At 44.8% G+C, this 57,671-nt stretch carries 53 protein-coding genes (1 of these 53 running past the window's edge); 16 read left to right on the top strand and 37 right to left on the bottom strand.

The window, feature by feature from the left end:
* The 3 genes in view from R7041_RS05990 to R7041_RS05980 are tightly spaced (at most 6 nt apart) and all read left to right on the top strand, a layout consistent with a single transcriptional unit that may run on beyond the window.
* Positions 1 to 106, top strand: partial view of an ECF-type riboflavin transporter substrate-binding protein gene (locus tag R7041_RS05990; protein WP_005375133.1) — the 3' portion only. It extends 443 nt beyond the left edge of the window; 106 of the gene's 549 nt are visible here — the last part of the coding sequence; its start codon lies beyond the left edge, outside the window; the stop codon is at positions 104 to 106.
* Positions 107 to 112: 6 nt separating this feature from the next.
* Positions 113 to 1,852, top strand: coding sequence for an ABC transporter ATP-binding protein (locus tag R7041_RS05985; RefSeq protein ID WP_186585108.1), 1,740 nt, complete (start codon positions 113 to 115; stop codon positions 1,850 to 1,852).
* Positions 1,849 to 2,688, top strand: coding sequence for an energy-coupling factor transporter transmembrane component T family protein (locus R7041_RS05980; protein WP_005383942.1), 840 nt, complete (start codon positions 1,849 to 1,851; stop codon positions 2,686 to 2,688). The genes R7041_RS05985 and R7041_RS05980 overlap by 4 nt, the downstream gene beginning before the upstream one ends.
* 122 nt (positions 2,689 to 2,810) lie before the next feature.
* On the opposite strand, the gene R7041_RS05975 is transcribed toward R7041_RS05980, so the two are convergent.
* From R7041_RS05975 to napG, 4 genes are all read right to left on the bottom strand, one after another.
* The gene (locus R7041_RS05975) at positions 2,811 to 3,092 is read right to left on the bottom strand and encodes a YrhK family protein (RefSeq protein ID WP_025768568.1); all 282 of its coding nucleotides are present in this window, start codon (positions 3,090 to 3,092) and stop codon (positions 2,811 to 2,813) included.
* A 206-nt stretch (positions 3,093 to 3,298) separates the two neighbouring features.
* Entirely contained in the window at positions 3,299 to 4,480 is a 1,182-nt protein-coding gene (locus tag R7041_RS05970) for an MFS transporter (protein WP_005375129.1), read from the bottom strand.
* A gap of 199 nt (positions 4,481 to 4,679) precedes the next feature.
* Positions 4,680 to 5,534 carry a quinol dehydrogenase ferredoxin subunit NapH gene (napH, locus tag R7041_RS05965; RefSeq protein ID WP_017635480.1) on the bottom strand — a complete coding sequence of 285 codons (855 nt, stop codon included), beginning with the start codon at positions 5,532 to 5,534 and terminating at the stop codon, positions 4,680 to 4,682.
* Complete coding sequence (gene napG / locus R7041_RS05960) at positions 5,534 to 6,304, bottom strand: ferredoxin-type protein NapG (RefSeq protein ID WP_005383947.1); 771 nt, start codon at positions 6,302 to 6,304, stop codon at positions 5,534 to 5,536. Before napG ends, napH begins: the two co-directional genes overlap by 1 nt.
* A 394-nt stretch (positions 6,305 to 6,698) precedes the next feature.
* On the opposite strand from napG, the gene R7041_RS05955 reads away from it, so the two are divergent.
* Positions 6,699 to 7,199 carry a GNAT family N-acetyltransferase gene (locus R7041_RS05955; RefSeq protein WP_017820512.1) on the top strand — a complete coding sequence of 167 codons (501 nt, stop codon included), beginning with the start codon at positions 6,699 to 6,701 and terminating at the stop codon, positions 7,197 to 7,199.
* A gap of 46 nt (positions 7,200 to 7,245) precedes the next feature.
* On the opposite strand, the gene R7041_RS05950 is transcribed toward R7041_RS05955, so the two are convergent.
* Both R7041_RS05950 and R7041_RS05945 read right to left on the bottom strand, forming a co-directional pair.
* Complete coding sequence (locus tag R7041_RS05950) at positions 7,246 to 8,223, bottom strand: phosphotransferase (RefSeq protein WP_206949227.1); 978 nt, start codon at positions 8,221 to 8,223, stop codon at positions 7,246 to 7,248.
* Entirely contained in the window at positions 8,220 to 8,495 is a 276-nt protein-coding gene (locus R7041_RS05945) for a GNAT family N-acetyltransferase (protein ID WP_104976440.1), read from the bottom strand. The genes R7041_RS05950 and R7041_RS05945 overlap by 4 nt, the downstream gene beginning before the upstream one ends.
* A gap of 127 nt (positions 8,496 to 8,622) precedes the next feature.
* Here R7041_RS05945 and R7041_RS05940 point away from each other — a divergent pair, with 127 nt between their 5' ends.
* The gene (locus R7041_RS05940) at positions 8,623 to 9,369 is read left to right on the top strand and encodes a flagellar brake protein (RefSeq protein WP_042521645.1); all 747 of its coding nucleotides are present in this window, start codon (positions 8,623 to 8,625) and stop codon (positions 9,367 to 9,369) included.
* A 124-nt stretch (positions 9,370 to 9,493) separates the two neighbouring features.
* Here the strand turns inward: R7041_RS05940 and R7041_RS05935 are convergent, their stop codons facing one another.
* The 3 genes from R7041_RS05935 to R7041_RS05925 form a co-directional block, all read right to left on the bottom strand.
* A complete protein-coding gene (locus R7041_RS05935) occupies positions 9,494 to 10,453 on the bottom strand; it encodes a porin (RefSeq protein WP_206949141.1) in 960 nt (319 codons plus the stop codon).
* A gap of 398 nt (positions 10,454 to 10,851) precedes the next feature.
* Positions 10,852 to 12,480 carry a methyl-accepting chemotaxis protein gene (locus R7041_RS05930; protein ID WP_206949142.1) on the bottom strand — a complete coding sequence of 543 codons (1,629 nt, stop codon included), beginning with the start codon at positions 12,478 to 12,480 and terminating at the stop codon, positions 10,852 to 10,854.
* A gap of 293 nt (positions 12,481 to 12,773) precedes the next feature.
* Positions 12,774 to 15,134, bottom strand: a complete 2,361-nt coding sequence (locus R7041_RS05925; protein ID WP_005375118.1) for a Lon protease family protein — start codon at positions 15,132 to 15,134, stop codon at positions 12,774 to 12,776.
* Positions 15,135 to 15,321: 187 nt separating this feature from the next.
* Here R7041_RS05925 and R7041_RS05920 point away from each other — a divergent pair, with 187 nt between their 5' ends.
* Positions 15,322 to 15,819 (top strand): hypothetical protein, encoded by a 498-nt coding sequence (locus R7041_RS05920; protein ID WP_005375116.1) that lies wholly within the window; start codon positions 15,322 to 15,324, stop codon positions 15,817 to 15,819.
* 85 nt (positions 15,820 to 15,904) lie between these two features.
* The gene (locus R7041_RS05915) at positions 15,905 to 17,536 is read left to right on the top strand and encodes an ABC transporter ATP-binding protein (RefSeq protein ID WP_206949143.1); all 1,632 of its coding nucleotides are present in this window, start codon (positions 15,905 to 15,907) and stop codon (positions 17,534 to 17,536) included.
* 241 nt (positions 17,537 to 17,777) lie between these two features.
* Here the strand turns inward: R7041_RS05915 and R7041_RS05910 are convergent, their stop codons facing one another.
* Positions 17,778 to 19,811 carry a prolyl oligopeptidase family serine peptidase gene (locus tag R7041_RS05910; RefSeq protein WP_258512318.1) on the bottom strand — a complete coding sequence of 678 codons (2,034 nt, stop codon included), beginning with the start codon at positions 19,809 to 19,811 and terminating at the stop codon, positions 17,778 to 17,780.
* Positions 19,812 to 19,931: 120 nt separating this feature from the next.
* Complete coding sequence (locus R7041_RS05905) at positions 19,932 to 20,831, bottom strand: LysR family transcriptional regulator (protein WP_005375112.1); 900 nt, start codon at positions 20,829 to 20,831, stop codon at positions 19,932 to 19,934.
* Between the two features lie 162 nt (positions 20,832 to 20,993).
* On the opposite strand from R7041_RS05905, the gene R7041_RS05900 reads away from it, so the two are divergent.
* On the top strand, positions 20,994 to 22,685 hold the full coding sequence (locus R7041_RS05900) for an L-lactate permease (protein ID WP_005375111.1): 1,692 nt from the start codon (positions 20,994 to 20,996) through the stop codon (positions 22,683 to 22,685).
* 315 nt (positions 22,686 to 23,000) lie between these two features.
* Positions 23,001 to 24,140 (top strand): FMN-dependent L-lactate dehydrogenase LldD, encoded by a 1,140-nt coding sequence (gene lldD / locus R7041_RS05895; protein WP_005383962.1) that lies wholly within the window; start codon positions 23,001 to 23,003, stop codon positions 24,138 to 24,140.
* Between the two features lie 90 nt (positions 24,141 to 24,230).
* Here the strand turns inward: lldD and R7041_RS05890 are convergent, their stop codons facing one another.
* Complete coding sequence (locus R7041_RS05890; RefSeq protein ID WP_005375109.1) at positions 24,231 to 24,578, bottom strand: helix-turn-helix domain-containing protein; 348 nt, start codon at positions 24,576 to 24,578, stop codon at positions 24,231 to 24,233.
* Between the two features lie 300 nt (positions 24,579 to 24,878).
* Between R7041_RS05890 and R7041_RS05885 the strand changes: the two genes are divergently transcribed.
* Complete coding sequence (locus R7041_RS05885) at positions 24,879 to 25,982, top strand: mechanosensitive ion channel family protein (protein WP_005375107.1); 1,104 nt, start codon at positions 24,879 to 24,881, stop codon at positions 25,980 to 25,982.
* Between the two features lie 72 nt (positions 25,983 to 26,054).
* On the opposite strand, the gene R7041_RS05880 is transcribed toward R7041_RS05885, so the two are convergent.
* From R7041_RS05880 to R7041_RS05830, 11 genes are all read right to left on the bottom strand, one after another.
* Entirely contained in the window at positions 26,055 to 26,774 is a 720-nt protein-coding gene (locus tag R7041_RS05880; RefSeq protein WP_005375106.1) for a carbonic anhydrase, read from the bottom strand.
* Positions 26,775 to 26,915: 141 nt separating this feature from the next.
* Complete coding sequence (locus R7041_RS05875; protein ID WP_318073946.1) at positions 26,916 to 27,884, bottom strand: spore coat protein U domain-containing protein; 969 nt, start codon at positions 27,882 to 27,884, stop codon at positions 26,916 to 26,918.
* Entirely contained in the window at positions 27,881 to 30,307 is a 2,427-nt protein-coding gene (locus tag R7041_RS05870) for a fimbria/pilus outer membrane usher protein (RefSeq protein WP_373921216.1), read from the bottom strand. Before R7041_RS05870 ends, R7041_RS05875 begins: the two co-directional genes overlap by 4 nt.
* On the bottom strand, positions 30,307 to 31,062 hold the full coding sequence (locus R7041_RS05865) for a molecular chaperone (RefSeq protein ID WP_206949145.1): 756 nt from the start codon (positions 31,060 to 31,062) through the stop codon (positions 30,307 to 30,309). Before R7041_RS05865 ends, R7041_RS05870 begins: the two co-directional genes overlap by 1 nt.
* Positions 31,063 to 31,082: 20 nt before the next feature.
* The gene (locus tag R7041_RS05860; protein WP_017820521.1) at positions 31,083 to 31,580 is read right to left on the bottom strand and encodes a spore coat U domain-containing protein; all 498 of its coding nucleotides are present in this window, start codon (positions 31,578 to 31,580) and stop codon (positions 31,083 to 31,085) included.
* A gap of 39 nt (positions 31,581 to 31,619) precedes the next feature.
* Positions 31,620 to 32,165: a spore coat U domain-containing protein gene (locus R7041_RS05855; protein ID WP_005375099.1), complete on the bottom strand. Its 546-nt coding sequence runs from the start codon at positions 32,163 to 32,165 to the stop codon at positions 31,620 to 31,622.
* Positions 32,166 to 32,554: 389 nt separating this feature from the next.
* Positions 32,555 to 33,586 carry an L-threonine 3-dehydrogenase gene (gene tdh, locus R7041_RS05850; RefSeq protein WP_005383983.1) on the bottom strand — a complete coding sequence of 344 codons (1,032 nt, stop codon included), beginning with the start codon at positions 33,584 to 33,586 and terminating at the stop codon, positions 32,555 to 32,557.
* 44 nt (positions 33,587 to 33,630) lie between these two features.
* Positions 33,631 to 34,824 (bottom strand): glycine C-acetyltransferase, encoded by a 1,194-nt coding sequence (locus tag R7041_RS05845; protein WP_206949146.1) that lies wholly within the window; start codon positions 34,822 to 34,824, stop codon positions 33,631 to 33,633.
* Positions 34,825 to 35,036: 212 nt separating this feature from the next.
* The gene (locus tag R7041_RS05840) at positions 35,037 to 37,367 is read right to left on the bottom strand and encodes a putative bifunctional diguanylate cyclase/phosphodiesterase (protein WP_005375094.1); all 2,331 of its coding nucleotides are present in this window, start codon (positions 37,365 to 37,367) and stop codon (positions 35,037 to 35,039) included.
* Positions 37,364 to 38,296 carry a transporter substrate-binding domain-containing protein gene (locus R7041_RS05835; protein ID WP_005375093.1) on the bottom strand — a complete coding sequence of 311 codons (933 nt, stop codon included), beginning with the start codon at positions 38,294 to 38,296 and terminating at the stop codon, positions 37,364 to 37,366. Before R7041_RS05835 ends, R7041_RS05840 begins: the two co-directional genes overlap by 4 nt.
* Before the next feature lie 62 nt (positions 38,297 to 38,358).
* A complete protein-coding gene (locus tag R7041_RS05830) occupies positions 38,359 to 39,768 on the bottom strand; it encodes an aminotransferase class V-fold PLP-dependent enzyme (protein ID WP_206949147.1) in 1,410 nt (469 codons plus the stop codon).
* A gap of 541 nt (positions 39,769 to 40,309) precedes the next feature.
* On the opposite strand from R7041_RS05830, the gene R7041_RS05825 reads away from it, so the two are divergent.
* Positions 40,310 to 40,825, top strand: coding sequence for a superoxide dismutase family protein (locus R7041_RS05825; protein ID WP_104976434.1), 516 nt, complete (start codon positions 40,310 to 40,312; stop codon positions 40,823 to 40,825).
* A 27-nt stretch (positions 40,826 to 40,852) separates the two neighbouring features.
* Here R7041_RS05825 and R7041_RS05820 read toward each other — a convergent pair whose 3' ends face one another.
* The 4 genes from R7041_RS05820 to R7041_RS05805 form a co-directional block, all read right to left on the bottom strand.
* On the bottom strand, positions 40,853 to 42,226 hold the full coding sequence (locus R7041_RS05820) for a sensor histidine kinase (protein ID WP_005383993.1): 1,374 nt from the start codon (positions 42,224 to 42,226) through the stop codon (positions 40,853 to 40,855).
* A gap of 116 nt (positions 42,227 to 42,342) precedes the next feature.
* A complete protein-coding gene (locus tag R7041_RS05815; RefSeq protein WP_017820525.1) occupies positions 42,343 to 43,074 on the bottom strand; it encodes a response regulator transcription factor in 732 nt (243 codons plus the stop codon).
* Positions 43,075 to 43,220: 146 nt separating this feature from the next.
* Positions 43,221 to 43,916, bottom strand: coding sequence for a spondin domain-containing protein (locus R7041_RS05810; RefSeq protein WP_206949148.1), 696 nt, complete (start codon positions 43,914 to 43,916; stop codon positions 43,221 to 43,223).
* A 9-nt stretch (positions 43,917 to 43,925) separates the two neighbouring features.
* The gene (locus R7041_RS05805; RefSeq protein ID WP_005384002.1) at positions 43,926 to 44,609 is read right to left on the bottom strand and encodes a spondin domain-containing protein; all 684 of its coding nucleotides are present in this window, start codon (positions 44,607 to 44,609) and stop codon (positions 43,926 to 43,928) included.
* A gap of 288 nt (positions 44,610 to 44,897) precedes the next feature.
* On the opposite strand from R7041_RS05805, the gene R7041_RS05800 reads away from it, so the two are divergent.
* The 3 genes from R7041_RS05800 (at position 44,898) to R7041_RS05790 (ending at position 46,773) form a co-directional block, all read left to right on the top strand.
* Positions 44,898 to 45,371 (top strand): hypothetical protein, encoded by a 474-nt coding sequence (locus R7041_RS05800; RefSeq protein WP_206949149.1) that lies wholly within the window; start codon positions 44,898 to 44,900, stop codon positions 45,369 to 45,371.
* Positions 45,372 to 45,448: 77 nt separating this feature from the next.
* The gene (locus tag R7041_RS05795; RefSeq protein ID WP_033906703.1) at positions 45,449 to 46,378 is read left to right on the top strand and encodes a LysR family transcriptional regulator; all 930 of its coding nucleotides are present in this window, start codon (positions 45,449 to 45,451) and stop codon (positions 46,376 to 46,378) included.
* An 11-nt stretch (positions 46,379 to 46,389) separates the two neighbouring features.
* Complete coding sequence (locus R7041_RS05790) at positions 46,390 to 46,773, top strand: VOC family protein (protein WP_053303870.1); 384 nt, start codon at positions 46,390 to 46,392, stop codon at positions 46,771 to 46,773.
* A 57-nt stretch (positions 46,774 to 46,830) separates the two neighbouring features.
* Here R7041_RS05790 and R7041_RS05785 read toward each other — a convergent pair whose 3' ends face one another.
* The 6 genes from R7041_RS05785 to R7041_RS05760 all read right to left on the bottom strand — a co-directional run bounded on the left by R7041_RS05785 (position 46,831) and on the right by R7041_RS05760 (position 51,854).
* Positions 46,831 to 48,270, bottom strand: coding sequence for a PepSY-associated TM helix domain-containing protein (locus tag R7041_RS05785; RefSeq protein ID WP_064369620.1), 1,440 nt, complete (start codon positions 48,268 to 48,270; stop codon positions 46,831 to 46,833).
* Positions 48,271 to 48,424: 154 nt separating this feature from the next.
* Positions 48,425 to 48,784, bottom strand: coding sequence for a hypothetical protein (locus tag R7041_RS05780; RefSeq protein WP_080276971.1), 360 nt, complete (start codon positions 48,782 to 48,784; stop codon positions 48,425 to 48,427).
* Between the two features lie 218 nt (positions 48,785 to 49,002).
* Positions 49,003 to 49,392, bottom strand: coding sequence for a cytochrome b562 (locus R7041_RS05775; RefSeq protein WP_206949150.1), 390 nt, complete (start codon positions 49,390 to 49,392; stop codon positions 49,003 to 49,005).
* Between the two features lie 156 nt (positions 49,393 to 49,548).
* Positions 49,549 to 50,301: a phosphatase gene (locus tag R7041_RS05770; RefSeq protein WP_005375066.1), complete on the bottom strand. Its 753-nt coding sequence runs from the start codon at positions 50,299 to 50,301 to the stop codon at positions 49,549 to 49,551.
* An 83-nt stretch (positions 50,302 to 50,384) separates the two neighbouring features.
* Complete coding sequence (locus R7041_RS05765) at positions 50,385 to 50,831, bottom strand: SRPBCC family protein (protein ID WP_170889967.1); 447 nt, start codon at positions 50,829 to 50,831, stop codon at positions 50,385 to 50,387.
* 99 nt (positions 50,832 to 50,930) lie between these two features.
* Positions 50,931 to 51,854 carry a DMT family transporter gene (locus tag R7041_RS05760; protein WP_033906700.1) on the bottom strand — a complete coding sequence of 308 codons (924 nt, stop codon included), beginning with the start codon at positions 51,852 to 51,854 and terminating at the stop codon, positions 50,931 to 50,933.
* A 128-nt stretch (positions 51,855 to 51,982) separates the two neighbouring features.
* Between R7041_RS05760 and R7041_RS05755 the strand changes: the two genes are divergently transcribed.
* Together R7041_RS05755 and R7041_RS05750 are read left to right on the top strand one after the other, a co-directional pair.
* Entirely contained in the window at positions 51,983 to 52,876 is an 894-nt protein-coding gene (locus R7041_RS05755; protein WP_033906699.1) for a LysR substrate-binding domain-containing protein, read from the top strand.
* Between the two features lie 73 nt (positions 52,877 to 52,949).
* Entirely contained in the window at positions 52,950 to 54,008 is a 1,059-nt protein-coding gene (locus R7041_RS05750; RefSeq protein WP_025768593.1) for a S1 family peptidase, read from the top strand.
* Between the two features lie 16 nt (positions 54,009 to 54,024).
* Here the strand turns inward: R7041_RS05750 and fliJ are convergent, their stop codons facing one another.
* Genes fliJ through R7041_RS05730 form a run of 4 tightly spaced genes read right to left on the bottom strand, consistent with a single transcriptional unit; the run spans position 54,025 to position 57,602 of the window.
* Positions 54,025 to 54,465 (bottom strand): flagellar export protein FliJ, encoded by a 441-nt coding sequence (gene fliJ, locus R7041_RS05745; protein WP_017820533.1) that lies wholly within the window; start codon positions 54,463 to 54,465, stop codon positions 54,025 to 54,027.
* Positions 54,466 to 54,489: 24 nt separating this feature from the next.
* On the bottom strand, positions 54,490 to 55,836 hold the full coding sequence (gene fliI, locus R7041_RS05740; protein WP_005375057.1) for a flagellar protein export ATPase FliI: 1,347 nt from the start codon (positions 55,834 to 55,836) through the stop codon (positions 54,490 to 54,492).
* Positions 55,829 to 56,584 (bottom strand): flagellar assembly protein FliH, encoded by a 756-nt coding sequence (gene fliH / locus R7041_RS05735; protein WP_005375050.1) that lies wholly within the window; start codon positions 56,582 to 56,584, stop codon positions 55,829 to 55,831. Before fliH ends, fliI begins: the two co-directional genes overlap by 8 nt.
* A gap of 4 nt (positions 56,585 to 56,588) precedes the next feature.
* A complete protein-coding gene (locus R7041_RS05730) occupies positions 56,589 to 57,602 on the bottom strand; it encodes a flagellar motor switch protein FliG (protein WP_005375048.1) in 1,014 nt (337 codons plus the stop codon).
* Positions 57,603 to 57,671 lie beyond the last annotated feature (69 nt).

Here is a 57,671-nt window from a genome sequence, read left to right as displayed (position 1 = left end):
TATTATCGCGATCGGTAACACCATTCTTATTGCTATTGTTGGCTTCTTCATTCTTAAGTCTGTCGCTAAACGTAACAAGCAAAGCCGTAACTTAACAGAGGCTTAATGTCGAATGACAATCGAATTTTCTAACTTCTCTTTTAGATATGAGTCGCTGGACAAACCGACGCTAAAAAATATCAATCTAAGGATAGAGAAAGGAGAGAAAATCGTCATTATCGGTCCAAGTGGTAGTGGTAAATCTACTCTTGGGCAATGTCTTAACGGACTGATCCCACACGCAATCAAAGGGGAAACCAGTGGAACATTGACCATCAATGGTCAAGACACCGCCCCTTTCGACATGCACCAATACACTGAGCAAGTTGGCACCGTACTCCAAGATACGGACAGCCAATTTGTCGGTTTGAGCATTGGCGAAGACATTGCATTTGCGCTGGAAAACCAGCTAACTTCAAATATCGACATGTACCCATTGGTCAAAGCCACGGCCAAAATGGTCGACTTGGAACAGATGTTAGATCGCTCTCCCCACGATTTATCTGGCGGGCAGAAACAGCGTGTTTCTTTGGCGGGCATTCTCGTCGATGACGTCGATATCCTTTTGTTTGATGAACCACTAGCTGCGCTTGACCCTAAAACGGGTAAAAAAACCATCGAGATCATCGATGATCTACACCGCGAAACGGACAAAACCATAGTAATCATTGAGCATCGTCTTGAAGACGTTCTGCATTGCTCAGTTGACCGTATTATCTTGATGGAAAGCGGCGAAATCATTACCGATACAACGCCAGATGAAATTTTAGCGTCGCCTCTACTAGAAGATTACGGCATCCGCGAACCGCTTTATATTTCAGCACTGAAAGAAGCAGGCTGCGCGATTGAGGGCGATGCAAAACCTTCTAGCTTAACTACCTTACCGTTGGAGCAATATAAACCAGCGGTACAAGCATGGTTTGATGGTTCAACAGCACAACCACCTAAAACGCCAGCCGAGACTTTGCTTGAAGTCCGTGGCCTCACCTATTCTTACGACGGTGAGAAAAACGCGTTAGAAGACGTGAGTTTTGACATTAAGTGTGGCGAGTTTGTCTCTGTACTTGGCAAAAATGGCTCGGGTAAATCGACCATCACCAAACTGATTATGGGCGTTATTGAAGCGGATAGCGGCTCAATGAGCATGAATGGTCAAGATCTTAACGAACTGACCATCTTCGAGCGTAGCCAGAAAGTGGGTGTGGTGATGCAAAACCCGAATCACATGATTTCCCATCACATGATTTTCGACGAAGTGGCCTTCGGCCTCCGTAATCGTGGCGTTGAAGAGAAACAAATCGACGCTAAAGTACTTGAAGTCCTAGAGCTGTGCGGTTTGAGCAAATACCGTCACTGGCCAATCGAAGCATTGAGCTACGGCCAGAAAAAGCGCGTAACCATTGCGTCAATTTTGGTCTTGGAACCAGAGCTTCTGATCCTTGATGAACCGACGGCAGGTCAGGACTATCGAAACTACACGTCTATGCTGAGTTTCATCGAAAAGCTCAATCGCGAGTTGGGCGTAACCGTAATGATCATCTCTCATGACATGCATTTAGTGTTGGAATACACCTCGCGCTCTATCGTGATTGCAGACAGTAAATTAGTCGCGGATGCACCAATGACGCAGGTATTCAGCAGTCCAGAGCTACTAGACCAAGCAAACCTCACTACCACAAGTTTGTTTGAGTTGGCTACGAAAGTTGGTATCGAGGACACCAATGGCTTTATGCAGCACTTTATCAATGTAGAAAAAGCGCACCGCCAACAAAAAAGCGACGACGTAAACCAACTAGAGAAAGCGGTGGCATGAAAGACAATAAGATGAAGTTTGGTATCAACTACATCGATACCCAATCGCCACTTCATAAGTTGAATGGCATTACTAAGTTCTTGCTTTTCATTGCTTGGGTAACGGTGGTATTGACCACATTTGACTTGCGAATCATCGCGCTGTTGATCGTGCTGGGTTTGGGCTTATTGAAAATGACCAAAGTGCCCTTTCATGTCTACAAACCGCTGTTATTCGGTACAGGTACGGTATTACTGATCAATGCCCTGTTTATGTTCGCGTTAGCACCGCAACAAGGTACTGAGTTCATGGGTTCATCAACGGTTTTACTCTCGTTACCCGGTAATTACTCGCTCACTCAAGAGACATTGTTTTACCTAGTAACAGTGACGTTGAAGTACTTCAGCATGTTCCCAATCGCATTGGTGTTTGTATTTACCACTCATCCGACAGAGTTTTCAGCCAGCTTGAACCGTTTAGGTGTGCCTTACAAAATCGCCTATGCCGTAAGCTTAACGCTGCGCTACTTGCCGGAAGTGAAAAAGGACTTTGTTAACATCATGCACGCGCAACAAGCACGCGGAGTAGAACTGAGCAAGAAGGCTCCGTTGTTCAATCGTATGAAGAACGTCGCGAAGATTCTTGGACCTCTGATTTTCTCTAGTTTAGACAGAGCCGATCAAATCTCAAACGCGATGACGCTACGTGGTTTTGGCCGCCACTCCTCTCGCACTTGGTACAGCTTAAAACCACTGACCAAAGCCGATATGATCTGCATGGCTGGGATTGCGGTGATAGTGATTGCTGCGATCAGCAAGCGTGTGATGGACACACAACTGTTCTGGTATCCGTTTTAAATTCTGAAGCTTCAAACTGAACATAACGTGGTTAGTGTTGTGACCACGTTATCTTCCGTCTTTCCCCTCGATAACTCACCTGTTGGCTTCTTGCTTGCGAGTGTTCAAAAGAAGCGGTAATTTCAGCGGCTCGCTGATGTGCCAGAAAGTTGCTTATTTAAACGACCAACATGAACTAAACTCATCAGTTTTATCAGGGGCTTAATGATCAACTGCGCACTGCCTACAATGAAAAGCCAAGTACCACTTTCAATCAACGAATCATTCAAAAAGAAAAAGCTACCAATTAAAAACCAAATAGCAATGAGTAGGTCGTTTGCAGCACCTAACGCCTCATAGCGGCGCTGAATAACGATGTGACGGCTTCCTAGATCTAAATCCAACTCTCTGCCATGTATCTGCACTGTATAGCTCCCCTCTTATTGTTTCGCGTCAGTTATGCCCAAGTTATTTCGAAATACTTAGTTCTAAACCCTAACGGACGTGGCATGCATTGACAACCATTGGAGGGATTATCTATTTGCAATAAAAAGAAAAGGGCGCATAAGCACCCTTTTTAGCGAGTCTAATTACAGGTATTCGCTTTAATGATTAGATAGTGAGTACCAACTTAACTCCACTTCAACAAGCGAGTTTCGTTGCCTTCTTCCGGCTTCGCTGGAATATTAAGTGACAACAGCAAGCTCACTGCTGCCATACCAGCGCCGATGTAAAATACGCTAGCAGGTGAAACCAGCCAAATCACACCAAACGTAACAGGTATTACAACCGCCGCAATATGGTTAATCGTAAACGCAACGCCTGCGGTCGACGCCATATCGGCAGGATCGGCAATTTTCTGGAAGTAGGTTTTAATCGCAAGCGCTAACGCGAAAAATAAATGATCGACAACATACAATGCTGCCGCCCACTCTGCCGTTTGCACCAAACCGTACCCGACGAACACGAAGATCAAACCGACGTATTCAAACATCAACGCTTTGCGCTCACCAACAACGCCGATAAAACGGCCTATTCGCTTCGCAAACAAGAAGTTAAAGACATAGTTAATCAGGAACAGCAACGTAATATCTGCGGCGGAGTAACCAAACTTTTCTACCATCAAGAAACCAGCGAACACCGTAAAAATTTGACGGCGTGCTCCACTCATAAACGTAAGCGCATAGTATAACCAGTAACGTTTACGCAGGATGAGCTTCTTGTTCTGAGGCACTTTTGTCTTAAATTGTGGGAAGGCAAATGCCATCACCAAAATGAGCACAAAACCTAAACCACCAGCCATTAAATAGACCGTTTTAAAATCAAGTTTGAGCTGTTCGAGCGAAACCCAAATGGCGCCGTAGGTAAACAGAGAAGCCAAAGCTCCAACAGAAATAAACTTACCCAGCATTTCTGGCGCTTCTTCTTTAGATAGCCATTGTAAAGACAAAGACTGCTTGAGTGTTTCAAAGTAATGGAAGCCGGTGGACATTAACAAGGTTGTAAAAAGTAGACCGTACAAAGTGGGAAAATAACCTGTTAATGCCGTACCAAGCGTAAGCATCGCCAAAGAGACGAGCATAAAGCGTTGCTCTCGGATAAACAGCAATACAAACACGGCGGTAAAGGCCAAAAAACCCGGAATTTCGCGCACACTTTGCAATAGGCCTATGTCAGCACCATCAAAGTTTGCTTTCTCGATAACAAAGTTGTTCAACAACGCCATCCAGGTAGAAAAAGCAATGGGCACGATAATGGAAATTAACAGGAGGAAATTTTGCGGCGTTCTCCAGCCGTGCGATGAGGTAGTCATGATGTTTCCTTTAAATATGAAGGCATCATCATAGCTTTAAATGTAACAAATTCGCAATATCATTATTATTTTCAACCCAGAGCAAGCTGATATGGCTGAGGAATATTGTTATGAAGACAAACATCGCACTCAATTCCTTGGCTAAGCGCGATGTTCAAGTATCAAGAGAACTAAAGCATGAGTAAATGTGCTCAGTGGCTTAATCAATGACTTTTACTGATAGGCGATTTTTAAATTCAAACACATGTTCTGGACACACATCCAAACAACGGCCACAGCTAATGCAGTTTTGATCCATAACTCGACGATCTCCCTCTTTCAAAGGCTGCCGAAGCACTTCTGGTTCTGGGCAAACGTAAAAGCAATCCATGCATTTGGTGCAATCTTCGCGCCGAACAGCAGTAACGCGCAACAGGCTTTTTCGGCCTATCACGCCATAGGTAGCCCCCAGTGGACATAAGTGCCCACACCACCCATGCTCAACCAAGAGTAAATCCAACACAAACACTAGGGCGATCAACACCCAACCTGCGCCCATACCAAACACCAATCCGCGATGCAGTGCAGCCACTGGATCTAACCATGTCCAAAGAATCGCGCCAGACAGCGCACTGCCCAACATCAAAACAGGGATCAGCCAATAACGAATCACGGGAGACCAACGATAGCTCGCTTTAATGTTGAGCTTTCGACGCAACCACGCCGCCAAGTCTGTCACGATGTTCAACGGGCACACCCAAGCACAAAATGCGCGCGGCGCCAAAATCGCGTAAAACACCACGACAATCACTACGCCTAACAACGCATTAAACTCCGGAACATGCCCTGTCGCCAAAGCTTGAAGCACAATTAACGGGTCACTTAACGGCACGGTATCGAGCAACATACTTGATGACAGATTACCAGTTAGAATTCCCAGCGTCGGCCCAGCCATAAATAGCGCAATGATGGTGAACTGACATAGCCGACGTAAAATCAAAAACCGATGCGCGCGCCACCAACCAAGCTTTTCAAGCGCTTCTTTGCCAGCATTTTGAGCTAAATTCTTTGCCATTACTTACCTCCTTTTAGCGATTCAAGCGCACCTTCCGGCACAGGCGTCTCACTAGGGAGGATATTTTCGAGTGGTTTGTCGATCTCTTTCCAACCAAAATTGTAGTGGCTGCCCACTTTGCCTTTCGCCAAATCCGTCGGGACAACTTTAATAGCAGCGACATCCAACACGCACGCTTGTTCACACTTACCACATCCGGTACACACTTCGGAATTCACTGTAGGGATAAGTTTGGCGTGATAGCCAGTTCGGTCGTTGTGAACCATCTCTAACGTGATGGCTTCATCAATCAGCGGACAAACGCGATAACAAACGTCGCATCGTAACCCTTGCCAGTTAAGGCAAGTTTCATGGTCAATAAGAACCGCTGTACCCATTCGAGCATCATCAATATCGGTTAGTTTCGGATCCAGCGCCCCACTCGGACAAGCGACAACACAAGGAATGTCTTCGCACATTTCGCAGGGAATATCGCGTGCAGTAAAGTAAGGTGAGCCAGTCGCGACGGGTGAAAGTAATGTCGCAAGTTTCAAGGTATCGTAAGGACATGCCTGAACACACAAGCCACATCGAATACAAGCTGATTCGAAATCGCCTTCCGGCAATGCACCTGGCGGACGAATAGGCACACCTTTGGTTTCTCGAGCTTGGCTTTGTAGCGATTGTAAGCCCAATACACACGCAGCTGCGCCAACACCAGCCGCAGTCCGAGCTGTATCACGCAAAAATCGGCGCCGACTTTGCGATATTTTAGACTGAGAGGATTTCATGCTATTTCCTCAACAAAACTCCCTTATCAAGTTAAGCATAAATAGCCCTAAACGTGTCGTTTCCCTATACCTCATAGGAGGTAACTCCATCCTCTATTGATTCAAGTCAACTGACGCACAGTGCCGTCGTCACAGTTTGACTAAATGCGTTTATTTACTGCGACATGAAATTCACCACGATACTCTGCAGTACGCGCCATTCTCAGTACAATAATTCAACACCTTTGCAATCTATTCGCTCAATTCGATGATAAATCACTACTAAAAATTCAAAAAATGACATCATAACAAGCTAATTTAAAAGGTATTTATCCATTAAACATAAAAAACACTATCCAAATAAGAAAACTGTGGTTAGATTAAAAATTAAAACTAAAAAGCGAAGGAGAGAGGCATGGAAATTATCGTACGTCCAACGACCGTCGAAGACGCAGCGGCACTCGTAGAAATCTATTCACAACCAAAAGCACAACGTGAAACCCTGCAACTCCCAAAGCCTTCGCTCGCGATGTGGGTGGAAAGATTGTCAAACATACCTGATGGTGTTTATAGCTATGTCGCTGAAATTGATGGTAAAGTCGTCGGAAATATTGGCTTTCACCACTCTCTACGTCCAAGAACGATGCACACGGCATCGTTTGGCATCGGAGTACATGATAGTTTCCATGGACTCGGTATTGGTAGCAAATTGATAGAAACAGTCACTGAACTAGCAGATAACTGGTTAAATGTGAGAAGAATTCAGATAGAGGTCAATGCCGATAACGACGCCGCCATTGGGCTTTATAAAAAGCATGGATTTCAAATTGAAGGTGAAGCGATTGACGGTTCCTTCCGTGATGGTGAATTCATCAATACCTATTACATGGCGCGCATCAGACCAGGCCAAAGATAAAACAAAGCCTCCTACTAATTGGAGGCTTTTCTTTTTAAACTTCGACTCACTTTCGTAAGTAAGCCAACGCTCTGCGAGTCAATGCTTCTGTGTAGGGATTGATCTTCCAGTGGTCGGAACTCCAACCTTTCACAAAGCGCTGAAAGTCTGCCCAAGCCACAGCAAACAAAGGACGCCATTCACGCTCGACTTCATTAGGGTCAAGATTCGGTTGATAGACCATTAGCGAGTGTTGCAACTGAGCAAAATACGTATCCAAAACCCAAACTTCCATCTCTGCACAACGTTCTGGCTTAACGGCGCTACTCATAAACAGTGCCACATCTTTCATTGCACACCCACATCCAACGTATTGAAAGTCAACCGCAGCAACGCTTGATTCTTCTTCATCAAAACAGAAGTTCGCCAATTTGGCATCACCATGTACTAGTGTTTTAAACTTAGCTTGCGAAAGCGTTTGATCAATCAATTGAGCCGCATTTTGTAGCTCAGTGTCTTGCAATGCTTCAAGCTCGTCGGGTCTGGTTGCTAAGTGCCAGTATGTTCCGGTATGCCACAACTTATCCGAACGAACATCGATGTATCGCGCATGAAAGTTCGCCAACCAAGTGAGGCAGGCTTGTAGATGCTCTAACTGTGCATCTGTGATGACTTTTGGAAAGCCCACCTCGGCGAGATCTTCCATCACAATGAGCCATTCATTCTCCGATTGGAACGTTTTTAGACCTTGTGGTACTCGGCAGCGAGTATCCACCCCTCCGGAAAAATGCTCATACCAATTCACTTCCACCTGATAAGAATGCAACTTTCTTTGATGAGAACGGTCCGTATTCCAGCCTCTAGGATGCTCTGAAGGCTTAGGGAGTTTTACATGCTTAATGATCACCGAACCAGTAGAATAAGTAACTCGGACTAACTCCCCATAGCCTCCCCATAGCGATTGTATGACTTCTACAGAGCGGTAATTACCGAGATTGAGTTCCTGGCCAATAGTTTGGTAGCGTTGGTGGTTGTTACTCATCATGCGAGCAGATGTGACCACGTTTGGTTCTTCTCCATATAGTGAATAACATATGGGCAAACTGGTTTGATTTGATAACCGAGTGACTCAATTTCTGGCAACACCGCTTCCATCATCACTTTTCCGTACCCCTTACCTCGCAGTGCTTCAGGAACAACCGTTGATGTAATGTGCATGACATTACCCTTAAGCTGATAAATTAACTTGGCTTTATAGCCCTGCTCTAAATCAACCCAGAATGTACTATTCGTGGCTTCATGAGTTACTTTATGCATATCTTGCTCTCTAATTTTTGTTACAGATTGATTGAATCAAACTATATCACTGAATAAAATCGATACCATGCGAGAGTGCTGCTTCGCCTCACGCGATTACCTTCTTACATCAGGTACGACAATTATAATGAGAAATATGAGCCCAATTGCCAGAGACGGCAAGCTACCTCTGCAAAGCAAGAAGGCACCAGAACGTCAGGCAAGTACATTAAATAGCACCGATGCAATGGCAATGGTCGAACATGGCAGTGAAGTGAGCTTAAACGTCACCACCCCCGTTGGTACAAAGTTTATTACAACCAGCACATTTGTTGGCTGTCACTCAAATAATACTGCATTGATAGAGGTTCCGAACATCTCCGATGAAGACTTGAAGTTCTATTTTCAGGAAGGCTTTTGGATCAATGTAAAAGCCTACTCTCATCGAGGTGAAGGGGCCGTTATCCCATTTCGGGCCCAATTGCAGCATCGACTAGGCGATCCGTACCCAATTTTGGTGCTAGACCTACCCAACACTATGCAGGTCTTTCAGCTTCGCAAAGAAGTGCGTTACGAAGTAAATTTGAGAGCGCGTGTTTGTTTAGAAGCCTATCGAACTGAATGCGAAATAAGAGATTTATCTCGTAGTGGCTGTCGTTTTGTAACATCACCGATGAGCCGACCACTTCAGGTTGGTGACCACGTTTCATTGGATCTAACGATGCCCGGAGAAAGTCGTATGCTAGCGCCGTTGCGAGGTCGTATTTGTAATTTACAAAAATCAACGCACTATGCTCGCTACGGAATGGAGTTTGATGAGGTTGGTAAAAACAACGCTAAAAACCTCCTCAGTCACCTCAAATTTGATGGTACTAAGCTCACACTAAAAAGATAGATTTGATCACCCCTATCGCTTATCAAGAAGCTTTGAAGTGCTAGAAAACAAGAAACCCCTTACTTTTCAGTAAGGGGTTTTTATTTACTAAGAATAAGGCAGTATCTTAGATAAGAGTCATGACTTAGAAGTCGTAACGTAGACCTAGCGCTAGCTCATCTTTTTCAGCCGCGCCTTCGTTATCCATTAGATCGAAGTTGTATGATGCGTAGCCACGGAAGTTAGGCTTGAAGTAGTAAGTTACATCAACAGCTAGGTTTTCTACAGTATCTGCGTCTTCTAGTTCACCTTTGTTGAACGTAGAAGTGAATACAGTTTGACCCATAGTGTAAGCAGCGGCTAGTTCGTAGCCTTTGTAATCAAAAGTCTTACCTGCAACATCCATATCCGCGCCAGTGTAGTTACCAGCGAAGTAGAAGTCACCTACAGAGTATGCAGCTACCAGCATGAACTCATCGCTGTCGTTTTGATCTGCGTAACCAGCACCTAGTTCAAAACCAGTGTTAGCAAACGCGTAAACACCAGATAGAGAGAAGCCATCTTCCTCGTTGTCTGTAAAGCCTTGTGCATCTGTTGTGCGATCAGCAAAACGGTAGCTAGCGCGTACAGCTAGTTGCTCGAATTGGCCTTTGTAAGACAGCATGTTATCTGTACGGTCAGAAACAGGCAGTTTAAGTGCTGCTGTGTTACCGTGGTAAGCCATAATGTCAGTAAAGTCAGTAAGAACCACTAGTGCGCCGTCGTTTTTACCGTAAGTTACTTCACCGTATTTGCCACCCAGACCTGCATAAGCGTAACGAGTTTCAAGATCACTATCGTTATCTACGGCACCTTCTTCTTTTGTTTTGAACTCACCTTCCCAAAAACCAACGCCGTATAGGTTTTCATTGATTTCCTGTTTGCCTAGGAAGTTAAGACGGATGCGAGTACGGTCTTCTGCCTTACCATCCATCATAGAAAGACGCGCTTCAGCGCGGCCGCCCATCTCAAGAGAAGTGCCATCTTGGTTGTATAGTTCTGAAGCGACAACTTGAGATCCTGATGCCATTAGCGCCACTGCTACAGCTAAAGTTTTTAATTTCATTGTTATTTTCCATATCATTGTTTTATATGTATTTTCTCACCAGAAAAACAGGACTTTTCTGTACCAACGAGAAAACTGGCGGCATAGTAGCAGCTGTTATTTTTCACGCAACGTGTTGAATAAACAGCACTTATAGAAGAAAACACCACTTAAAATGACGATATGAATACCTCTCAACCATCAAGTTATCGGTTGAGTTAAAAAAAATGTTCGCGTCAAAAAAAAATTGACGAAAAAAATGTAAAAACAATATCACAAAACGTGACATTGCCCGCAAAAAAAATCTTGTTAACTGACTGTTTTAGATAGACTTATTGATAATAAATCCGATTATTACAAACAAAAAAATCCCTGAGCATTCACTCAGGGATTTAGAGATTTGATAAGTAGATGATGAATTAAAGCTTAAAGAAACTTAATTGCTCTTTCTGCTTCTCTGCAAGTAATGAAAGCTCAGTACTCGCACTTGCACTCTGGCTGATGCCCGCTACGTTTTGGTTTACAAGCTCCGACATGTTAACCACGTTGCGATTGATATCTTGAGTAACTTGAGACTGTTCTTCGGCTGCGGTTGCTACTTGCGTGTTTGAATCGTTGATGTTGGCGACTGACTCGGTAATTCCAACCAACGCTTCATTCGCTTGTTGCGTCAGCTCGTTGTTGCGGCTAAGCATATCAAGGCTGACTTGCATACTGTCATTCGCAAGCCCAGACTGCGCTTGAAGCTCTTCAATGATCGTTTGGATCTCTTGTGTCGAGTCTTGAGTACGCGCTGCTAGCATCCGTACTTCATCAGCTACTACCGCAAAACCACGACCAGACTCACCAGCTCGCGCCGCTTCAATCGCAGCATTCAATGCTAGCAAGTTGGTCTGCTCAGATACGCCGCGAATCACTTCAATAACATCGTTGATCTGTACAGATTGCTCTTTTAGACGCAAAACAACTTGCGCTGCATCGTTCAATGCTTGAGACATTTGCGCACTTGCTTCCGCACTTTCTTGGAAGATAGCCAAACCTGATTGAGCAAGTCCATCAGCTTCACGCGCAGTTGCGTCAGCAGAGGTCGCGTTATCACTCACATTATTCGCAGTGCTTGCAAGCTCGTTAACCGCAGATGCAACTTGCTCGATCTCCGCCAACTCTTGTTGAGCGTTCGCTTCCGCTTGCGTCATTACCGCAGCCAATTCGGTCGATGCAGATGCAACTTCCTCACTAATACGGGTTAACTGGTCCACAGTGTTGTATAACTGCTCTGCGGTTTGGTTTACATCTTTGCTCAGCTTAGAGATCTCATTGTCCCCATCGACATCTGCACGTACTGATAGATTACCCATTGCTAACTGACGCATCACTTCTTGCAGCTTTTGGATTGGTGTAACAATCATGCCAGATAGGAACCAAGCGCCTATCAATGAGAAAGCAAATACCGCTAAAACTGTCAACATAGCGTTATTTTGCACACGTTCATTTTGCTGATGACTTCTGATAGTAGATTGTTCAGCTTGCTCGTTTACATGCTTTGATAGCGTGTTAATTTGTTGGACCATTTCTCGGCCAACATTGCGATACTCTTTGACAAATGCACGGTACTCTCTATCCGATTTTAAACCTTGATCGTATTGGTTGAAGAAAGCAACTGAGCGCTCTGAATATCGCACATAGGATTCAATTGCTTGGCGAACTTTAACGGCATCGTCACGGAATAGGTTTCGGGCTTCAATTGCGCTTAAATCGGCATCAACTTGCTTTAAGCCTTCTTTCAATTCGGTTAGAAAATTCTCACGACGAGAAGCATCGTAAATAGCGTAAACCGCGCTTATGCGCAGAGGGTAAATTTGGTCGTCAATACTCGCCAATGTGTCTTTGTGAAAAACCAAAGATTCTTGGTTGGAAGCAATAACATCTTGCTCTGCTTGAAGATTGTTTTTAGTAATCCAAAGAGCAATAAACAAAACAATCGCGGTAAATAATACCGGAACCAAAATTTGCGTTCGTACTGACAAATTTTTCAGTGATAACTGCATGACAGGGCCTCAGTTGTATGCGTGATGTCTATATCCAAACAAACTCGAGCTGTGCTTATAACAACGTTACTTTTCGGCAGTTTGAATATCTATGCTTCCTTGCGACGGGATAAATCCCAGACGAATAAACAAGTGGCGAATATTAGAGGTCGATCACACTTTTGTCTAGTACAAAAACTCTCCATTTTCAATCTGTTATTGACAATATCCCGACAGTGGTGTCGGGATATTGTCGTTATGATAAATTATGATCACTTATGATGAGATACATTCACATTTAGGACGGTTTCAGCCTATTTTCTCAACGAATTGAGCTTAGCTTGAGCAAGGCCAAAAATGGTATCGATTGGATAAGAGCCTTCATCGGTTGGCTCACCAGCAACTTTCCCCGTAAACAATTCGATAGCTTCAGTAACATGGTCAATCGCCCAAATATTAAACTCGCCTTTTTCGACTGCTTTCACGATGTCGGAACGAAGCATTAGATTGTGAACATTAGAGCGCGGAATAATGACCCCCTGCCCGTCATGACGACCTTTAATTACACACACATCATAAAAGCCTTCGATCTTTTCGTTTACGCCACCAATAGGCTGAGCTTGACCAAATTGATTCATCGACCCTGTTATCGCAATGTCTTGTCGGTTTGGTTGCTTTGAAAAAGCAGACACAACCGCACATAACTCAGCCATGCTGGCACTATCACCATCAACACCACCATAAGATTGCTCAAAGGTAATGGTGGTCGTTAATGGCACTCGTGCCGTTTTACCAAATACGGAAGATAAGTAGGCAGACAAAATCATCACGCCCTTAGAGTGAATACTGCCACCCAAATCCACGCTGCGCTCGATATCGATAACATCCCCATCACCGTAACACGTCGTCGCTGTGATGCGATTCGGTGCACCAAACATGTAGTCACTAGTGCTCAATACCGAAAGTGCGTTGACTTGGCCTACGGCTTCTCCTTCGGTGCGAATCAGCGTTGTGCCGTTAATAAAGGTTTCCATTACGTTATCGCGTAATCGGCTTACTCGCATTTCTTGGTTATTGAGCGCCTCTTCAACATGCCCAATACGAATCATGTTGGAGTTGGCTTGACGAGCTACGTAGTTCGACTCTCGAAGCAAGTTGGCGATATTAGCCGAATGTAGAGATAGCTTGGATTGGTCGCCAGACAAACGTGAGCTGTATTCGATGATTCGAGCAATGGCTTTGCGATCGCAATGCAGCATATTGTTGTCATGCACCACGCTAGAGATAAAGCGCGCGTAATGCAGCTCAGACTCCGGCGTACGTTTCATTTCGTCTTCGAAATCTGCCGTCACGCGGAACAACTCGCTGAACTCTGGATCGTAATGTTGGAGTAATTGGTAAGTTCGGTAATCACCAAATAAGATGATTTTGATATCAAGCGGAATCGGTTCAGGATCGAGTGATACCGCCCCCGTCAATGTGACTTCTTTTTCTAGAGACGTAAAACTCAATTGACGAGCACGCAATGCGCGCTTCAAACCATCCCAAACGTAAGGCTGTTCAAGTACTTTCTGAGCATCCATTAATAGAACGCCGCCATTCGCCTTATGCAAGCTCCCTGCGCGAATCAGCGAGAAGTCGGTAAACACCGTTCCCTTGAAAGTGGCAGTCTCAATCGACCCGAAGAGTGAATGATAGTTGGGGTTTTCTTCAACAACGATAGGAAATTCGCTGCTTTTACGGCTTACCAAGACGTTCACTTTATAACGACGTGGCAATTTTTTATCCAAGGATGCCGTCGCAATTTCGCCTTGCTCGCCACTTTGGTCAAGGAAGATATCTGCGTTTTCAACAATATCTTTTTGCAGCTCAGTTAAGTAGGTTTTGATTTCGGAATATTGCGCGTAATCCACTTTGAGTTTTTTGATGAAGTGAGTAATTACATCAAGTGTCACTTCATCATTGAGCTTTTTGATTTTATCGCTGTATGTCTCTTCCCACTCCGTAAGCTCACGAACCATCGAGCGCAATCTCACTTCGAGTTCATCAATAGCATCGCTGAATTGCTCTTGTTCTTTTTTGCTTAGTACATCAAAAGACTCTTCCGTATGAAGCTCATCACCGTTCATGGCGACAAACTGATAATCCCCCTGTGTAGTCAGTGTTAGGCTGATGCCTTTTTCTTTTGCCTCTCGACTAATACGATCCAGCTCGTTTTGTTGCTTAGCTGCCAATTGATTTTTTAATCGCTCAGCGCGGCTAAAGTACATTTCATTGTCGAATGCTAGGGGTAAAGCATTCAATAATTTGCCCATTAAAGCTTCAATATCAACACGTAGCTTATTTCCGATACCACAAGGCAGCTTTAATACCTTTGGTGTACGGGTATCCTCAAAGTTCGCAACGTAACACCAATCAAACAGGGCTGCTGCATCGTGTTGGTGACGATTCAGATAGCGCAAGATCATGGTGCGTTTACCTAGCCCATTCTGACCAATGGCGTAGATGTTATACCCTTTCTCTTTGATGGACATCGCAAACTCGACCGCTTTTTGCGCGCGCTCTTGGCCCACGATTTCATCAATTGGAGGTAACTCCTTGGTCGACTTACATGGCATATTCTCTAGATCTGCTACAGAATATAGCTGCTTAGCTTCCAATCTTAGTATTGCCATATCCACTTCCTTTTTTCTTATTTTCGTTATTTGAGTGTAGAGATTATTTGCTTAATTTTAAGTGATTTACCTTCCACCCTAGATTGATTGGACATTTTATGAACACACAAGTGATATTAACGCGCACTTGCAATTGATAATCAATTTCATTTAATATCTAAACAAATCAAATGTTGTGGAGATGGATATGAATATTGAGCAATGCTGGATGCGCTACTTAAAAGCGGAGCAACTGATGGAACAAGGCCATTGGCCAGAAGCTCATCGTTTATATGACGACGTGCTCAACAATCTACCCAACCACATTCATCTAGCGCTAGAAAATGCACAAACTAAACCTTGCCAGTTTGTATGTCTCATTACGGGGCTTAGAGATGCCAGCGTGACGCAATCAGAGATTCTCAACAAACTCGGCTTACAGCATGATGCGTTCTCAATACTCAATCAAACTTACGCGCTATTTCAATTTTTGCAGCTAGAGAGCCATGAACTGATTGAGCGCGTAGGTCACCTACTTGGTCAACAGAGCGAAGACTTGTTAGCTCACATGGCGGCATTTTGCTCTGCCCAACGTAATGCTCAATGGATGATAGAACTCGAGCACGTAACGCGCGCGCATGAGCAGTTCTTACATTTGCAAGCAATGAGTTCGGCAAAATCTTCGCCTTCTCACCTGTATAATTAATCTAAAGCTCAAGCATTGAGGCCAGCTAGGTTTGTGCTATCCATTACTTGAGTATCATTTGCTTTATCAACCACAAGGATCTGTGATGTCTTCTAAAACCATTCTTTCGGTGAACAACCTATCAGTCAGCTTTACGACAAACGATGGGATCGTCGATGCAGTAAAGAATGTTAGCTTCGATTTAAAAGCAGGCGAGACGCTGTCCATCGTTGGCGAATCTGGCTCTGGCAAGTCAGTATCAACCAATGCACTGATGAAACTACTGCCAGACAACGCTATTTTGCATGAAAGCTCATCCATCATGTTTGAGGGTAGCTCCATCTTGGATAAAACAGAGCGTGAAATGCAAAATATTCGCGGTGATCGCATTGGCATGATTTTTCAAGAGCCGATGACCTCACTAAACCCGTACATGCGGGTGGGTATCCAAGTCGCTGAGGCCATAATGTGTCACCGCCCGGTCGACAGACGAACAGCAAAAGAAAAGGTGTTAGAGCTGTTTGAATTGGTTCATATGCCAAACCCAGAAAAAGCGTACAACAAGTACCCACACGAATTTTCTGGTGGTCAATTGCAACGCATCATGATTGCGATGGCACTGATTAACGAGCCCGATATTTTGATCGCCGACGAACCAACAACGGCGTTGGATGTCACGGTTCAAGCAGAAGTGTTGCACCTGATTAAAGAAATTCAGGCTCAGATGGGCATGGCAATCCTATTTATTACTCATGACTTAGGCGTCGTAAAACACTTTGCAGACCGTGTCATTGTGATGTGTAAAGGAGAAGTCGTCGAAGAAGGCGAAACGCAAATACTCTTCGAGGACCCAAAGCACGAATACACACGTATGCTAATCAACTCGATTCCTAAAGGCAGTAAGGAGCCTATTAGCGAAAGTGCTACACAGCTTTTAAAGGCCGACGATATACGAGTCAAATTCTTGGTAAAGTCGCATTTTATTGCGAGCAAGAATGAGTACTTCGAAGCGGTAAAAGGCATTTCTCTTGAGCTTAAACAAGGAGAGACCCTCGGGATCGTTGGGGAGTCCGGTTCAGGTAAGTCTACACTCGGCCGAGCTTTGATAGGTCTACTGCCCTCAACTGGCAAAATAGAATACAAAGGCCAAGATATGGCCTTGCTGACAAACAAAGAACGCTTTGAGCTGAAAAAAGACGTTCAGATGGTATTCCAAGACCCTTATGGTTCGCTTTCTCCTCGTATGACTATCGGCGAGATCATCACAGAAGGATTAACTGTCCACCAACCAATGTTGAGTAAAAAAGAACGTATGCAGAAAGCGCGCGACGTGCTCCGTGAGGTCCGCTTAGATCCCGCGTCCATCAACCGTTATCCGCACGAGTTTTCAGGAGGCCAGCGTCAGCGTATTGCTATCGCGCGAGCACTGATCCTTGAACCTTCGTTTATTCTGCTTGATGAGCCAACCTCTGCATTAGACCGCTCGGTGCAACTGACAGTGATTGACCTTCTGAAAGATTTGCAGAAAAAACACAATATTGGCTACTTGTTTATTAGCCACGATCTATCAGTAGTTAAAGCACTCTCTGATCGTGTTCTAGTCATGCAAAAGGGCGAGGTCATGGAACAAGGTACGGCCGAAAAGATTTTCCAAAACCCTAAAAATGACTACACGAAAAAACTGATAGATGCCTCATTTGATCTTGAAAACAGTGAAAATCAGCACAATGCGGCTTAGGTTCATCACAGTTTCATATTCATAAACTAGGATTAAGAAAAGGTGATAAATTCATCTTGTCTTAAGAATGGCGTAGCTGCCTTTCGGTTTGGCCGCCGAGACTGGTTGGTTCAAGAGTCAGACTTAGTCAACCTGGCTCAAATACTGGCAAACAGTATGAATTGAGTTCCCCCAACCATGAAAAATGCCGCGACACTGTCGCGGCATTTTTTATTCTCAGAAGCTTCGAACAACTAGGGCATTAAATCGACTCAATACCCATATTATGTAACGTAAATGCATACACGTCTGTGGTGAGGTCAATTTGCTTACTCAGCGGCATTCCTGCACCATGACCGGCATTAACATCAATGCGTATCAATACTGGATTAGCGCCTTGCTGTTTGTCTTGCAGCTCCGCAATAAACTTGTACGAATGTGCTGGAACCACACGATCGTCGTGATCGGCAGTTGTCACCAATGTCGCAGGATACTGCACGCCTTCTTTTACATTGTGAACAGGAGAGTAGCCAAGCAAGTATTGGAACATCGCTTCGCTTTGTTCAGACGTGCCATAGTCATACTTCCAGCCTTCTCCAGACGTAAACGTGTGGTAACGCAGTATATCAAGCACGCCAACCGCAGGCAGCGCGACTTTGAATAGTTCAGGGCGTTGCGTCATACACGCTCCAACTAACAAACCACCATTAGAACCACCGCGAATCGCTAGGCGATCCGAGCTAGTGTAGTCGTATTCAATCAGGTATTCCGCCGCCGCAATAAAGTCATCAAACACGTTTTGCTTTTGCTGCTGAGTGCCTGCGTTGTGCCAGGCTTTACCGTATTCACCGCCGCCTCGCATGTTGGCGACAGCGTATATACCACCCAACTCTAGCCAGTTGGCTACATTGCCAGAAAACATTGGAGTAAGGCTGATGTTAAAACCGCCGTAACCATACAACATGGTTGGTGCTCTACCATCAAGTGCAACGCCCTTCTTGTATGAAATGATCATCGGAACTTGCGTGCCGTCTTTTGAGGTGTAAAACACCTGTTTTGATTCATACTCATTACGATCGAACGGTGCCTTTGATTCCTGAAACAGTGTCGATCCACCAGATTCGACATCAAATGAGAAGATCGTCGGAGGCGTCACGTAGTTAGTGAATGTGTAATAAAGTGTGGTTTCTTCTTTTTTACCCGCCAGACCATAAGCCGTGCCTTCTCCCGGCAATTGTACATCTCGAATCCACTCACCTTGGTAGTTAAACTGCTGCACTTTAGAAAGCACATCTACCATATAAGTCGCAAACAGATAACCGCCACCTTTGCTGATTTCTAACGGCTGTTCTTGTTCAGCAATCACGTCAGCCCATTGTTCTGTCTGAGTGTTGTAGCTGACAACTTTGCCATTCGGCGCGTCTAGGTTGGTGTAAAGCAGCAAGGTTGCGTCTTGGCTATCAATTAAGTAGGTGTCGCCTTGCGTTGTATCGCGCAGCGTCACAATTGCTTGGGAGTCAGACTGTAAATCGATATAAAACAGACGATTACCCGATGTAGATTCTGCGCCAGAAATAATGAGGAAGCGATCATCTGTCGTCGTCGTACCAGACACATAACGATGAACTTGCGTATCCAACTCACCAAAAATCACTTTATCTTCAGATTGAGGGGTACCAAGTTCATGATAATAAAGCTTGTGATGCTCAGTTCGAGCAGACAACTCGCTGCCTTGCGGCTTATCGTAGCTTGAGTAATAGAAGCCTTTGCTGCCCAGCCAAGAAATCGACGTAAACTTCGCATCAACAATCTCAGGCTCTAACTGTTCTTTGGTTTCCGTATCAATGACAAAGATCTTACGCCAATCACTACCCCCTTCTGAGATGGAATACGCGACCAAACGGTAGTCTTTAGAGAAGCTGACTTCGCCAAGAGAGGTCGTGCCCTCTTCGGAGAAAGTATTTGGATCAAGGAAAACCTCGGCTTCTCCCTCGCCTTTACGTCGATACAATACGCTTTGGTTTTGCAAACCGTCGTTTTTGTAGAAGTAGGTGTAGTCACCACGTACAAATGGCTGGGAATATTTTTCGTAGTTTTGACTGTTCGCCACTAAGTCACGGATTTGTTGGCGGTACGGTATCTGACCAAGGAAATCGAAGGTGACCGAATTTTGACCCGAAACCCATTGTGCGGTTTCTTCACTGCGATCATCTTCTAACCAGCGATAAGGGTCGGCAATGTCGTGACCAAAATAAGTGTCCACGACAGAATCTTTACGTGTTTTTGGGTAATGCATAACGTCCGTGTTACTCCGTTGTTTTTATTAAGTTGTTTATCTTCAATCGTTTTATTGCGGTGATTACCTTAGAGCACCCAATTTTGATTTCAACGACATTGTTTTAAATCTATGAAGAACCTAGAAATAATGAGATATCGTTAAGTACCGGTCACGAATGTGCTCAATAAGCAGCTTCACTTTGTTCGGTGGTTGACGAGTAAACGGATACACCGCGTAGATACCCAACTTTTTACCTACTAATTCAGGAAAAATATCCACCAGTTGACCATTACGAATATCGTGATACACCAAGCAGCGCGGGACGTAAGCAATACCATGGCCGCCCAGAGCGGCTTTACGTAATGCGGTCGCGTTATCAGTAGAAAAGCAGCCCGATACTTTGACGATGTAATTGCCATCTTCTCCTTTAAACTCCCAATCCGTTGCACCTGTGGTTTGGTAAGCGTATTGCAGACAATTGTGCGTGGTGAGATCAATCGGCTCGATCGGTTTCCCATTTTTCGCAATATAAGAAGGTGACGCGCATACCACCCATTGGGAATCGAGAATATGTCGTGCGATCAAACTGGAGTCGGCTAGGTAGCCAGTTCGAATGACTAAGTCGTAACCATCAGCCACTAAATCGACAAAGCGGTTATCCAATGACATGTCCACGGTCAGACCCGGATGAAGGTTACAAAACTCGGCAACAGCATCAGCAAGTATCAAATCTCCAGAGATACACGGCACGGACATTTTTATATGACCGCTCACATTCTCTCCAAAGCCTGCAACAGCATCCATAGCCTCCTGAGTGGCCTGCTTCACATTTTTAGCACTGTGGAGTAACACCTTACCTGCCTCGGTCAAGGTTAATTTGCGCGTTGTTCGATATAATAGCTGAGCCCCTATTTCTTCCTCCAACCTCGCCATTCTTTTGCTAACTACCGAATTTGTAAGGTTATTTGCCTCTGCAACCTTACTAAAGCTGCCAAGTTCGATTACTTGAGAAAATAGGATTAAGTCGTCTGCTCTCATACCATTATGTCACTTTTGGAATTAATTATTTTCATTATTTCCCTATATCAACAAAAAATAAAGGAGTAAATTCACGCCAAATTAACAAAACCATTACAACAAAAAGTCACCTCTACAGCGGATTGACACCGTTCGAGAAGTCAGCGTACGAAGGATGTACAAATGAGTGAAACCCTACTTGCCCTAGTGGCATTTTCGCCAATTGTTGTTGCCGCCATCTTATTGGTTGGTCTCAACTGGCCTGCTAAAAAAGCCATGCCTGTTGCGTTCGGTCTAACCGTCGCTATCGCACTTATGTTTTGGGATATGTCAGCCAATCGCGTACTGGCTTCCGTATTCCAAGGACTCGGCATTACTGTCTCTGTTCTATGGATCGTGTTTGGTGCCATCTTCTTGCTCAACACTTTAAAACACACTGGAGCGATCACCACAATCCGTAATGGATTTACCGATATTTCGGCTGACCGCCGTGTACAAGCCATCATCATTGCTTGGTGCTTTGGCTCGTTCATTGAAGGCGCATCTGGGTTCGGTACCCCGGCAGCAATCGCTGCACCACTGCTGGTTGCAATCGGCTTCCCTGCGCTAGCCGCTGTCCTAATGGGCATGATGATTCAGTCTACGCCTGTTTCATTCGGCGCGGTAGGCACGCCTATCATCGTAGGTGTAAACAAAGGTTTAGACACCCATAACATCAGTGAGTCGTTGGCCGCACAAGGTGCAACGTGGGAAATGTACCTGCAAGATATCACAGCGCACGTTGCTGTCATTCACGCAGTCGTAGGTACGATGATCCCAGTATTAATGGCGATGATGTTAACACGCTTTTTCGGCAAGAACAGAAGCTGGAGTGAAGGCCTGGATATTCTACCATTTGCGCTATTCGCTGGTGTCTCTTTCACCGTTCCATACGCGTTAACCGGCGTATTCTTGGGCGCAGAGTTTCCTTCACTTATCGGTGGTTTGGTTGGTCTGTCTATCGTTGTTACCGCAGCGAAAAAAGGCTTCTTAGTACCAAAGACTAAGTGGGATTTCGAAAGCGAAGACAAATGGCCTGCAGAGTGGTTAGGCTCGCTAAAAGTCGATCTAAACGACAATCCGGGCAAGCCAATGAGCATCGTAAAAGCTTGGGTTCCATATGTAATGCTGGCAGTTATTCTCGTCGCAAGCCGCGTTAGCCCTGAGCTGAAAGGCTTTGTACAAAGCGTAAGTTTGTCGTTCAGCAACATTCTTGGTGAGACTGGCGTTAGCGCTGCGATTCAGCCGTTATACCTTCCTGGTGGCATTCTGGTGTTTGTCGCACTACTTGCTGCAATGTTACAAAGCGGTAGTGTAAAGCCATTGCGTGAAGCGTTTGGCGAGTCAAGCAAAACACTGATTGGGGCGGGTTTTGTCTTGGTATTTACCATTCCGATGGTTCGTATCTTTATCAACTCAGGCATCAACGGTGCTGACCTAGCAAGTATGCCCGTCACAACCGCAAACTTCGCCTCTGACCTTGTTGGTTCTGCGTTCCCAGCGCTGAGTGCCACCGTTGGTGCACTGGGTGCGTTCATCGCTGGCTCAAACACGGTATCAAATATGATGTTCAGCCAGTTCCAATTCGAAGTGGCACAAACGTTGTCTATTTCGAGTGTGATTGTTGTATCACTCCAGGCCGTCGGTGCTGCTGCAGGTAACATGATTGCGATTCACAACGTTGTTGCCGCATCAGCCACGGTAGGTTTGCTTGGTCGAGAAGGCGCAACATTGCGTAAGACGATTATCCCTACGTTCTACTACATTGTAATGACAGGCATTATTGGATTGGTGCTGATTTATGGCTTCCAAATGACAGATGTCTTAATGAAGTAACGCGAAACGCAGGGTTTACAACCCTGCCTAATTTGACACAGCTGTCTGCACTACTACCCCGACATGTTGATTTAGCTTGCTACATCAATTCCCCCGACAGCTGTGTCATCCTTTCCAGTTTGCATAACTGATTGAGTGATTTAATAAAATTTTTCAACCAATTATGTAAATGGGTTACCAACATCACCGGTTCAAACGTAAGTGAACCATAGGTAACTATACTCATTTTGATGTCTTCACTGCTTTGCGATGAAGACTCAACGAAAGAGCAAATTGCTCCACAACTTTGCTTAGAATAACCGCTAGGACACCATTATGATTATCTCAGCTTCTACTGACTACCGCGCTGCCGCGAAAGCCAAGCTTCCCCCGTTTCTATTCCATTATATTGATGGCGGCTCTTACGACGAACGCACGCTGAAGCGTAATACTGACGATTTAGGTGATGTCGCTCTTCGCCAACGCGTCCTACGCGATATGACAGATTTGAGCCTCGAAACCGAGATCTTCGGTGAGAAACTGGCAATGCCAATCGCGCTAGCTCCTGTTGGTCTAACTGGTATGTACGCGCGCCGAGGCGAGGTGCAAGCAGCAAAAGCAGCCGAGAAAAAAGGCATCCCATTTACTATGTCGACTGTTTCGGTTTGTCCGATTGAAGAAGTCGCACCTGCAATTGAACGTCCAATGTGGTTCCAGCTTTACGTGCTTAAAGACCGTGGCTTTATGAAAAACGTACTTGAGCGTGCAAAAGCAGCAGGTGTAACAACGCTGGTGTTTACCGTTGATATGCCAGTTCCTGGCGCACGTTACCGTGACATGCACTCAGGTATGAGTGGTCCTAACGCAGCCATGCGTCGTGTATTCCAGGCGATGCGCCACCCAAGCTGGGCGCTGGATGTGGGTCTACTTGGTAAACCGCACGACTTAGGTAACATCTCTACTTATCGTGGCGAACCAACAAAGCTAGAAGATTACATCGGCTGGTTAGGCGCAAACTTCGACCCTTCTATCTCCTGGAAAGATCTTGAGTGGATTCGTGATTTTTGGGATGGCCCAATGGTTATCAAAGGCATTCTAGATGAAGAAGACGCGAAAGATGCGGTACGTTTCGGCGCAGATGGCATTGTGGTATCTAACCATGGTGGCCGTCAGTTAGATGGCGTACTTTCAAGTGCTAAAGCACTGCCAAGCATTGCGGATGCGGTAAAAGGTGATCTTAAGATCTTCGTAGACTCTGGTATTCGTACTGGTCTTGATGTCGTTCGTATGCTCGCACTTGGTGCAGACTGTACGCTTCTTGGTCGTTCATTTGTGTACGCATTGGCTGCACAAGGCGGCGCAGGCGTTGAAAACCTACTGGATCTGTACGACAAAGAAATGCGTGTAGCTATGACGCTTACTGGCGCGAAGTCTATCGCGGATCTTTCACGCGATTCGCTAGTGAAAATCCCATAATCTTTGCAATCGAGCAAAACAGAAACGAAAAAACGAGCCAACAGTGGCTCGTTTTTTATTGCTCTTCAACCCGATAATTTGACGAGCAAGCTAGCTAACTTGGTGAACGTACTCGATCACGACTTGGTTTCCGTCGATAAACACGTTACTGATATCGCCATCCACCGTCACACGATTTTGTAAATAAACGGTACCAGATGCAGATAGATCACGCTCCGTCAAAGACGGAATCACCTGACCAGGACGTACATGTAGCTGCTCGCATAGCTGTTTTACAAAACCTAGCGTCAGTGGAGAATTACCACGTAACAAGCCAGAAAACTCGTGTAGACTCAAACCAAGGCGCTTCGCCATTTCCATTTGAGTGATGTGCATTTTGGCTTTTTGTGACATCCAGATGTCGTAGAGCGCGTTTCGATCCAGCTCTGTAAATTCCATATCTGCCTCCGCTAATTCAAGAGCCAATACACTCTCACACTTACTTAAGATAAATGTTAGCGATAAGTCAGAGAAGTTATAATTGATCGTCCAAATATCAACCCTCAATCATTGGTAGCGTACCTCTGAACATGCATGAGGCGGTCGCTCAGCAAAACGTAAAGGTAACTCTCTTGTCATTGGAAGGAAAAGTCCATCTCGGCGGTTTAGACATAAGTAAATGATTTAAAGGAAATCACTGGGGTGAAGGAGTAATATCTGCTACCTTTCCTTCCATGGTTCACTAGAAATAAGTTACATATGCCACAGTGGTTTACCGAATTACAAAGCTACATTGAAACGTCTCATCAAAATTGGAGTGGAAGCGTCCTTTTCATTACGCTCGCTAGCTTTATAGCTTGGATAGCTTGGCGGCTGATCCGCTCTCGCCTCGCTGCGCTCGTAGAGAAAACGCCCTTCCACTGGGATGACATGTTGCTTGATGCGCTAAAAGCGCCAGTCAGTACACTCATTTGGTGTTGGCCTGCAACCGTCTCTATCGGCATCATATTAGAGAGCGAGCTCAACGATAAAATAAACTGGTTAAGTACGCTGAAACTGATTTTAATCATCAGCATCTTCGTATGGACCGTTATGCGGCTCATTACCAATGTTGAAGAGCATGTACTCGAACAAAAGAACCGAGATGAAACAACAGTACAAGCGATAGCTAAGGTCGCGCGCCTGTTCTTTATTACCGTCGGAATTCTAACCGTAATGCAGGCATTTGGTCTGTCACTATCGGGCCTACTTACCTTCGGTGGTGTTGGTGGTTTGATCGTCGGTTTAGCGGCGAAGGATTTGCTGTCTAACTTTTTTGGAGGTCTTATGATCTACTTCGATCGTCCATTTAAAGTTGGCGATTGGATCCGTTCTCCAGACCGACAAATAGAGGGGACGGTAGAACGCATTGGCTGGCGTATGACCATTATCCGAACTTTCGATAAGCGTCCACTGTATGTGCCAAACTCAGTGTTTAGCAGCATTGTCGTAGAAAACCCATCTCGCATGCTGAACCGACGTATCTACGAAAAAATTGGACTTCGTTACGACGATGCTGAAAAAATGCCGCAAATTATCACCGCGGTAAAAGAAATGCTGAAAAATCACAAAGACATTGATGCACGCCAAACACTTATCGTCAACTTCGATACATTCGGTCCATCATCATTGCACTTCTTTATCTATACCTTTACTAAAACCGTGAATTGGGTGAGATACCATGAGGTTAAGCAGGACATACTGCTTAAGGTAATCAACATCATTAAAGAACACGATGCAGATATCGCGTTCCCTACTCAGACGCTTAAGCTTGATCCTATACAAATGGTAAAAGCGGAAGAGCAAGAAGATCACGGCTTCTAGTTCTCACCAATACCCAAATAATCAAGCCCGCTGTGTTTAAGCGGGCTTTTTATTTTTCTTCGCATGAAGTGGTTATTGTTGCGTTAACACCATACGTGCATTCAGCGGTTGGATTGGGCGATTGTTTTTCCCCATTACTTCCGAAAAAGATTTTATCTGCTCAGGAGAAATAGTTTGTGCTTCTTTCATCACCAACCAACGTACACCTTCAGAGCATGGCGGTGTCGTTAGTGAGCCGTTAAAGCGGTAGTAGTCTTTATCACTTGGGATAAGGGCATCAGCATCAAATGGAACCTTGATGGTAACATCTTGATCTTTAGTTGGAATGTTAGCTAGCATCTTAGCTAGATCTGGGTTCGCGTCACCCAGTTTAAAGAACACCGCGACAACAGCTAGATGACCTACTTTGTCGGCATGCACAAAGTGTGCTTCTAGAGGGTATTCTTTACCGTCCACATGGTTTTCAGATGGCGTATGGAAGTGGAACTGTTTCAACGTAAACTCTTTACCATCAATGGTGAGTGTGTTTTTACCTTCTAAACCAGTCTGTAAAGTGTGACCGTTGTTCAGCAGTGAAATTGCCTTACCTTCGTAGTCGAAATTCAATTTTTCTAGCTTCGCTTCGGTCGCCGATTCAATGTTGATTGGGCTCTGGTTTTGACCTTTTGCGCACTCAGATGCAAACTCACCCCAATGAGCAGGTCCATGGTTTCCCTCGTAGCCCCAGCTTGCTGCATAAGCTGTTCCTGTAAATACCAGTGCCAAACCTAATGTTGTTAGTGACTTCTTCATCATTTTCCTTATTTCTGAAAGTTAAATTCCGTGAGAATAAAGCCATACTAATCTCACAAAATTAAGCAGTGACAGAGTGAAAACTATGATTACAAAAGATTTTTGGAATAGAAGCCTCTAATGATGTAATTGACATGATGCTCAAAATTGAACGTCAACGATTATTGAGTCGGTGTAAGTACCTGCAGGAGGGGTCGTTTGGCTGGTTAGTATCTGCGCGCGATAATTATAATTCTGTGGCGTGATACCATCCGGAATGGAGCCGCCAGTATCGACGTCACTGTGTTCACGACGTTCAGAACTGGTGCCTCCCCAGCGCTCCATCGTTGATGACTTATAGATTTCATACTCCAAATAGTGACCACTAGAAATCATTCGCCGCTGACCGCCGGACGCATTTAGGCCGTCATTCAAGCCAATGGAGAAGGAACTATTCTTGGTACAAGTTAACGATATAACCTGACTGACCGGTTCAAAACCAGCCACTAATGGGGACGAACCAAAATCAATATCTGGCGCTGTGATCATACAATCAGGGGTCACTTCTAACTCAACCGTAATCACGCTTTGAGCGCTGCCATTGGTGCGGCCAATGCATACCCCTAGAACCCCGATACCCTTACAGTAATCCCAAATCCAGGATACGGTGATTTGGTCTTTATAAATCCCAGCGGAAAGATTACTACCCACTCCCGTCCGAGCATAGAGCGGAAACTCGGCTTGAGTGCCAAACAACCCGAGTAAATCGAGTAACCCGATTTCAAAAAAATTGTAAGTTTGGCCGAATACATACTCTTGTGAAAGACCTGGATCGCCAAAAATCTGATAGCTGAGCTCCGAACTCGGATCATCCTCATTTAATAGCAAACCATTATTTATACTGTTAAACCTTGCTGATACGTAGTCGCCACTTAACAAAGACACAAGTGTAGAAAAGTCACACGTAATCCCCGCATGAGGCTGAGCTGAGCTTTGCTGCTGAGAGCTTGAAACAGTAAACGAAGAAACATTGCCAAACAAGATTAAAGGTGTTGCCGCCGTGAGCTGACAAGCCATTGTCGAGCACGAGAAAAAGAGAAGTAGGCTAGCAAACCAGCTGCGCAAAATCATAGTGCGGTCTCTTCTTCGGCTTTGATACAAACCTGCTCAGGCAATGTTTGTATTTTTTGACTGTCACGCTGATACAACCCCTCAATAAACACTTTACATGGCGGCTGTCCTTGAGGATAAAACTGAATATAGCGGCCTGGGTCAACGCCTTCAAAGTACGTAAAACCATCCCAACCAATTTGGCTTGTTAAGCCCGTTTCTGAGCGGCCATATGTACCAATCGGAAGGAACAAATGATTTTCGTCTACCACCGTCATGCTCAGTGCAATTTGTAGCTCTATTGGGAACTCTAACAGGTAGCCGTAGCCCGAATGTATCGAAGCAAACTGCTCTGTTGCAGAAAACGCAGCATTGGCAGGTAAATTAAGTGGATCGATTTCATATTTGGCGGTGTAATACGCCGTAGCCCAAGGAACAAGTAGGTAACCTTCATCGTCTGTCACTCCGACAATTTGATTTTCATATTTAACCGGAATACCTTCAAAACCACTGGTGCTCACCACAGCGAAGCTGTCATACACTTCATTCGCCGGGAATATTTCTCCATCCAACGTAGAGACCGAACCTGCCATTTCCGCAAAATAATCATAGTCGCCACTGGTGCCATTTAACCCCGCTCTGAACTGCGCCCATGACGCACGGTAGGTCAAATCAGCCTGTTTACGGTTTTCTGGGTGTTCGTTAATATCATGCGCTAAATTGACGCCCCACCCACCTCGTATTGGCGCAAGGCGGCTGTAACCCACTCGCCCTCGCACATCGCCATCGTCCTCTCTTTTCAGCGTTAGCCCCGAACTTCCCCCCAAAGAACTGAAAGGTAGAGAGAATTGCGCCAACGTAACACTCTGACCACCAATACTATGATTGTAAGAAAGGGACATATTGATATTAAAAGGCAGAGCGTAGCTATAAGTGAGATTTAGGGTACGTGAATCTGAGTCGGATTGTTGAATATCAAAGTACCCACCAGAAAGTGAGCCCCAATCTCCCAAACGGACTCCCATATTGATTTGTGATAGATGGCGCGACGCGAGTGAAGCGTCTTTGCCTTCATCGAGCATTTCGTAATTTGGTAAATGAGATAAGGTATAAAAGTCGGCTTGTTCTACTTGAGTTCGAGCAGCGAAGCTAAACAGCCGAGACTGATAACTATAACCTAGCGCATATGAGGTAGATTGATCCTGAAAATTACTCACACGAAACGAGGCATCCACCGTACCCAAGTTGAAAGCATTAGTGACAAAGCCCAGCCCCGCAACGATCAGGTCATCTTTTGCTTCAGCTTGAGCTTCTAATGTTAACCAATCAGTCATGCCATGACGCAGAGCGGTAACCACGCCACCGTCTCCATAGTCGTTAGATGCATTACCGAAATTTTCTCTGATCGCACCAATACTCGCACTGTAAGATGTAAATCCGGTCTTCAGTAGATCGGAAGAGAGAAAAAATGGGCTGGTCATGACCGTTTGCTTACCTTGAGCATCCGTTGCAATTACCGTTGCTTCCCCAGCACCAGAGAGCATTGGAATATCGTTAATAATGAAAGGACCGGGCCCAACATTCATTGAGTCAGTTTTAAAGCCATTGATAAACAAATCTAACGTAGTGGGCGCTGTGACCTCACCATAAAATGCAGGTAACGGCGTCGTCACGACATCCGGACGCATAGAGAAATCATGTGACAACTGAATACCCGCCAGTCTTACTGGTTGGCTCCAAGATAAAGGGCGAACAATATAGTCCCCTACCTCCATACGAATTCGCTTCTCTTGATTGACGTACTCGTAACTCGTATCAAAACGAGTGTACTGGCTGCTTTGCTGGGACTGAACATCGCGATGAAAGTTAGATTTAAATATCCCGGTAGTAGAAAAAACGCCAAACTCAGAAAAGGCTCTGACTTCATGATTGATAGAAACCTCCTTTTGTCGGCTTTCGTTCTCGTACACACCAAATACGTTGTAGTTAAGCAGGCCACCACGCCCAAACTGAGCCGGGGAAAATCGCCCCATATCCTGCGCTGATAAATTCTGCATCGGTAACCAATTAGGCGGTACGTCAATTGCGAGTTGCAATGACGATTGCAAGTAACGCACGTTAACACCTGGGATAGACGTAACCTCAAGTCTCTCTTCGGTTCCAGGCAACGACTTGGCGGTAACCCCAACTGAAATGAGGTCCTCCCGGAGCAAAAAGAACTGATCGCCAACTCGCTCAACTTTCGCAACAAGCCCGGTTGCTCTTTGATTGATCACCAACTCCAGATTGAGGCTAATATTCTCAAACTTTTCTAATGAGAAATTTTCAGGACTCGGTAGCTCAGAGAAGTGGTTTGCTGAATTTGCACAAAGACCAATACTGCTCCACGTTACGCTAAGTAATACCAACCAAAAGAAAGCATTCATTGTATTAAATCTATTCATTATTGCTTCAATGGTATTTGGTAACGTTTACCTCCAATATTCGCGCTCAAACTCAAGGGTCTGACATTACTATGGGGAATAGACCAAACCTTATACTGTTCAGGAAGAATATAGCCAGCTAGTCCATCGGAAATAACGACAGGATCTTTATTTGGTAGATTCAACTGTAAATTCACTAAGCGAACATGGTGTTTTCCTGAATTTTTAATGTGAACAAAACGCTGATTATTTTTCTTAATAAGCTGTGCCTGTAAATCATCCCATAATTCACTGTCACGGTTTGGTTTTTGAGTATCAGTCAGCCCTTTCCCGTAAATAAACAAAGGTATCGAGTAACGCATTCGGACTTTGACAGCGAGTTCATTTTCCGTCAATTCTGTTTGAGGGTTTTGAGTTGGCGGTAATTCATCTATGATCACTCGGTATGCATACTCCTTACCCGCAGAGGCCTCATCTTGGTTGATGATGCGGATTAACTGCTTTTCACCTGGTTCAATTTTGACAAACGGAGGGGTTGCAATTAACTGGCTTTGACTTGAATAACTATCTTCTCCTTCGTTTTGTTCCCACTTAAAAATTCTCACCTGTAAATAAGAATCAACACTGCCTTTATTTACCATCCAAAGTGATGTTGCATTACTCTCCTCTGATATTTTGGGGTAAATCGGCCAAATTAATAATGAGTTAGCATTGGCATTTGAGAAAAAAACAAAAAGGAAGGTTATTAATAATAGTTTTTTGAGTATGAATTCCATTTCACCCCTCCAAAGTTCACTTACCACTCTAATGTCAGCGTCAGCGTATCCATATAAATTCCAGCCATTTCATTCCCATTTATTGTCGCCTTTGCCCAGATAGGAAACTGAATATTATCTGGGTCTTGGTCGGTATCGACGGAATATTGCGTGTCAATATCAAGCACCTGCGTATAATTTAGATCCTGAAACAAAAAGTAATCTACCGTTGTCGCTTCTTCACTGTGCTTTAGCTTACGTACACCGTCCGATGCATTCATCCCGCCATTTACGGAAACATTCATCGTAATACCCGGAGTACAACTTAATGTGAGTGATGAACTGTAAGTGATGCTGCCTTGTACTTCCGTCGCGTAAACTGAAGAATGCTCACCAAAATCTAACGTGCCTATTTGCCCAGCTTGGGTTGCGCTTTCTTCTTGTACTGCGCCGTTAATCAAACAACCTGTATCTACGGTGGCAGACACCTGAAAAGTTTGTGTCGCATCAGCCAGCACAGTTAAAGAGCACAAACTCATCGCGACAAGTGAAAAGCCCCTAACAACCAGCGTCACGTTTTACCAGCTTAGCGTCACACTGATGGTATCGGAGTATGTGCCGGCAATGCTGCTCGTACCGTAAGCTTTCGCAAAAAGCTCAATAGTTTGCGATGTTGCACTAGTAAATTCAGACAGAGCTACCGTCCCGCCTTGTATAATTTGTGTGCTTCGGTCTGAGTCGGTAAACAACGTATAATCAATAAATTGCGCGCCATTTGACATCGCGTAGGTACCAACGGTCGCACTTGCATCATACAATCCGGTGCCCAATGTAAACGTCGGTGTCACACCGTTACTACAAAGCACTTCAATACCCGTCGCACTACCACCATTTACCACACCATCTTGTTCACTGAAGATTGCAGGCACGTCTCCAAAGGCGAGTGAGCCAAAGCCAACGCCAGAAGCTGCATCTACCGCATTGTTTCCATTAATCACACAACCTTGTACAAGGTTAATTGAAACATCAATCGTACCGCTCACTGACGCTCCACTCGCTTGCCAACTAAATGAGGTTAAGAGCAGAGGCATCATCAGATAAAATCTTTTCATATAAAGCTCCATTTTTACATTCCACTGTATATCGGTAACCTTTTTATTAGTTATAGCTCAATTATGACAAACCAAATGCATATAAAATGTAAAACAATAAAAAGAAGCAGGATAAGGATAAAGACGAACAGCAAATAAAAATATTAAACTTAAAAGTGACGATTTTTAAGCATGTAATTCTAAATAATAACCACTAAAAATAAATGGTTATTATCTTATTCCAAATACAGAATCGACAATGAGTTAGAAGGTAGGGCGAAGTTGAGTGGAAAGAATCTTAAAAAAGTAGCAGAACGATACGAGAAGTTTAGAAAAGATTGGCGACCATTTCTTCCCGAAACAAAAATCTTCATTAAACAAAAATGCGCCCCAAAAAGGAGCGCATTTCTTACTTGAATAAGTTATTCCCAATCAAGAATAACTTTGCCTGACATACCGCTGCGCATTACATCGAAGCCTTCTTGGAAGTCATCAATCTTGTAGTGGTGCGTGATGATTGGCGATAGATCCAGACCAGATTGGATCAGTGAAGCCATCTTGTACCAAGTTTCGAACATTTCGCGACCGTAGATACCTTTGATCACCAAGCCTTTGAAGATAACTTGGTTCCAGTCGATACCCATGTCTGACGGTGGAATACCGAGTAGTGCAATGCGACCACCGTGGTTCATTGTGGTTAGCATTGAGTTGAATGCTGCTGGGTTACCAGACATTTCTAGACCAACGTCGAAGCCTTCTGTCATGCCTAGCTCAGCCATTACATCTTCAAGCTTCTCTTCAGCAACGTTTACTGCGCGTGTTACACCCATCTTACGAGCAAGTTCTAGACGGTATTCGTTCACGTCTGTGATCACTACGTGACGAGCACCAACGTGCTTTGCTACTGCCGCTGCCATGATACCGATTGGGCCAGCACCTGTGATAAGCACGTCTTCGCCTACTAGGTCGAAAGAAAGTGCTGTGTGTACTGCGTTACCAAACGGATCAAAGATAGACGCTAGATCGTCAGAGATGCCTTCAGGGATCTTGAACGCATTGAACGCTGGGATCACTAGGTATTCAGCGAATGCACCTTCACGGTTAACACCCACACCAATTGTGTTACGACATAGGTGAGTACGGCCACCACGACAGTTACGACAATGACCACACGTGATGTGACCTTCGCCAGATACGCGGTCACCGATTTCAAAGCCACGAACTTCCTGACCAATCGCAACCACTTCACCCACGTATTCGTGACCGACAACCATAGGCACTGGAATGGTTTTTTGTGACCATTCGTCCCAGTTATAGATGTGTACGTCTGTACCACAGATAGCGGTTTTCTTAATTTTGATCAGAATGTCGTTATGGCCGACTTCAGGTTTATCAACCTCAGTCATCCAGATGCCTTCTTCAGGCTTTAGCTTTGATAATGCTTTAATTTTCATAATGTAACCTTAATTAAAGGCCCTATTGTCTAAGGCCTAGAATCTTAAATAAGACCCATGTCCTTACCAACTTGGATGAACGCGTCGATTGCACGGTCTAGTTGCTCGCGAGAGTGCGCCGCAGACATTTGAGTACGGATACGTGCTTGACCTTTTGGTACTACAGGGAATGAGAAGCCGATTACGTAGATGCCTTTCTCCAGCGCACGCTCTGCAAATTCTGCTGCTACTTTTGCGTCGCCAAGCATGATTGGGATGATTGCGTGGTCAGCACCACCCATTGTGAAACCAGCGTCTTCCATACGAGTACGGAAGTGTGCTGCGTTTTCCCATAGACGATCACGTAGGTCACCGCTCTCTTCTAGTAGATCTAGAACGCGGAGAGCAGCGCTTACGATTGCTGGTGCAACAGAGTTAGAGAATAGGTATGGACGAGAACGCTGACGTAGCCAGTCAATCACTTCCGCTTTACCAGATGTGTAACCGCCTGAAGCGCCACCCATTGCTTTGCCTAGCGTACCAGTGATGATGTCGATACGGTCAACCACGTTGTGGTGCTCGTGCGTACCTGCACCTGTTTTGCCCATGAAGCCAACAGCATGAGAGTCATCAACCATAGTCAATGCGCCGTACTTCTCTGCTAGGTCACAGATAGCCGGAAGGTTTGCTACTACGCCGTCCATTGAGAACACACCGTCCGTTACGATAAGAATGTGGCGAGCACCTGCTTCTTTCGCAGCGATCAGTTGTTGCTCTAGCTCTTCCATGTTGTTGTTTGAGTAGCGGAAACGCATCGCTTTACATAGACGAACACCGTCGATGATTGACGCGTGGTTTAAAGCGTCAGAGATGATTGCGTCTTCTTTGCCTAGAATAGTTTCAAATAGGCCCGCGTTTGCATCGAAACATGATGTGTAAAGAATCGTATCTTCTTTACCTAGGAACTTAGAAAGCTTCTGCTCAAGCTCTTTGTGGATGTCTTGCGTACCACAGATAAAACGTACTGAAGCCATACCAAAGCCGTGCTCGTCCATGCCTGCTTTACCCGCTTCGATAAGTGCCGGGTGGTTAGCAAGACCAAGGTAGTTGTTCGCACAGAAGTTTAGTACTTCTTCACCAGTAGAGATTTTAACAGCCGCTTGCTGTTGAGACGTAATGACACGCTCTGATTTGTAAAGGCCTTCCGCCTTTACTTCTTCGATTTGCTGCTGAATCTGTTGGTAGAATGCAGAAGACATTTGAAATTCCTTCCTAGTTATTTTGGCGAGTATTTACTCGTTTAGAATTAGGTTGAGCCTTTATGTGACGGGCGTCACGGGCTATCACTCATCAATTAATTGTAGTGTAATTCAAGGAAGGAGGAAGGATTATACCTTAAGGTGGAAAAGCATTAATGAATCCGAGGCACAAATTCAATTAATGCTTTTCTATGAGGTTGTTATAAAAGGAATTATAGCCAGGTAGGCTTAGCCAAAAGTGCTTCAAAGTCCTTAGCAGGTAATGGTCGGCTATAGTGGAAACCTTGTCCGAACTCACAGTTTAGGTTTTTCAGGTAATCCACATGACGCTGTTCTTCGATGCCTTCTGCGACGATCTTAAGATCCAGCGCTTTCGCCATTGCTATGATTACGTTCACAAGCTCGCGGTCTGAGTCGTTCTCGAACATATTTTGCATAAAGCTACGATCAATCTTTAAGCGGTCGAACGGAAACTTCTGCAAGTAACTCAGCGCAGAATAACCAGTACCAAAATCATCAATAGTAAGTTTGGTGCCTAACGCTCGTAAGTTATTAAGCATGTCTAATAGCTCAGAATCGTGATTGAAGAGGAGACTTTCTGTCACTTCAATATCGAACTTATCTGACGGAAGACCAGACTCCTCAAGGCTGTGTTTAATAAACGTAAGTAAGCGCTCGCAGTACCTAAATTGAACACTAGAAAAGTTTACAGAAACAAACAACGGAGTCAGACTCTGCCATTGTGCCGCTTGTCGACACGCTTGTTGAATAGCAAACTCACCAATTTGATGAATTAAACCATTTTTCTCTGCAATAGAGATAAACTCTTCAGGGTTTACAAATCCGTACTTGTCATCATTCCAACGCATTAGCGCTTCTGCACCTACGATTTTACCACTACTCAGCTCAATAATTGGCTGATAATACAGCTCTAATAACTGATTGGAGATCGCACTTCTCAGACGATTTTCCAGATCCAAATAGCGTTGCAAATCTTGGTTCATATTATGGTTATAAAAACAAAAGCCATCACGCCCATCTTGTTTCGCCCGATACATTGCCATATCAGCACATGCAAGGAGCTGCTCAGCGTTGTCTCCGTCATCCGGGAACACAGACATTCCGACGCTGCTACTCAAGAAGAATTCATGGTTGTTCCAAACAAACGGATCGTTAAACGCCGAAAGTACACTTGAAGCAACTCGCTTTGCAGTATCATTATCAGGCAAATCAGGGATGACGAGTAAAAACTCATCCCCACCAATTCTCGCCAATAAGTCTGTTTTTCTCGCGACTTGATACAGTCGCTGAGCACTGAGTTTAAGGATTTCATCCCCAACAAAGTGTCCCATTGAATCGTTAATCTGCTTGAAGTGGTCTAAGTCGATGAACATCACCAAAACTTTAGACCCACTACGCGATGCCCTAATTAACTCCAAAGCCAATCGCTCGGAACCATAACTACGATTAGGCAAATTAGTTAATGTGTCATATTTAGCTTGGAAGGCGAGTTCTTTTTCAGACGCTTTTCGACGTTCAATTTCGTTCGTTAATTTTTTATTCTGTTGAGAAAGAATATCTTTACGCTTTTTTTCTTCCTCAAGCTTAATTTTCAATTCAATCCTATTATTGTTCGTGATGAATGCATAACATAAAGCAATGACGATCATAACGGCCAGAATACTCAAACCAATAATAAAGAGCCGTGATGTAAATATATCTCGTTCACTCAAAGGCTCGAACCACGCCATCAATTTGAAGTGATGTTTATCCACAGGCACTTCAAAGTAAATTTTTCCGTCTACAGCCTCAGAAACGAAATAGTTCTCATCCTTATTGTGAGAAGGTGTTTTATTTATGGTATCCCATACAACCATTTCCACGTCTTTTATTTTTAGCACCATTCGGCTATAACTATCTTCGTGTTCTTGGTTAGTAAGTTGGTCAATAACAATATTCTTATTAAGATCGGCAATTAAAAAGGCAACAGGCTTTCCGGAGAACTTAACTTGCTTAATGACTTGAATGCGAACGTCATCATTGTATCGCGTCGCACAAACCTCTTCGGGATGCCCGTGTTGAGTCATTAAGGTTTGTATGTCCATTTTGTGCTCGGCAAGGTTTTCAGATCCAGTGGTGACGATGGTGACTCCATCACTGCCGACCAGCGTGAGCTTTTTATAGATTTGGCTGCTATTAATTAGCTTACTGTCTATCTTCTCATCGAAGCGACGCTTTAAATTAATTAAACTGGCACCTAACCCATACTCCATTGACATGCCAGAAGCTAAATTACCAAAGAATGTTTGTATTGTTTTATCTGTAGCTAGATTATCAACATCTTCACTCGCTATGGTAAATAAATTATCGAGTGTGCTTGCATAACTTTTTACTTTTAAATCTAGTTCTCTGTATTGAGATTCTTTTAATTTATTTTGACCTACGCTAGTCACAGTAATAAGCATAGCTAAGTAAATTGAAACTAATATTGCGCTTATTGTAATAAATCTTTTACTGGAAAATTTTTTAACGGCCTTATTCATCGGACTTTCTTTTTATCTTCTATAAAGTAATCGTTATAAAAGTAGTAAATAGATGGATAGTATTTTTTTACTAGTTTTTCGTATGATCCGTCTTTTTTTATCGAGTCTAAATAACGATCAAATGCTTTGCGTAATTCAGGGGAATTTTTACGGAATGCAACAGCCATTTTTTGATTTTCAGATATAGGGCCAATGACTTTTATTTCACCCGGCCATTTTTCGAGGGCAATTAGCGTATCCGCAACATCTAATAATGTGCTTTCCGCGTCATTTTTCATTATCGCTGGAACCATCTCATTAAGGAGACGCGCCCCATCAGGTAATATAACTTTTGCACCTGTGTCATATAAGTCATAAAGGTTAGGATCCAAGCAAGAATGTTCTAAAGCTAACACTTCGCGACCATCGATCAGCTGCTTGACGTTTTTAACATCTTCATCGACCGACCCACTTGGTTTAATCGGGCTCAGACTAGAGTCGGATCTGGAAACCAACCATACACCTGAAGGAAAATAATCTTGTGAAAAATCGACAACCTCAGAACGCCAATCAAGAATAGTAACGCCATTTGCGATCAAATCGCCTTCAATTGGAACACTTTCTCCGACAACAGCCTGCTTGTTGTGATATTGCACATTTTGCCCTGTCAACTTACCAACCACGTCGCTCCACTGTGCTGGAACATACTGGTACTGAACACCTAACGACTTGGCAAAACCTTTTATTATCTCTACATCCAAGCCAGTCAAAGTTTCCACTTCACCTTGTTCAATATAGGAGACAAAGTTAGCGTACGGGACACCAATGTGACGCAGTACACCACGTTCACGGATTTGTTGTAAATCGTCTGACCAAGCGGCAGACGACGCAACAGAGGTAACCATGAGCGCCACCGTCGCTAAAGTTCTTTTGAATGTTATGACTGACATAATAATATCCTTACCTTTCACAAAGCGCCCAATAATGGGCGCTTGAGTGATAAACAACGATGTTAGAACGACGAGTAATACAAATTCGTCATCGCCACTACGAGCCCTTCCACATCTTGTTCGTCATGGAACAAATGCGTAGAGATACGCAGCGCGTAAGTATCAAAGTCATCATCCTTATGCAGCTTAAAGCTAGTCGTACGGATGATGTAACCATACTCTTCACGTAAACGATCTCGGAATTCCGTCAGTATCTCTTCATTAGTTACATCGGAGAATGGGTTAACCGTCGTTAAGCCACTGGTTAAGCCTTCCACGTTTGGTGAATACATTTTGGCTTGTGGTAAGTACTCTTGAAGCAAGGTTTTACATAAACTACCAAGGCTTACAACTCGCTCTTCGATACGGTCTCGACCAATCTCATCCCACATTTTGCAACTATCAACTAGTGCTTGTTTCGCAGGATAGTTATCGTTACCAATGTATTGCATTTGCAGCTGTTTACCCAGGTAATCAGCATGAGAAAGTGAGGAGTTGATCAACCATAACGGGTTCTCTCGGTCGCTCCAATACTCATTCAAACGGTTACCGTTATCACGAACATACAGAATACCTGTCGCGCCCGGACCACACTGCCACTTATGACCAGATCCTGCATAGAAATCACAATCCATATCGTGGAAATCAAGGTCAAACATACCGACCGTATGAGCGCCATCAACAAGAGTAGGCACACCATACTCTTTTGCTAAAGCACAAATGGCTTTTGCTGGTAGCGCGGTTCCTGTTTTGTATGTGATATGAGAGAAAACAATTAGGCGAACGTTTTGATTCGTATCAAGCGCGTCTCGGAACGCTTGAATGTAATCTTGCTCAGAAACGTTTTCAGTACCAGTAAATACTGGTAGTTGAATTTCTACCACATCCACACCAAAACGATGTTTCGCTACGTTCATAGGTGATGTTGCAGCAATATGTTCATGGTGTGTCGTTAGAATCACATCACCTGGTTCAAAGTGTAAGCCATTAATGATCGAGCATAAGCCATCAGTAGTGTTGCGGCTGAGAATGATCTCTTCTGGGTTAGCACCAAAACCTGGTGCGACGTCTTTAACCATCTCAGAAACATACGGCCAAGAGCCAAATTTGCCTTTCATATCCCAAGGATATTTAGCCACTAGCTTGTTGTTATGCTCGTAATCTTCAAGAACATGTTTTGGCATTGAACCTGTTGTACCAATGTTCATGTAAGTGGTTCGTTTGTCCAAAACGAACTGTCTTCGCACTTTACGCCAGAAGCGCTTATCATGTTTTCTACCTAGCCCACGGCTGCTCCAATCAATTTTCTGTTCTCGTGCTTGAGCTACGCCTGAGAAAGCGGAAGCACTCACACCAGCAACAAAAGCTCCTGTTGCGCCTTTCAGAAAATTACGGCGGCTGCTATTAGTCTGAATAGATTCCTTGTCTTTCATCTTTTTCAATCCTTGTCGGAAATTAGCCATATTATTAATTTTAAGTGCGTAACTATCTGTTACTAAAACATTATTACCCATTACAATCAGAGTTTAATTTTTTCCTCTGCCATTAAGTGACTTTAGTTCCAATTTTTTATCTTATTTGATGATATAAGCAACAGTTTGACCACAAATCTATAAACAACAATGTTCACATTAATATATTCGTTAATTTGATTATTCTTTATTGCGGACAATTCCACCAAATTCTTTATAAAACAATTATGAGCTTTGTTATAAAGTCATTAAAAATTTAACTTTGCGTTAATTTAAAAATATTCAGGCTATTTTAAGATTGGCGTCTATTCTTTTTATATCTTAACGATCTCAACATGTTAAGACTAAATAAAAGAAAGCTGATTTCGGATCGAGATATCAGTTTAAGACCATAAAGTGATACACATCACTCTATGACATAAACTCACCGCTCAACAGACATAAGTAAAACAGGTTTTCACTAATATGTGCTTGAGCGTACACCCTAAAAGAAGGAGGTCCCATGTTAAAAGGATTGCTATGCATTTCAGTTGCATCCGCTCTTGTCGCCGCCCCTAACGTGCTAGCAAAAACGGTAGAAATGACTGCTCTCAACACCAATGAGAGTGCGGGTACCATTGAGATTTCACAAAGTGATTATGGCGTTGTTTTTACGCCTCAATTATCAGGTTTGTCAGCAGGTGTGCACGGTTTCCATGTTCACACTAATCCATCTTGCGATAGCATAGAAAAGGATGACAAAACCGTATTAGGCGGCGCAGCAGGTGGCCATTATGATCCTAACAACACAGGGAAGCATGGCTATCCTTGGACCGATGACAATCATTTAGGCGACTTGCCTCCACTCTATGTGGACATGGACGGCAATGCCAATCAGCCCGTTGTCGCGCCTCGCCTAAAATTATCGGATTTAAAAGGTCGAGCGTTAATGATCCATGCAGGTGGTGACAATCACTCCGATCACCCAAGTAAGCTAGGTGGTGGCGGCGCTCGCGTCGTATGTGGTGTTATTGAATAAACATTAACTTATGTCTCACACTTCTCTTTAGATTGCGAGAAGTGTGAACTTCTGTTGATACTGAGAGGAGGTTGCATTGGTCTCAAGGTAGCTGTGGTGAAGCATTAAGATCGATTGGACAATCTTCGTCCCGATCCCCAAAGAACCGCCCTCCGCTTCTTCCTCGATGTGATTGACGAAGGTAAAGTGGATACGCGACTTATCTTCACTCAAATGCGCTTGGCAATGCACTTCTGAACCGATTGGGCTGTGGCGTAAAGCATTTTCAAGTAAGTTAAGCACCAACCGCTCCAATAGCCCCTTATCACCCACGGTTTGGATTTCGCTATCGATATCCACTTTCAACACCACTTCTTTACGAGAAAACTGGCTCTGCATCGTTTCAGCACATTCTGCCATCAAAGCGCCCAGATCTACGGGGCGGTACTCGTAATTTGGCATTGGAGCTTCTTTGCGTGCGGCGTCTAATAAAGAATGCAGTTGAGTTGAGAGCTTCTCACAATTTCGGAAAGCAACGTCAATCAAAGGATCGGATTCCGGATGTTGCAAACGCCACGTTTCCAAATAGCCCAGCACGCTCGATAACGGCGTTTTTAAATCATGACTAAGCTGCAACAAGCTTTGACGACGATGAGACGATTGATACTCCAACTGTAAAAACTGTTGCTGAATGTGCTTCGCCATCATCTGATAAGAGTGCGCAATCGGCACGAGCTCCGGCACTTGGTGAGTAAAATCAGGTTGCAGGCGGAAATCATGTTCGGCTTGCTGTTGAAGTTGCTTGGTCACACGCTCAATCGGGTTCAATAGGCTACGTTTCACCAGCACATAAGCCCCAAGAGCAAAGCCTAAAATGGAGACTAAGACCAATCCTGCCAGCGCGATATAAGGAGTATCGACTTGAGCATTGGCAATGGCGTCATGTCGGGTACTGCCAATCACCACGTAGAGATAACCGACCGTAGAGCCTAATTCCTCTATCGCGGCGACAGAAAAGACTTTGTGTTCACCACGATTACGTGGGTCTTCACCCAAAATAGGAAAAGGCTGGTCATTTAAGAATTGCTTAATGGGATTGAGATCCACCTTCCCCATGATCTCCGCCCCTTCCGGTGCTGCATGAGTGGTGATATTGCCTTGGCTATCGAGGAAGTAGATTTCAAAATCAGGGCCGATCAGCATGAGCGTGTGAAAAATCGACTTGAGCGCTTTAGGGTTGTAATCCGTTCCGATCATCAGCGGATTATCATCACGCATGTGGCTGGCTAGCTCTTTATGCAGGCTTTGCTTGGTGCGTAACTCAATGGTTTCTTTTTGCCAATTGTAAGTCAGTGCAATCACCACCGCCGCGAGACAGAACCACAAGCTAGTAAATACCACTAAGCGAGATTTGAAGCTCATCCTATCGCCTCCTTAAACAGCGGTGTTTTTGCAACACCCGTGATGATTGAAAAATGATGGTGAAAACAACTGCCGACTTACTGTCTTGGCTTGATGTTTTGACTTACTTTCTTGCATTAGTGTCTTGGTTGAAACTTATATCCAACACCCCACACGGTTTGGATGAAGTGATGATCAGAATCAGACAACGACAACTTGCTGCGTAAACGATTTATGGTGCTACACACCGTGTGGTGATAACCAGAATGACTGGTGTTCCAAACGTGATCGAGCAATTCATCTTTACTGTAGACTCTGCCCGGACGAGTCGCGAGAAACTGCAGCAAAGTAAACTCTGTCGCGGTGAGCGTGACATCCTTGTCGTTTAAGGATACTTGGTGCAACTCCGGAATGATTCTCAGCGGGCCAAAATCCATCGCATCATCGAGGACTTCATCTGCCACCTTTGCTTCAGCGGTTTGGCTGACTCTGCGCAGCACGTTTCGCACTCGTGCTTGAAATTCTAATACGCTAAATGGCTTAGTGATGTAGTCATCAACGCCTGCTTCTAAACCGTCAACCTTATCCATTTCACCGTCTCTGGCTGTCAGCATAAGCACTGGGCTCCAATCTTGTTGCTGACGCAAATAATGGCAGATGTCTAGACCATCACCATCTGGCAAACCTCGGTCAAGGATCAATAAATCAAAGGGTTGTTGCTGGTATTGCGTTTTAGCATCGGCGACATTTGTGGCTCGCGACACTTGGTGTCCCTGAAACTTAAGATGCATCTGAACCAGTTCTGCCAAATCATCGTCATCTTCCACCAACAAGATGTTCGCGACTAAATTGATTGCCTGTTGTTCCATGGTCCTTTCCTTGCCTTCGAGTATCCTCATTTTGCACATGACCGGAACAAATTAGAAATTCTTTCAAAAAAGGTTCCGATGACGCCATGAGGGATAAAGCGCTCGGCTACAAGCGCTTTGGAAAGGAGACGTCATCGGAGCCTGTGTTACTCGACTCGAGTGATGGTGACTTTCGCACCTGGGTTAAGGAAACGATAGTTCGCAGAAAGTGCTGAGTTTGCTAATCCGTCATCTTGGCTAACAACACCCGCATGGAATGCAACAACGTCATTACTGTCATTACGAGCGGCATTGAAACCCTCACCGCCACCTGCTGGGCCCGGAATGGTTGCAGCAAGTTCATCGTTCAGCTCTGTGCCGGAATCCCAAACGTTCATGCTCATTTCGTAGCTTTCACCCACTGCGAGCGATTTGAGCGATAGCCCCGTTTCGCCAACAAAGGCATCATTGGTATTCACGAACATAGACGCCACAGACAAGTAACCGTAACGACTAGGGTCAACCGTAATGGTGACTTCGTCCGATGCACCCGGCAACACCAATCCATTACCCGAAATACCTTGGTAAACACTGTCATTGCTGTTCATCAATTCAATCAGCTCGGCGTTACTACCGCCTTCAGCAAGATGCTCAAGTTCAACAGATGCGGCTTGTCCAATTTCAAACAATTGGTAGTCAGCATTGTGAGTGAGTACCGCGAGCGGAGACATAGGTTGATTCGCAGTCAAGTTCGCCACGTTGACGGTGTAGCGGTACGATTTCACTACGTCATTATCATCATCGCTTGGACAACCGGCGAGCAAGCCGACTGAAGCTGCTAATAGTAAGATTCTGTATTTCATACATCCCCCTTACTTCACAACGATTGTGATGGTTGCAACTGGGTTTAACCAACGATGGCTGCTGCTGTCTAGGTCACTGATGCCGCCGGTTGGATCGCTATCACCAAGGTTACCCGGATGCACGTGAACTTTGTCGTTAGTTACTGTTGCTTCAACGCCTGTGCCGCCAGTACCAAAGGTAATGAAAGGTGGGTTTGGCATGCTAGACGCAAGTTCATCGTTCGCTTCTGTACCGGCATCGTAACTTCTTAGCGTTGCTCGGTATGTACCCGCTTCCGTTGGGATCTTCCAGCTATCCAGACCGACAAAACCATCATTGGTTGGCAGCAACATCGCGCTCAGAGAAAGATAACCGTGGTCGCCACTGTCCAAGGTGAAGGTGGTTGCCACACCCGGATTCAAAATACCACCAGCAGGGTTCTCAACCACCGCACCACCAGCGTTACCAATCACACTAGCAAGACCAGAGATATCACCGCCTTCTGCCATTGCTTCTAGTTCTGGCGTTGCTGCTTGACCCGTTCTGAACATTTGAAGATCAGAGCCATGTGCAGCAACAATAAGAGGCGTAAAGTAGATGCCTTTGGTTGCGTTTGTCACGGTGATTTCCAATTCCGCCGCATTCACTGATGCAGAGCCTAGTGCCATAGCGACTGAAGTCATGACGAGTCCGAGTTGGGTACGTTTTTTCATTGTGATTCCATCCTTTAATGAGGGTTGAACTACCCAAGCCCATGTATACGGCTTTACTTCTTTGTTCGTGACTTGAGTAGGTTAAGCATTACGTTTCGAACGTTTTGCGTTCTTGCCTCTAAGAATGACGAGCAAATCTATCAGCAACTTCATCGAATTCTCATAAAATTCTCACAAGTTCTGTTCGAATTCTGTCAGCAGCACTTTTTTACTCTTAATCAGGTGTTTACACTTCGCGCTTTCCCCTCCTACAATGCGGTATTCCCTGTTTAAATCACGATTCTCACCATGATTCATAACGTTCTGTCTGCCTACTATGGCGAAATCTACGGCATCGCTTTTTTCAACCACTACTTGAGCCATTACGCCCAAAGTGAACAACAAACGCTGTGGCAAACCTTGATTGAAGTGGAAGAACTCACCGCAGAAAAGCTCAAACCTGTACTGCTGAAAAATGGGATGGATATAGAAAGTCGATACCAAGAGATGCTGGATAAAGGCTTGGAAGATGCAACCAAATGGATTGATTTACCATGGCAAGAGTTGGTGGCGACTCTTCTGAAATGGGTAGAACCTTATGAGGTCAAGTATCGAGAGTGGCATGAAGAAGTGAAAGCTTCACAGCAGTATTCAATCGCTGAGCGAGAAGCTATCGAGTTGATTGCAGACCACGAAACGGCCATTTATCACTGTTGGCAGCAATACCATACTGGTGAATCTGGCTTGCCTGCACTCAATGCATTTTTGGCAAAATATCGTTAAAGCGAGACGGTGACACTTGAACCTCGTGAAACCGTACCAGACAATGTCGTTATTCCGCTGCGCAGAACTGAACAATTATGGTTAATCCAAAACTCATTGCCCTACTTCCTGATCTTGCTTCGTTTATCTTGGTGGTAAACGAAGGCAGTTTTACCGCTGCAGCCAAACAACTCGGCGTGACGCCATCGGCTTTAAGTAAGTTGATCACACGATTAGAGCAAGCCCTCTCGGTCAAATTGTTTGAGCGCACGACTCGTAAGTTGATCATCACTCAAGCAGGGCAAAAGGTTTACGACCAAAGCATCGCAATGGTGAATGCCGCACAGCAAGCCGTTGAGCTATCTGCGGAAGATCATGCCGAGCCAACAGGCGCACTCACAGTAGCAGCCCCTGAAGCATTTCTTAATTCGGTGCTTCAACCGTTTGTGTTGCCATTCCTAGAACGTTATCCAAATATTCAGCTTAAGCTGCGTGCAGCAGATGGTGAGATCGATCTGTTCCGCCAAGGAATTGATGTCGCATTTAAGCTCACCGACAAACCCGATGAGAATCTGGTCCTCAAAGAGATCAGCAAGACCAACCTTGTTTTGTGTGCCTCTCCAGATTACCTAGCCAAACACGGTATGCCTGAGCACCCAACCGAGCTTGAGCAACACGACTGCATTTATCTTGCCGAGAACGACAAAGACAACATCTGGTCATTCTTTAAAGAAGAAGCGTTCCACTCCATTGCCGTGAGTGGACGCTACGCCGTCAACCATTCTCAAATGCGCTTGAACGGGGTTAAGTCTGGCTTGGGAATTGGGATCTTCCATGACTTCGTGATCAAAGACGCGTTAGAGCAAGGAGAAGTGGTAGAGGTTCTGCCGGATTGGATGATCAAGAGTAACTATCATGGCGCTATCGCGATGCAGTATGCGCAAACCAAATACATGCCCGCTCGTCTGCGTGTGTTTATCGACTTCGTTAAGGAGCATTTAGTCTCCGAGGATACTAACCATGCTTGAAGAGGCTAACCATGTTTAATGCCATTCATCACGTCGCGATCATTTGCAGCGATTACCCAAAGTCAAAACGCTTTTACACTGAAGTGTTAGGACTGAAAGTCATTGCCGAAAACTATCGTGAAGCCAGAGACTCCTACAAGCTTGACCTCGCTTTACCTGACGGCAGTCAAGTTGAACTGTTTAGCTTTCCGGGCGCCCCTGAGAGACCGAGCTTTCCCGAAGCGCAAGGCCTGCGACATCTCGCTTTTTTGGTTGATGATGTTGAGCAAGTCAAAGCCTACCTAGAATCGAATGACGTTGAAGTTGAGCCAATTCGTATTGACGAATTTACAGGCAAAGCCTTTACCTTCTTCCAAGACCCAGATGGCTTGCCACTGGAGATTTACCAGAAATAAAAAGAGCCAGCACTTCGACTTCGCAGGCTCTTTTATTATTCCATTCTTTGTCTGTTACTAATTCAACGCCGTTTTCAGTTTCTCAACGCGGTTGAACAACAGCCAATCCAGTGCAAGAACCGTAACAATTGCCAAACCGCCCATCGGAAACGCCAGACACAATATCACCAACGTTACTAAGCCAAGCTTCCAAATACCGTCTTGCTGAAACTTAGGTGGCGCGCCCAATGTGGCACTGCGACTTGGTCTACGAATCCACCACATCACCACACCTGTGATTGAGATTAAGATGAACGCCAAACAGAACACCACGTTGAGCACTTTGTTCAATATACTCACGTCGCCTTGGTGCAATGACACTCCTGCCGCCATGAACTTGGCAAACAAACTGTAATCTTGCCACGTGACGTCCACCAACAAGCGACCGGAATATTGGTCAAAGTGGCTGGTGCGATCTTGTCTTGGGTCGGAGATATCGCCACCCATGGAGTTAGCTGCAACGGTGTAAACGCCCGTCTCAGAGCGTGGCAAAAACAGCTTATAGCCAGTGAAGCCCATCATTTCAGCCTTGAGGATGATATCATCAATGGAGAGCGCATCATGACTGCCTGCGTATGCCATCTCTTCCTTCATATTGGCATGATCATGAGCGGGGTTGTCTTTCGATTCTGGCACAGCAGCAAGCTCTAAGTTCCATGGCATCTCTTCTGATGCACCATGATTCAGGTCTTTGTGTGTCAGTGTCGACTCTGGTTTCTCACCCCATGTGTAATAGGTTGGGAAGGTATTCCAAGCTTGCACCATTTTCGCGCCCCATATCCCAGCCCAAGACAGACCTGAAATCAAAAAGAACAACAGAACAATTGATAGCACACCGCCTAAATTCGCATGCAGATCTCGCATCAAAATACGAGTTCCACTGCCAAAACGAATTTTCAAAAAGCCAGCACGGCTAGCGTTGTCTCTCGGTAACCAAAGGTACAAACCAGACACCAACAGTAAAATGCCTAAACTGGCGGCGATTTCTATTAACCGATCACCCAAATCACCAATAAGCAAAGTGCCATGGATGTTATTCATCAGTTCATAGATGCTATCACCACGGTTAATGGTGCCTTGTACGTCTCCTGTGTAAGGATTTACTGCAACAATCAGCGAGCTGCCTTCTTGGTTTTGAATCGAGAATCGGTTGGCAATATCGGCCGTTTTAGCAGGTACAAATTGAGTGACATTAAAATCGGGATACGCCTGCTTTACGGTTTCTAATTGTGCAGAGACAGGAATCATGTGCTCTTGTGGTGAAACTTGTAATGTCGCTTCGTATCGAGCCAGTTCGATTTCGTCATCAAACAACATCACCAATCCCGTGAGGGAAAGCATCAGCATAAATGGAATGACGAACAAACCTGCGTAGAAGTGCCATCGCCACGTCATAAAGTAGATGGATTTTGCGCGTGAGGCTTCCTTGAGTTGAGGCTTTGCCGAGTTTCTCAACATGTGTATTTTCCTTTTTTCATTGTTGAACACCCAAATTCAGCCAAACGCATCCTACACATACGCATTCGTATGCGGCGCTATTTGACTTAGATTCGGGAGTACCACTGCTCGAAGTGGCAGTGTTGTTGGCTTTATTTACTTGTAATTGTTTTCGTTATGAGAAAAGGGAAACTGGCGGCGCTCTAGGAACTGGTGTTTCAAATCGCACACTTAGAGCCAAATAAGCGTAGCTGTCAGAAGTCACCAAGCTCTGTCTTGAAAGTATCGGTGTCGTTGGAAGTGTATCGTGATGAAAAGTCGAGAAGTGGCTAAACGGACAAGGCTTACCTTTGTGGCTAACCGAATTGTCGCCCTCTTCTATTTGAACCAATTCAAAACCGTTAAGCGTACATAGCGTCGCCCACACGCCCATGCTGTTACCATGAGCATTGATAACAGGCATCAGCGTCACTAGCACCCAACTGAGAGCACTAGCAAATAACATTGAGCGGTAAAAAGGAATTAATCTACGCATAACGGTGACTTAACAAATTTCACACAGCGTAACCAATTCTGAGTGGTAGCTCAAAAACAGGATCAATAAGTGCTTGCTACCTCACAGGTTTTCTTGAATGCATCGATTGACAGGCGCAAAAAAGCCCGCCGAAATGGCAGGCTGATAATGTGTTCATTCATTACTTAGAAATAACGCGTAACCCACTGCCACGATCAAATGCTCCGCTCAGTAGATAATTAGCCGAACAACTTGCTCCAAATGCTTGGATTGCGCTTGTCGTGGTACTCTTCACGAAGACTATCGATTTCACGCAGTTGAGCTTTTGCTTCTTGTAGCTTGCCCGCATCAAGATCCGCTTCAATCTTATCTAGCGTTACCGTCAGTTTGTTAAAGCCTTCTAAGTAAGTATCAAACTTCTCTGGTGGGTAATTACCACGCTTAGATTGTTCAACAATCGCTTGCAAGCTATCAATCGCAGATTTCATGGTTTCGACATCAGATGCTTCTGCCGCCTGTTTGAATTCCATCTTCATCTGTTTCATGTTTTGTTTTAAATCAACCGCTTCTGCCATTGCGTATGTTGAGCCAAACGCAATCGCATACCCTAGGACTAAAGGACGTAACATTTTTCACTTCTCCATTTATAGTGCCGAATTCTGTGTCGGCTTTATTCACCCAAATAACCTACGCCATAAAAGGCGAAAAACTAGCTTATTTGAGTATTTCCGGGTCGCAGTGTAAAGCAATCTGGCGTCAGGTGCATACCTTAAATGTAATCAAGTTTATGCGTTGAGAATGCTGTCATATTCTGCAATTGGTTTACGGCCTCTCAAAGCTAAGAAAGACAAAAACTGCTGAGCGGTGTGAGTAATCACTTTCTTGCTATCAATACCCACTTTGTCCATTAACTCTCCAACCAAATCCAGATTACCAACATCGTGACAGAAATGCGCGTCACTGCCCGTGGTGAAGAAAACACCGAGATCTTTCCCGATTTGTGCAATCTCGTGGCAACGGTCTACGCTGCCTACTCGGCTGTTGCCTTTCAGCGTGGTGTTATTAATTTCAATCGCGACATTGTGCTCTTTCGCGCACGCTAAAACGGTCTGAAAATCAAAGTCGAAATTTGGATTACCAAGATGACCGAGCGCATCAATACGACCACTCTGAATGACATTAACAAGTGCTTCCGTGTGAGTTTGCTTGTTTGCAGGACGAAAAACGGGTTCATGAAAACTCGCGATCACCCAATCTAAGTTGCGGTCCACACTCAGTGGAATATCAATGTCGCCTTCGGTATTCATAATGTTAGATTCAACGCCACGAATAATCGCAACGCCTTCAAGAAAGCGAGGCAGAATTTTCTGGTTCGAGAAGAACCAGTAATGAGGCGCACCCGGCATTGATTCTGCGTGATCGGTCGTGCAGAACATATCCAGCCCGTTCTCTTTTGCCAACTTTGCATTTTCAATCAAGGTACTGTACGCGTGACCACTGGCGTACGTATGTGTATGGGTATCAACTTTAAATTCCATCATCCACTCTCTTAGGTGCGCTATCTTGCGTGCTATTGTATACCTTCAGGCAACGCATCGTCAGCCCAAGATAAGCAAGAACCCTAAGCTTGCTCTTCACAAATGGCTTTTATCAAGGGTAAGGCTTTTTCCCATCCGTGATTAAACATGGAAACAAAGTCATTGTGAGTATGAATGGTAACATTGAGTAGTAAACGATCGTTGTTGGTATCGATCTGGTAGATCTCTCGCGATCCGATCCACCTAGATGCTAGGTCAGCATCGAGTTGTTGACGATTATCCGGATTAAAAATGGCAACATGATGAAATTCAAGTTTTTGAAGGGGTAGCACCGTATCTATGATCGCCCTTGTCCCGCCCATATCTGGATCAAAAAAAGTGATGCCACCTCCTTCTTCCCAAGCTCCTTCAAATTGAGACTGCGGTGAAAAGGCTTGCGCCCAACGTTTATACAACTCAACATCGGTTAGCACTTCCCACACTCGTTGCGGTGTCGCCGAAATTTCGACGTAATAATTTAGCGTAAGCATGATTTCTCTCCCTGAACCTTTCTTGACGCTAGCCCATACTCAGGAAAAATCAAACCACACGACCAATTTATCTACCTGCCCCCTTCATTTTCCGACAGACTAAGAAGTTCTCGCTTGTAAACCGCCACTGCGATGCGCCTTAAAGCGAACCCAACATGTGTTCAGTATGATTGCGAGCACTATTAAACTCATCCCAACAATTTGACTTTGACTCATTCGGTCTTCAAAAAACAGGCTCTGCCAAACCGCAGTGAACAATAAGTTAGTAAAAATGAGTGGTGCAAGTTGAGAGCCACTGCTTGCCAGTTTATATGCTTTGGAGCGAAAAACTTGGGTGTTAATGATCATCAGAGACATCATACCGATCCACAGCGTATTTGAAGAAATCTCAGGCGCCATAACACTCATATTAAGTAACACGTCGAAGTCGTTAAACAAAGTTAGCGGCAACAGAAATACGGCAGCAAAACCAAACGCCCAAAAGTTGATTTCTAGCGGCGACATATTTGTTTTACTCACTTTATATAACGTAAGCTGAGAACCAGAATTGAAGAGTCCACCAGCCAAGCCGAGCAATAAATCCGCTCGCCATGTGATCTCACTTCCACCGCCCGCCAACATAACCACACCAGTGAACGCCATTGCTAAAGCCGCCAATGTTGAAACACGAATGCGCCCCCTCATGAACAGCTTTTCAACCAAGGGAATAAATAATGGGCCAGTAGCAAACAAAACGACCCCCTCAACGAGCGTTAACGTTTGTAATGACGCGATAAAGCAAAGTTGTGACAAACCGATACAAAGAGCACGCAATAAAATAGGCTTTAGCGTGCCCGCTTTAGGAAAGGTAAGGTTTTTCACACGAAGTAAGATAAGCAAGATAAGCGCAGGCACCAAAAAACGTAAGAAGCTAAATAGTGTGACGGAAAGTTCGCCTGACAACTGCTTTGCTAACAGTCCAGTAACAGATAAGCTTAACGTAGACATCAACATGAAAAGGATAGATTTATTTACAGCATTCATTCAATACTCCTTAATATATGGAGCATTTTAAAAGACATCACTTATCGTAAATAGCGAGTAATATTAACCATTGATGTAAGAAAAACTTACAGTTTAACTTATCTATCACCAGCTACGGTTTTTAAATTATGCGGAAACTAGTCCCCTTAAAGTCCATCTACGCATTTGTTGCAGTAGCTGAGTCTGGCAGCATGACAGAAGCAGCACAGATATTAAGTGTGAGCCACTCAGCCGTAAGTCAGGCAATTAAATCGCTGGAGAGTCAAGTCAACAAGCCTCTATTTGATCGCATAGGCAGACAAGTTCAACTCAACGCGGACGGTAAAAAGTATTACAGGAAGGTGGCACCCGCTTTAGAGCAAATTGTCGATGCAACGGAAGCACTCATCCAAGATCAGAACTTGCAGCGTGTTACGCTCAATATGGTGAATTCATTGGCTCTTCACTGGTGGATTCCTCGAATGTCAGATTTACAAGGGTTTGCTCCTCAATTAGACGTTCGTTTATCAAACCTGTCTGGCAGATTCAATTTAGAACAAGAAGGTATCGACGCGGCCTTGGTGCATGGAAATCCCGAAGAATGGCAGGATTACTACTGCGAAAAGCTCAGTGAAGATGAACTGGTTTTGGTGTGCAGTCCTGAATTGATAGCGAAGACCAAGGACTCAAACATCACTCAACTCTTAAAGCAGTATCCCATCATTGAAGTTACTAACGAACGAAGAAAAAATGACTGGAACGTGTGGCTGGACGCGACGGGTATCCAGCGACCTAAAAATAAAAAACCAATCACTTTTAACATGTCGATACAAGCCGTCCAGGCCACAACTCGTCGTTTGGGGTTATTGGTCACTCATCGCTTGTTTGTGAAGGATGACATCAAATATGGTCAGCTAATCGAGCTGGGTGAACCCGTCATTAATCCTCATCAACAGCTTTACTTTGTATGCCCGCCACACAAGCTAAAGCTTGAATCGTTTCATCTGTTGCGATCTTGGCTACAACAATCATTCAACTATTAGAAACTTTTGTTAAGCACATTCACTGAAAAACTAGTATAAAGTTAGAAGAGCACTTTTCATCCAAGGATGGTTTATGAAGCAGTATCAAATATGGCTAAGCGCACTCTGTTTTGCAGTATCTTTGAGTACGACCGCTGAAGTAGAAAATGATAACCGCCTTTCAGAACAAGGGATCTCCACGGCAATTATTGGGGGTCAGCAGGCTACCCAAAACCAACTTCCTTTTTTTGCACGTCTTATTCTACATAAAACTGGCGCTAATCAGTTTGCCAATATTTGTGGGGGAACCATTGTAAACGACCGCTTCATTTTAACTGCGGCTCACTGCGTAGAACCAAGCGTTTTTACTGACGGCTGGACAATCAACGACCTACGAGTGTTAGTCAAAAACCCTACGATGAATGACGTGTTTGTTGAAGAATTCAAAGATGTTCGCTCTATCACGATTCATCCTGATTATGTGCCTAGCGATTTATGGATTAATGACATCGCTGTCCTTGAATTGACTAGACCTATCACCGATAACGTCCAATCCATCACTTTACCGCAAGACTTTGGAGACTACAGCAGCAAGTCAGTTTATCAGATATTCGGTTTAGGTCAGACCTCAACCAATGATGAAAGCCCCCCTAACTATTTACGCTGGGCAGAAGTAAAACCCCTTACCGACACCCAATGCGCTTCGTTGGTAACAGGGTTTAACGCTCAGGAAAGTTTATGTGCGAATGGATTTCCTGAACGAAGCTACACTGGTATCTGTCGTGGTGACTCAGGCGGTCCTCTCACCTATCAAGACAATAATGGCATGTATCAGCAAATTGGCATTGTGAGCTACGGTTCTTCAGTTTGCGAATCCGCTGCGATTCCAAGTGTGTTTACCGAGATTTTGAACTATGCAACATGGATTGAGACCCAAACCAGCTCAGGTGTAAAAACCAGTTATAACGCCCTCTTAGCAAGTTCGGAAGATTATCATAGCGAAGGGGACTCTGGCTTTGAGCCTGTCGATACCAACACATCTGGCTTTGGTAACAACGGCAGCAGTGGCGGCGGTGCTCTCGGATCAGGGTTGATCATGCTTGGAGGCTGGTTTGGTTGGCTAAGACACCGCAGAAATTATTCGCGCTCCTAGTAGCGTCAACAAGACATCATAATATCTTGCGCTTAACGCGAGAGTTAATGATGTCTTCAATCATCTTTTGCTCTTTTTTCGCTTTTTCATAGTTCTGCTTAGTACGCCAACGATCAAGCACTTTTTCTAACCCTTGAACGCGTGCGTGCTTGTGTTCTAGCGTTTTCTGTACAGATGCACATTCCGCTTGCATAACGGCTTGCTCTTGCTCGTGGTGACGAAGCATTCTTTGTAGCATTTGGTCAACACGATTAAAGTTCATCAAAGCCGCGCTCGTCAGCGTCGGGCCGGTTCGGGTTGATTGTCCAGCGTGGCCTTTCAACGCCGACAACTGTTCCAATTGCATTGAAAGATGGGAGTGACGCTGACGCATGGCATCAAGTTGTTGACCCACACGGTCACGCTGTTTTTCTTCCATTTGCTGTAACTTGCCTACGGCTTTTAACTTGGATTTCATTTCAGCCTTGTCACTCCCATTTGATTAAGCACTTTGAAAAAGCTGCGCGAGCTCGGTCAAACTGGTTGGGTAATCTACAGACTCGTTGGCAGCTTGTTGTAGATATGCACGCAAATTTGGATACATAGCAACAGATTGATCTAACTCAGGATCTTGTCCTGGTTGATAACCCCCTAATGGCAGTAACTCTTTAACCTGAAGGTAGTTGGAGTACATTTGACGGAAGTTATTCGCAATCGTGCTGTGTGCGTCCTGCGTACAAGTATTCATACAACGGCTAATAGACGCGTTGATATCTATCGCGGGATAATGCCCTTGCTCAGCCAGTTGACGCGATAAAACGACATGCCCATCTAAGATGGCGCGCGCGGAATCCACGACAGGATCTTGTTGGTCGTCCCCTTCTGCCAATACGGTATAAATTGCCGTTAAGCTACCATGTTGATTTTCACTGTTACCCGCTCGCTCTAGGAGTTGAGGTAACACGCTGAAGACTGAGGGCGGATAACCACGAGAAGCTGGAGGCTCACCGAGCGAAAGAGCGATTTCGCGCTGTGCCATGGCGTATCGGGTTAGAGAGTCCATCAGAAGTAGAACGTCTTTGCCTTGGTCTCGGAAATACTCTGAAACGCGATGACAAAGTAGTGTCGCTCTTAACCTCATTAGCGGGGATTCATCAGCAGGAGCCGCGATAATGATCGCTTTCTTGCGCGCTTCTGGGGTTAAGTTTCTCTCGATAAACTCACGTACTTCTCTGCCTCGCTCACCAATAAGCCCGACCACAATTACATCGGCCTCCGTGTTTTTGGTGATCATCCCCATTAACACACTTTTACCGACGCCACTGCCAGCCATCAAACCAATACGTTGGCCTTTGCCTACCGTCAATAGTCCATTAATCGCTCGCACGCCTACGTTGAGTGGTGTATCAACTGGGCGTCGCTTCAGTGGGTTAATCGGTTTTGGTTCAAGTGAAACTCGATCTCCCCCCTTAAGCGGAGCCCCATCATCTAACGGCTCACCTAAACCATTCAGTACGCGTCCTAACCACTGAGAGCTTAGCTGCACGGTACTGTCACCATCAAGAGGGATGACTTTTGCACCTGCAAACAGACCGCCTAAACGGCGGATAGGCATGAGGTAAGCAATAGTGTGTTCAAAGCCCACAACTTGCGCTTCGATCATATCGCCTTCCGCGGTTTCTACGAGACAACGCTGCTCAAGCTTAAACCGACACCCTACGGCTTGTAACATTAAGCCGTTTACTTTTATCAATCGCCCTGTTACGCGAGCAACAGGGATTGAATCGAGCGAAGCCAAGGCTTCGCTCAAACGCTCACTTAATAGTTCATGGCTTAGGGTATTACTCATGCTCAGACTCTACCTGTGGAATACTGACTTCATCCAAAAGGTGTTGCTTTACATTGTCCATACAGGCTTCCAAACGAGAGTCGCAGCTCGCATCCGCTTCTGCGTCATCAGTCACTAACTGACAGCCACCAATAGGAAGCTCCGTATTAGGGACCAGTTTCCAAGATTGCGGCAAATCAGCATTGATGTGAGTAATGCGCTCTAAATCTTGCGGATTTAAATGCACAGTTACTGTTTCCGCTTTACCAGGCATGGCAGACAATGTCTCGTCCACCAAAGCTAGGATCTGCTGAGGCATTAAAGTGAGCTCGGCACGAATCACTTGCTGAGCTACCTTTTGTACCAGTTCACAAATCATATGGCGTTGTTGCTGTTCTTTTTCATCTTGCCAACGAGAAAGGGCGTGAAAAAGTTCATTGACAGGCTTCGCCGCCTCCAAAAAGCCTTGCTTTCCAGACTGCTCACCGGAAACAAAGCCTTTTTGGAAACCTTCTTTTTGGCCTTCCAACAGACCTTGTTGCTTGCCCTGTTCGATACCTTGGCGTAAGCCTTCCTCATGTCCTTGTTGCAAACCTTGTTGAAAACCTTCTTCAAGTTGCTGTTGGATATCTATTTGAGGTTCTTGCCAGCCTTGGTTATCTAGCCCGAATTCGTCTTCGATAGTCTTAGGTTGCGCTAAAGGAGGAAAACGGTGTAAACGATACCCGCTCGGAGGCAATCGCATAGTACTTGATTTTGTCTCTAGCATGACCTTACTCCACCGTTGGCTCTTCATAGAGAAGCAGCTGAACTTCACCAGATTCATCCAGCTCACGTACCATTTGCATGATGTCTTGACGTGCTTTTTGAACTCGACTTAACGCAACAGCGCCGCGTGCGTCCATGTCATCTTCTAGCGCTTTCACCATACGTTGCGGCATTGAACGCTTAATAGCTTGTTGTAAGGTAATATCGGAACCTTTTAGCGCGACTGCCCACAACTCTAGCGGAATCTGCTGCACCAACATGTCCATGGTTTCTTCGCGTTGTCGGCCAAGAACCATAAAGTCGAACATGTTTTCTTCGATTGCATTAACAACATCTTCATCATGCAACTTCAGCATTTCCATTAATGAACCACGGTCACCTTCAAAGCGGTTAATGATATCTGCTGCTTGCTTAACACCTGATAACGGCGTGCTTTGACTCGCGGATACTTTTTCGATGCAACGCTCAACGAGTTCATGCAAATCAACGGCAACTTGATGATCGATATCTTGCAATTGAGCAATACGGAACAAAATTTCGTCATGGTAATCTTGTGGCAAGTGCTTCAATACCGCTGAAGAGCTGTCCGCTGGCAAATACGCTAGAAAAATTGCTTGCATTTGTGGGTGCTCGTTCACAATGAAACGAGCGAGAGTTTCTGCTTCCACCCACTGTAAGCGCTGCATATTGTTGCGAATTTCATCGCCATATAACGTATTCAATAACCCTTTTGCCAAATCGTTACCCAACGCTTTACGCAATGTATTAGATAGGTATTCCTTAGAGGCTCCTCGAATACCGCTGTGCTCACGGAAATCTTCAAAGAAAGTTTGAATAACACCACGAGCAGAATCGCTCTTAATGCCATTTAACTTCGCCATTGCACGAGTCACACGCTGGGTTTCATCACGGCTAAAGTGTTGCAAAACCTTCGCTGCGGCATCCTCGCCCATGCCTAATAGCACGAGCGCGGTTTGTTCAACATAACTAAGCGTCTGCTTTGATAGAACAGTGTTCATTGATGTTTACCCATTGTTTCAGTATTTCGGCTACGCGCTCTGGCTCTTCATTAGCAATAAGCTGTAGGT

It is taken from the genome of Vibrio sp. 1751 (assembly GCF_033339895.1).
Taxonomy (GTDB): Bacteria; Pseudomonadota; Gammaproteobacteria; order Enterobacterales; family Vibrionaceae; genus Vibrio; species Vibrio alginolyticus.
The sequence above is the reverse complement of the archived record's forward strand: the minus strand, read 5'-3'. Positions and strand labels throughout refer to the sequence as shown.

Coding starts and splice junctions, on each gene's coding strand:
- R7041_RS05985 (WP_186585108.1), top strand. CDS start 113: ATGACAATCGAATTTTCTAACTTCTCTTTTAGATATGAGTCGCTGGAC.
- R7041_RS05980 (WP_005383942.1), top strand. CDS start 1,849: ATGAAAGACAATAAGATGAAGTTTGGTATCAACTACATCGATACCCAA.
- R7041_RS05970 (WP_005375129.1), bottom strand. CDS start 4,480: ATGACTACCTCATCGCACGGCTGGAGAACGCCGCAAAATTTCCTCCTG.
- napH (WP_017635480.1), bottom strand. CDS start 5,534: ATGGCAAAGAATTTAGCTCAAAATGCTGGCAAAGAAGCGCTTGAAAAG.
- napG (WP_005383947.1), bottom strand. CDS start 6,304: ATGAAATCCTCTCAGTCTAAAATATCGCAAAGTCGGCGCCGATTTTTG.
- R7041_RS05955 (WP_017820512.1), top strand. CDS start 6,699: ATGGAAATTATCGTACGTCCAACGACCGTCGAAGACGCAGCGGCACTC.
- R7041_RS05950 (WP_206949227.1), bottom strand. CDS start 8,223: ATGATGAGTAACAACCACCAACGCTACCAAACTATTGGCCAGGAACTC.
- R7041_RS05945 (WP_104976440.1), bottom strand. CDS start 8,495: ATGCATAAAGTAACTCATGAAGCCACGAATAGTACATTCTGGGTTGAT.
- R7041_RS05940 (WP_042521645.1), top strand. CDS start 8,623: ATGAGAAATATGAGCCCAATTGCCAGAGACGGCAAGCTACCTCTGCAA.
- R7041_RS05935 (WP_206949141.1), bottom strand. CDS start 10,453: ATGAAATTAAAAACTTTAGCTGTAGCAGTGGCGCTAATGGCATCAGGA.
- R7041_RS05930 (WP_206949142.1), bottom strand. CDS start 12,480: ATGCAGTTATCACTGAAAAATTTGTCAGTACGAACGCAAATTTTGGTT.
- R7041_RS05925 (WP_005375118.1), bottom strand. CDS start 15,134: ATGGCAATACTAAGATTGGAAGCTAAGCAGCTATATTCTGTAGCAGAT.
- R7041_RS05920 (WP_005375116.1), top strand. CDS start 15,322: ATGAATATTGAGCAATGCTGGATGCGCTACTTAAAAGCGGAGCAACTG.
- R7041_RS05915 (WP_206949143.1), top strand. CDS start 15,905: ATGTCTTCTAAAACCATTCTTTCGGTGAACAACCTATCAGTCAGCTTT.
- R7041_RS05910 (WP_258512318.1), bottom strand. CDS start 19,811: ATGCATTACCCAAAAACACGTAAAGATTCTGTCGTGGACACTTATTTT.
- R7041_RS05905 (WP_005375112.1), bottom strand. CDS start 20,831: ATGAGAGCAGACGACTTAATCCTATTTTCTCAAGTAATCGAACTTGGC.
- R7041_RS05900 (WP_005375111.1), top strand. CDS start 20,994: ATGAGTGAAACCCTACTTGCCCTAGTGGCATTTTCGCCAATTGTTGTT.
- lldD (WP_005383962.1), top strand. CDS start 23,001: ATGATTATCTCAGCTTCTACTGACTACCGCGCTGCCGCGAAAGCCAAG.
- R7041_RS05890 (WP_005375109.1), bottom strand. CDS start 24,578: ATGGAATTTACAGAGCTGGATCGAAACGCGCTCTACGACATCTGGATG.
- R7041_RS05885 (WP_005375107.1), top strand. CDS start 24,879: ATGCCACAGTGGTTTACCGAATTACAAAGCTACATTGAAACGTCTCAT.
- R7041_RS05880 (WP_005375106.1), bottom strand. CDS start 26,774: ATGAAGAAGTCACTAACAACATTAGGTTTGGCACTGGTATTTACAGGA.
- R7041_RS05875 (WP_318073946.1), bottom strand. CDS start 27,884: ATGATTTTGCGCAGCTGGTTTGCTAGCCTACTTCTCTTTTTCTCGTGC.
- R7041_RS05870 (WP_373921216.1), bottom strand. CDS start 30,307: ATGAATAGATTTAATACAATGAATGCTTTCTTTTGGTTGGTATTACTT.
- R7041_RS05865 (WP_206949145.1), bottom strand. CDS start 31,062: ATGGAATTCATACTCAAAAAACTATTATTAATAACCTTCCTTTTTGTT.
- R7041_RS05860 (WP_017820521.1), bottom strand. CDS start 31,580: ATGAGTTTGTGCTCTTTAACTGTGCTGGCTGATGCGACACAAACTTTT.
- R7041_RS05855 (WP_005375099.1), bottom strand. CDS start 32,165: ATGGAGCTTTATATGAAAAGATTTTATCTGATGATGCCTCTGCTCTTA.
- tdh (WP_005383983.1), bottom strand. CDS start 33,586: ATGAAAATTAAAGCATTATCAAAGCTAAAGCCTGAAGAAGGCATCTGG.
- R7041_RS05845 (WP_206949146.1), bottom strand. CDS start 34,824: ATGTCTTCTGCATTCTACCAACAGATTCAGCAGCAAATCGAAGAAGTA.
- R7041_RS05840 (WP_005375094.1), bottom strand. CDS start 37,367: ATGAATAAGGCCGTTAAAAAATTTTCCAGTAAAAGATTTATTACAATA.
- R7041_RS05835 (WP_005375093.1), bottom strand. CDS start 38,296: ATGTCAGTCATAACATTCAAAAGAACTTTAGCGACGGTGGCGCTCATG.
- R7041_RS05830 (WP_206949147.1), bottom strand. CDS start 39,768: ATGAAAGACAAGGAATCTATTCAGACTAATAGCAGCCGCCGTAATTTT.
- R7041_RS05825 (WP_104976434.1), top strand. CDS start 40,310: ATGTTAAAAGGATTGCTATGCATTTCAGTTGCATCCGCTCTTGTCGCC.
- R7041_RS05820 (WP_005383993.1), bottom strand. CDS start 42,226: ATGAGCTTCAAATCTCGCTTAGTGGTATTTACTAGCTTGTGGTTCTGT.
- R7041_RS05815 (WP_017820525.1), bottom strand. CDS start 43,074: ATGGAACAACAGGCAATCAATTTAGTCGCGAACATCTTGTTGGTGGAA.
- R7041_RS05810 (WP_206949148.1), bottom strand. CDS start 43,916: ATGAAATACAGAATCTTACTATTAGCAGCTTCAGTCGGCTTGCTCGCC.
- R7041_RS05805 (WP_005384002.1), bottom strand. CDS start 44,609: ATGAAAAAACGTACCCAACTCGGACTCGTCATGACTTCAGTCGCTATG.
- R7041_RS05800 (WP_206949149.1), top strand. CDS start 44,898: ATGATTCATAACGTTCTGTCTGCCTACTATGGCGAAATCTACGGCATC.
- R7041_RS05795 (WP_033906703.1), top strand. CDS start 45,449: ATGGTTAATCCAAAACTCATTGCCCTACTTCCTGATCTTGCTTCGTTT.
- R7041_RS05790 (WP_053303870.1), top strand. CDS start 46,390: ATGTTTAATGCCATTCATCACGTCGCGATCATTTGCAGCGATTACCCA.
- R7041_RS05785 (WP_064369620.1), bottom strand. CDS start 48,270: ATGTTGAGAAACTCGGCAAAGCCTCAACTCAAGGAAGCCTCACGCGCA.
- R7041_RS05780 (WP_080276971.1), bottom strand. CDS start 48,784: ATGCGTAGATTAATTCCTTTTTACCGCTCAATGTTATTTGCTAGTGCT.
- R7041_RS05775 (WP_206949150.1), bottom strand. CDS start 49,392: ATGTTACGTCCTTTAGTCCTAGGGTATGCGATTGCGTTTGGCTCAACA.
- R7041_RS05770 (WP_005375066.1), bottom strand. CDS start 50,301: ATGGAATTTAAAGTTGATACCCATACACATACGTACGCCAGTGGTCAC.
- R7041_RS05765 (WP_170889967.1), bottom strand. CDS start 50,831: ATGCTTACGCTAAATTATTACGTCGAAATTTCGGCGACACCGCAACGA.
- R7041_RS05760 (WP_033906700.1), bottom strand. CDS start 51,854: ATGAATGCTGTAAATAAATCTATCCTTTTCATGTTGATGTCTACGTTA.
- R7041_RS05755 (WP_033906699.1), top strand. CDS start 51,983: ATGCGGAAACTAGTCCCCTTAAAGTCCATCTACGCATTTGTTGCAGTA.
- R7041_RS05750 (WP_025768593.1), top strand. CDS start 52,950: ATGAAGCAGTATCAAATATGGCTAAGCGCACTCTGTTTTGCAGTATCT.
- fliJ (WP_017820533.1), bottom strand. CDS start 54,465: ATGAAATCCAAGTTAAAAGCCGTAGGCAAGTTACAGCAAATGGAAGAA.
- fliI (WP_005375057.1), bottom strand. CDS start 55,836: ATGAGTAATACCCTAAGCCATGAACTATTAAGTGAGCGTTTGAGCGAA.
- fliH (WP_005375050.1), bottom strand. CDS start 56,584: ATGCTAGAGACAAAATCAAGTACTATGCGATTGCCTCCGAGCGGGTAT.
- R7041_RS05730 (WP_005375048.1), bottom strand. CDS start 57,602: ATGAACACTGTTCTATCAAAGCAGACGCTTAGTTATGTTGAACAAACC.